Raw genomic sequence first — 56097 nt, forward strand, 5'->3', positions numbered from 1 at the left:
CGCTGGTGCGCTGGAAGCCATCTTTTGTCTGCTAATGCTGGATAATGACTTTATTACTCCGTCGATCAACGTCGACACACTTGCCGAAGGCATCCTGCCCGGTGAAATTGCAACTCAAGTGGTTGAAAACGCAGGTTTGGACTCTGTCATGACCAACAGCTTCGGCTTTGGTGGCACAAACGGGTCCATGGTTCTGTCAAAGTATAACGGGTGAATATGATGTCTGATCTTCTTAAGGGCAAACGCGGCCTGATCATGGGGGTGGCGAATGACCGCTCGATTGCTTGGGGCATTGCCAAGGCGATGCACGAGGCAGGCGCAGAACTGGCTTTCACCTATCAGGGTGAGGCATTCGGCAAACGGCTTGAACCACTGGCCCAGAGCCTCGGCAGTGATTTCATGGTGGACGCGGATGTCACCGATGATGAGTCGCTGGACCGCGCCTTCAATGAGCTGGGCGAACGCTGGCCTACGATTGATTTCGTGGTTCACGCAATTGCTTACTCGGACAAGTCGGAACTGACCGGCCGATTCCTGAACACCACCCGGGCAAACTTCAAACACTCGATGGATGTCTCGGCCTATTCCTTTATCGAAGTTGCGCGTCGCGCTTATCCGCTGATGAAGGACAATGGCGGCACGCTGCTGACGCTGACCTATCAAGGGTCGAACCGGGTTGTGCCGAACTACAACGTCATGGGTGTGGCAAAGGCCGCGCTGGAATCGGCCACGCGCTATCTGGCAAACGACCTTGGTCCCGAAGGCATCCGTGTCAACGCCATCTCACCCGGCCCGATGAAGACGTTGGCGGGCGCGGCCATCGGTGGCGCACGCAGGACCTACAAGTTCTGCGATCAGAACGCGCCAATGCGTTCGAACGCAACGCTTGAGGCCGTTGGCGGCACCGCCGTGTATCTTGCATCCGAAGCCGGTGCCTGCACCTCGGGTGAGATCATCAAAGTCGACGGTGGCTTCCACGTTCTGGGTATGCCGCAGCCCGATCATATGTGACCCGATCTTTCCCTGCCCGCGCCAAGATTTGACCATCTTTCGCGGGCACGGATAGCGGCATGAGCAAAGCAGAACAAATCCTCTCGAACACCTCTCGGGCTTCCCGGCGCAAACAGGGTTTTCTGGGGCAGCGCGGCCGTATCGCGTTGCTGAGCCTGACCGTGCTGCTGCTGCTGTTTGTGTTCTTCACGCAACCAGATGTGCGCGCAGCCCTTACATCATGGACCAGCCTGATTTCAGGCTGATCCTTCGCACTGACCTTTTGCGGTCAGTTGATTGAGACAACCTCGATGTCAAAAATCAGGTCCTGACCGGCCAGTGGATGATTTGCGTCCAGCGTGACGGTCGCTTCGTCAGAGTCCATCACAGTCACCGGCACGGCTTGCCCGTCCGGCGTCTGCATCTGTAGCTGGGTGCCAGGTTCTAGCGGAATATCATCCGGAATGCCCTCACGCGGGATCTGCTGGCGCGCGGCAGGGTTGATCGGACCATAGGCGTCCACGCAGGCGATCTCGACCCGTTTTTTCTCACCCACTGTCAGGCCGGGCATGGCCGTATCCAGCCCGGGGATGATCTGGCCTGACCCGACCACAAACTCCAGCGGGTCACGCCCTTCGGAACTGTCAAACACGTTGCCGTCCAACAGCGTACCGGTGTAGTGGATGCGAACGGTGTCGCCTTGTTTGATCTCGGTCATAGGTGGCCTCCGGCCGTTAGGGGTTTAAGCGGCCAAGCCTAGGGTGTGACACGGCATTGTAAACCCTCCCCCCTTTTGTGCTTGCAACTCTTGTGCCAACCTGCGCGCGATCAAGGGAGGGGTACTGATGCCAATCACCACATGCGTTTTTGACGCCTATGGCACGCTGTTCGATGTCGCCGCCGCCGCACGACAGGCGGCGGGCGAACCGGGATTCGAGGAATTGCAGCAGAAATGGCCCGAATTGGCCAATCACTGGCGGCTAAAGCAGTTGCAATACACCTGGCTGCGCGCGATCACCGACGCCCATGCCGATTTCTGGGATGTGACGCAAGATGGTTTGGACTGGGCGCTTGAGGCCACCGGGCTGGAGGGCGACCCGGTCCTGCGCCAGCGCCTGTTGGACCTGTATTGGCAGCTACAGGCCTACCCCGAGGTCCCGAAAATGCTGGCCGATCTGAAAGCCGGAGGGCTGAACACCGCGATCCTGTCCAACGGGTCGCTGCCCATGCTGGATGGCGCGGTGCAGTCGGCCGGGATCGGCGACGTCCTGGACGATGTGCTGTCAGTCGAAAGCGTCGGCGTCTTCAAGCCCCATTCCAGTGTCTATGATCTGGTACAGCAAAGGTTTGGCGGAGATCGCGATGAGGTACTGTTTGTCAGTTCGAACGGCTGGGACGCTGCAGGTGCCAGCGGCTATGGCTTCGTGACCGCCTGGGTCAATCGGGCAAAAGAACCGATGGACCGCTTGCCATGGACACCAGCGCATGTACTGTCCGACCTGACGACGATCACTCAACTGGCTGGACTTTAATGGCTTTCTTCACGACTTCCGACGACAGGCGCCTCTACTATACCGACACCGGGTCCGGAACCCCGGTATTGTGCCTGGCCGGGTTGACCCGCAACAGCCGGGATTTCTCGTTCCTCGCGCCGCATATCACCGATCTGCGTATGATCACGATGGATTACCGGGGGCGCGGGCAGTCGGAGTTTGACCCGGATTTCATGAACTACAATGTTCTGCGCGAATCCCACGACGCCATTGAATTGCTGGATCATCTGGGGCTGGATCGCGTGGCCGTTCTGGGCACCTCACGCGGCGGTCTGATTGCGATGGCTCTGGCAGCCAGCCACCCCGAGCGCCTGTCCGCCGTAGTGCTGACCGATGTGGGGCCGGTGATCGAGACCTCGGGCATGGCCAAGATCATGGATTATGTCGGTCGGCAGCCGGTGGCGAAGACCTATGACGAAGTCGCCCAAACCCTGCAGCAAGTGATGGAGCCGCATTTCCCCGGCGTCCCCCTCAGCCGGTGGCGTCTGCAAGCCGCGATTCAGTATGAACAGACCAACGACGGGCTGGCCCTGCGCTATGATCCCGCCTTACGCAAAGCCTTGCTGGATCAGGCCGCTGCCGGGGCCATCCCGGATATGTGGATGTTCTTCGAGGCGCTGCGCGACATCCCCACCGGCGTCATTCGGGGCGCGAACTCGGACGTGCTGGGCATGGACACGCTGACCGAAATGCACAAGCGCCATCCCGGTCTTATCTCTGTAGAAGTTCCGGATCGCGGGCATGTTCCGTTTCTGGATGAATCGCAGTCACTGGAGCTTATCCGCAAGGTATTGGACGCCGCATGAGCACACTGGAAATGATCGAAGCCGCCGCCGCGCGGCTGAAGGGCCACGTTCGGGAAACGCCCCTGCTGAGTTCGCCCTTTCTGGACGAACTGGCCGGACGCAGGGTGCTGGTGAAGCCCGAATGCCTGCAACATACCGGCAGCTTCAAGTTTCGAGGCGCGTGGTCGGCGATCTCGGCTTTGGACGAGGAGGACCGGAAACGCGGCGTGATCGCCTTTTCCTCGGGCAATCACGCGCAGGGTGTGGCCTATGCCGCCGCGCGGCACGGGACTTCTTCGGTGATTATTATGCCTTCGGACGCGCCGCAGCTGAAGATCGACAACACCCGTGCGCTGGGGGGCGAAGTGGTTCTGTACGACCGCGCCAACGAAAGCCGCGAAGAGATTGGTGAGGCGCTGGCCACTGAGCGCGGCCTGACCTTGATCCGCCCCTATGACGAACCGCAGGTGATTGCCGGTCAGGGCACCACCGGGCTGGAGCTTGCCAGACAGGCCGCCGAAATGGGCGTTGAACAGGCCGATGTGCTGGTCTGCTGCGGCGGGGGTGGGCTGACCTCGGGCATTGCGCTGGCACTGGAGGCTCATGCGCCCGGCCTGCGCGCCCGCCCGTGTGAACCCGAGGGGTTCGACGATGTCAAACGCTCGCTGGCGACGGGTCAGATCCAGAACAACAACGCGACTTCGGGCAATATCTGCGACGCGATCCTGACGCCGCAGCCAGGACAGATTACCTTTCCGATTCTGAAACGGCTGTGCGGGCCGGGCTTGTCGGTCTCCGAAGAAGAAGCGATGCGGGCCATGGCGCAGGCCTTCCTGCGGCTGAAACTGGTGCTGGAACCGGGCGGTGCGGTGTCGCTTGCTTCGGCCCTGTTTCGCAGCGACGAAATCGACAGCGATGCGGTGATCGTTGTGGCCTCGGGGGGCAATACGGACCCCGAAGTCTTTGGAAAAGCACTGGAATACCTGACCTGACATGGATCAATGATTGGGTCACTGTGACGACTTAACGTATGACGACGGGGATTGAGTCATGCAGATCTTGGATCTTGGTGAAGTGCAGTTGCACTATCGGGTCGATGGTGATCCGGATGGTGCGCCGATAGTTTTTGCCAACTCACTTGGCACCGATCTGCGCCTTTGGGACGCTATGTTGCCCTACCTGCCCGCAGGGCTGCGGATCATCCGCTATGACAAGCGCGGACACGGGCTGTCCTCGCAACCCCCGGCCCCCTATTCCATGGGCGCGCTGGTACGCGATGCCGAGGCGTTGCTGGATCACCTGAACGTGCGGGATAGTGTTTTTGTCGGCCTGTCCATCGGCGGGCTGATCGCGCAGGGTCTGGCGGTGAAGCGGATGGATCAGGTGCGCGCGCTGGTGCTGTCGAACACGGCTGCCAAGATCGGCATTCCCTCGATCTGGCAGGATCGGATGGGAGCGGTGCGTCAGGGCGGTATCGAAGCCTTGGCCGATGCGACGATGGAACGGTGGTTTTCCAAGAAATTCCGTGCCGCCCCCGATCATCTGCTGTGGCGCAACATGATGGTGCGGCAGCCGGTGGACGGGTATCTGGGCTGCTGTGCCGCAATCTCGGGCACAGATTTCTACACCCCTACCAGCGGCCTGCGCCTGCCCACGCTGGGGATTGCCGGCAGCGAGGATGGCTCGACCCCGCCGGATCTGGTGCGTGAAACCATCGACCTGATCCCCGGCTCGAAATTCGAACTGATGCGCCGGGCGGGTCATCTGCCCTGCGTCGAACAACCGGCGGAATACGCGGCCCTGCTGCGCGGTTTCCTGACCGACATCGGACATATTTGAAGGAGCGTGACAATGGCAGATTTTCTGTTGGTCCATGGGTCCTGTCACGGCGCCTGGTGCTGGCGCGATCTGATCCCCGCGCTCGAGGCTCTGGGCCATTCGGCGCGGGCCATCGATATGCCCAGCCACGGCTCGGACCCGACACCGATCGCCGATGTCACGCTGGAGAGCTGCCGGGATACGGTGCTGTCGGCCTCGACCCCGCAAACGGTTGTGGTCGGCCACTCCTGGGGGGGCTATCCTATCAGTGCAGCCGCAGAGGCAAACCCCAAAGCCATGCGCGCGCTGATCTATCTGTGCGCCTATGTTCCAAGGGACGGTCTGTCCATGGTTGAAATGCGCAGACGGGCCCCACGCCAATTGATTGTCGATGCGGTCGAAAAATCCATCGACGGCCTGTCCTATACGGTCAGGCCAGAAAAAGTGCGCAACCTTTTCTACCACGATTGCCCGCCCGAGATCGTGCCCTTTGCCTTCGCGCGCCTGTGCCCGCAGGCGATTACCCCGCAGGAAACCCCTCTGCCGTTGACCGAGAATTTCACGCGTGTCCCCAAGGCCTATATCCGCGCAACGGATGATCACACGATCCCGACGGAATACGAAGAAGAAATGAGTCGCGTCGCCCCCGAGGAATTGCGCGCGACGATTAACAGCTCCCATTCTCCGTTCTTTTCGCACCCTCGCCATCTGGCGGAAATTCTGGACGATCTGGAACAAAAGCTGCCGGCAGCATAACCCCGCGTAACAGACACTTCACATGTGAACCAAGCATGATAGGGTCCGGGCGAAACTCGCGAATGGGTGCCATGCGTCTGCCTTTTATTTTCGTTCTCGGTACGGTCATGATCGACGCCATGGGCATCGGTCTGGTGTTGCCGATCATGCCCGACCTGATTGTCGAGGTTCAGGGCGGCACTCTAGCCGATGCGGCGATCTGGGGTGGTGTCCTCAGTACCGCATTCGCAGCGATGCAGTTTGTGTTCGGTCCGATTCTGGGGAACCTGTCTGACGCCTATGGGCGGCGCACGGTTTTGTTGGTGTCGCTGTTCGTGATGTCGCTGGACTACGTGGTGATGGCCATTGCAGGCAGCATCTGGCTGCTGCTAGCCGGGCGTATCATTGGCGGCATCACGGCGGCCACCCATGCCACCGCCGCTGCGTTCATGGCGGATGTGTCGAAACCACATGAGAAGGCTGCGAATTTCGGTCTGCTGGGCGCAGCCTTCGGCGTAGGCTTCGTGCTGGGCCCGGTGATCGGCGGGTTGCTAAGCGAATACGGCACCCGCGCCCCTTTCTGGGCCGCCGCCGGTCTGTCAGCCCTGACGTTTCTGGTCGGTCTGCTGGTGATGCCCGAAACGGTCACCGACAAAACCCGCCGGGCTTTCAGCCTGCGCCGCGCCAACCCGGTGAACTCGCTGCGCGCCATTGCCACACTGCCCGGCATCCGCCCGATGCTGTGGGTCTATTTCCTGTATTCGGTGTCGATTTATGTCTACCCCGCGATTTGGGCCTATTTCACCACGGAACGTTTCGGCTGGTCACCACAAATGATCGGTCTGTCGCTGGGTGTCTACGGCATCGGCATGGCCGCTGTTCAGGGGGGCCTGATCCGACCCGCAACGCGGTATCTGGGTGAGCGGGTCACGATCATCTACGGCATGGGGTTCGAGATCGCCAGCTTCCTGCTGTTGGCTTTCCTGACCAATGGCTTCATTGCCCTGATGCTGATCCCGGTCACAGCGCTTGGGGCGGTTGTCACACCTGCCCTGCAGGCCCTGACATCCCGTGCCACGCCGGATTCTCAGCAGGGCGAGTTGCAGGGGGTGCTTACCTCTCTGCACGCGCTGTCGATGGTGATCTCCCCGCTGGTGATGACCAGCGTGTTCGCGCAGTTCGCTCAGGCTGATGCGTCGCTTTACCTGCCCGGGGCACCGTTCCTGTTGGCGATGCTCTTGATGATCTTCGGATTCGCATTGTTTTTGCGGTCGCGTCCTGTCGTGGCGTAACAACGACACCCGGATGACGGTTTCCATCTTGCGACACTGACTTTCCCGCGCCACCGTGGACAAAAGGGAGCGAGGGACAAGAATGCAAACCATCAAAGCCGCCGTATGCCGGGCGTTCAACGAACCTTTGGTCATTGAAGACATCCAGATTGCACCGCTCGGCGCCGGAGAGGTCGAGGTTACACTGGATGCGGTGGCGATCTGCCATTCGGACATTACCTACGCCAGCGGCGCTTGGGGCGGGTATTTGCCTGCCGTCTACGGGCACGAGGCCGCTGGCGTGATTACCGCGACCGGAGACTCGGTCGGCGGATTTGAGGTGGGCGACGCGGTCGTGGTCACTCTGATCCGCGCTTGCGGGTCCTGCCCGTCCTGCGCAGGCGGTCAGCCGACGATCTGCGAGACGCCTTACGACTCGGTCAATGGCCCGCTGCGCACGGCGGATGGCGGCCCCTTGGATCAGGCAATGGCCTGCGGGGCCTTTGCCGAGAAGGTTGTGGTCAGCCACCGGCAGATCGTGAAAATCCCCGATACCATGCCCAAGGATGTCGCCAGCCTGCTGTCTTGTGGCGTCATCACCGGTGTTGGTGCAGCGGTGAATGCGGCCAAGCTCCGCCCCGGTCAGGATGTGGTTGTGATCGGCGCAGGCGGTGTTGGTCTGAACGCCATTCAGGGCGCACGCCTTGCCGGTGCGCGACGGATCGTGGCGGTCGACATGACCGAAGAGAAACTGGAGATCGCCAAAGAGTTCGGTGCAACGCATGGGGTTCTGGCTAGCCTCAAGCAACCTTGGAAGGCGGCGTTCAAGGCGTTGGGCGGGCGCGGCGCGGATGCGGTTCTGATCACCGTTGGTGCCATACCAGCCTACGATCAAGCCCCGCGCTATTTGGGCCGGGGTGGCAAAGCCATCATGATCGGCATGCCGCATTCGGGCGATATGTCCAGCTACGAACCCGTTGTGCTGGCCGCACTGGGACAAGGCGTGGTCGGTTCGAAAATGGGCGATGTGGTCATTCAGCGTGATATTCCATGGATGATCGACCTCTACGAACAGGGGCGGCTGAAGCTGGACGAGCTGATCTCGGGCCGATGGTCTCTGGATCAGATCAATGAGGCGATCGAGGACACCAAGACCGGATCGGCCAAGCGCAACGTGATCCTGTTCGATAGGGGGTAACGGCGGATGAAACTGCAAGACCTCGACATCATCGTCACTGCACCACCCGCGCCAGGCTGGGGTGGGCGCTATTGGATTTTGGTGAAAGTCACCACCGATACCGGGATCACCGGGTGGGGCGAATGCTATGCGTCCTCGGTCGGCCCCGAGGCGATGCAGCACGTGATCCGCGATGTGTTTGAACGGCATATGCTGGGCGAAAACCCCGAGAATATCGAGCTGATGTTCCGGCGCACCTACTCCAGCGGCTTCACCCAGCGCCCCGACCTGACCGTCATGGGCGCGTTTTCGGGGCTTGAGATCGCCTGCTGGGACATTTTGGGCAAGGATCGCGACCGCCCGGTCTATGCCCTGCTGGGCGGACTGATGAGCGAACGCATCCGCGCGTATACTTACCTCTACCCCCTGCCGCAGCATAACCTGACCGATTTCTGGACCTCACCTCAACAGGCCGGAGAATGCGCTGCCGAGATGGTGCGGCGCGGGTTCACGGCGGTGAAATTCGACCCCGCAGGCCCCTACACCATTCGTGGCGGGCATATGCCGGCGATGTCCGATATCTCGATGTCGGTCGCGTTCTGCAAAGCGATCCGCGAAGCGGTGGGCGACAAGGCCGATCTGCTGTTCGGCACCCATGGCCAGTTCAACACGGCGGGCGCGATCCGGCTGGGTCAGGCTTTGGAGCCGTATTCCCCGTTGTGGTTCGAAGAACCCACCCCGCCGGACATGATTGAGGACATGGCCCGGGTCGCCCGCAATGTCCGCATCCCCGTCGCCACCGGAGAACGCATGACCACCAAGGCCGAATTCGGGGCCGTCCTGCGCGCAGGGGCCGCCGAGATTCTGCAACCCGCGTTGGGTCGCGCAGGCGGCATATGGGAGATGAAGAAGGTCTCCGCCATGGCCGAAGTGTTCAACGCGCAGATGGCCCCACATCTTTACGCAGGGCCGGTCGAGTGGGCCGCCAATATCCACCTTGCCGCGTCGATCCCGAACCTTCTGCTGCTGGAAACCATCGAAACCCCCTTCCACGACGCCCTGATCAAAGGCACTCTGCGCGTGGACGACGGCTTTGTGATCGCCCCAACCGCGCCCGGTCTGGGGATCGAGGTGGATGAAGATCTGGCCCGCGCGCATCCCTACACCGGCGATGGCCTGCACCTGCAAATGCAGGAAGAGCCCTGCGACTATGTCAACGGTAACGCCTTTCAGGGCGGCGCGCCCGCAACCGAGGGGTGACAAGCAAACCCAATTTGGGGCATATTGCGCCAACCCCATCACAAAACAGGCCGCGCGTGACCACCACAGCCAAAGACACCACAAGCGCACATCCTGAAGCTCCGGCAGACATGCAGGAAAACGCCGCACGGGCTGCGGCCTTTCTAAAGACGCTGGCGCACGAGGGGCGGCTGATGATCCTGTGCCATCTGGGCGAAGGCGAAAAATCGGTCAGTGAGCTTGAGGACCTGCTGCAAATCCGGCAGGCCGCCGTCAGCCAGATGCTGGCCCGCCTGCGTCAGGAGCGGATGGTCTCGACCCGAAGGGATGGCAAAACGATCTATTACTCGCTGCAGGACGGCAACACGGCGCAGGTCATCGGGCTGCTGTATGACCTGTTCTGCAAGCTGGACAATTAGTTCGAGACGTAACCCGCAATCACCTGCAACAGCTTGAACGCAGTTGCGGCGTCGTTTTCGACCACGGCCAGGAATTCTTCCTCACCGATCCGCAGACAGGACAGTTCGGTCTCGGCGATCATGCTGAGCGCACGAGGTTCTTTGCGGATCAGACCCAGTTCCCCAACCAGAGCACCCGGTCCGACCTTTGTGATCAACTGATCCGGGCCTTCCATCTGCGGCAGGTACAGCCCGGCCTCGCCCTCCAGCACCACATAGGCGCCGTCGGTGGGCTGGTCGTCTTTCAGGAACACGACCTCACCTGGCTGGGCATCGTACCAGCGCGCACCAAAAGCCAGCAGGCGCAGCTGTCTGCGGTCGAGACCGGAAAACAGCGGTGTCTGCTCCAACGCGCGCAGCTTGCGTGCCAGATCGGCCGAGGCGGCGCTGTCCTCTTCCACCGTGACATCTCCTTCGTCCGACACCACCCGACCCTGCCTGATTTCGACAAAATTGTCGAATTTGTCCGGGTTTTCAAAATGGTCGTTCAGATAGATAACGGTCGTATCCGGCAGCAACTCGCGCAGGTTTTTATAGACGGCGACCTGAGTTGCCATGTCATAGCTGGCCAGCGCGTTTTCCAGGATCAGGATGTCCGGCTTCTTGATCGTCGCGCGGGTAAAGGCCAGCGGCTCGGCGAAAACGGCAGGAAGGTTCTGACCACCGATCGCGACAGGTACGTCAAATATCAGCTCGACCACCAGCGGACGCGCGCCGTTTTCGTCCAACACATCGACGATCAGCTTGCGCGCCTCGTCCGAGCGACCGCCGCCAATCTGGCTAACCTTGCCGAAAAGCGCGTTTTCCATAACCGTCAGGCCGGGAGCGAAGGCATCTCTATGCAGCGGTAAAAAGACATCCTGCAACCGCTCCAACAGTTTTTCAGAATGACTATGGCGCAGTTCCAGAATGCGGTTTTTGAGTTCATCCGTGAAAGCAGGTCCGATCTGCTCGGCCGAGATCACGAACGGCACCGCCAAAAGGTTCGCCAGCTTTTCGTCATCCAGCCCCGACACGCCCTCGCTCCGGGTTTTCTCGACAAGCTCAAGCGCAGTCTCATAGGTTTTGGCTTCCAGACCAAGCTTGCGGAACAACGGATGGTCTGTTCCATCCAGACCAAAGATCTGGCGCAGCATCTCGATCACGTCCTGAGTCAGGCTGACCAGCGTTTTGTCCAGCCCCAACTCGCGCAGCTGGCCAAGGAATACGGTCTGGCGGGCCAGAAGCTCTTGCGTGACAGGAACCCGAGGGGTGGCAAACAGCAGGTTTTCCGCAACCGGCAAAGCCGAATTATACGTGCACCAGTCGAAAACCAGCGCCTGCTGCCCCAGTCCGGCCTTTTGCATCGCCTGTTGCACGAGCGGGCGCAGCTCGACCAGTTTCTGCGCCAGTTCCGGGTGTTCGACAGCGTCGAAAACCTGATCCGACCCGCGCTGGAACAAAGCGGCACCCGATCCCATGCCGTCGATCAGATGCAGCCACCAATCGCGCAACGCCTCGGGGCTGTCCAATCCGGCCAAGGACGGGTCCAGCCAGTCCGCCTTGTATGGATCGGCGCTGTTGCCCGCGCGCTGTGTTTCGGCAAAATCGGGGTCGTCGATCTGAGTTGTCAGCGGCCTCTGACGCATGGGCATCATGACGTTGTCGCCCAACGTGCCCTGAAACAGGACCGGGCGCGACGAGGCATAACCGATGCGCGCGGCCACAATACCTTGGTGCAGGGTCGCCAGATTTTCGCCACCCACTTCCACCCGGCCCGAACTGGGCAGGATTTCCCGCGTCAGCAGCTCGGCCACGGCGCGCCTGTCTTCTTCGCTGGGGGCGGCGATACCAATGGTTTGCCCGCCTGCAAAGGTGAGGTTCAGATCATCCAGCACCTGATTGCCGTCCATATCCCGGACCGAAACCCGATCCAGTACGATATCGCCGTTCAGGTGCGGGCAGGATTCGGGCTCACCCTCGAACAGCTTTTCATCCGGCATCCCCGGCGGCGCAAAACGTTCGATCACCACGTCCCACCGCAGCGACATATCCTGCGTCTGATTGTAATAGGTCAGCAGCTCTTTCCACGGCGAGCTCAGGTCTTTATACGCCGCCAGCGCCGCCACCAGCGCCCCCAACGAAACTGAACCCTGTAGCACCAAAATGCCGCCGACCAGATAAAACATGAAGGGCGTCAGTTGAGAGATGAAGTTGTTGATGAACTTCATGAAGAATTTCTTCTGGTAAATCTCGAAGCGGATCGTGAACAGCCGCCCCAGCTGATCCGAAATCATCGCCCGGCGATAGCGCCAGCCGCCATTGCCCCGCAGGGTCGAGGCCCCCGCGGCGTTTTCACCAATCTGTGCGGCCAGAACGCGGACTTCCTGAATGCGTTTTTTGTTCAGCAGGTTGATCTGACGCTGCAGCTTGGGGATCAGCCAGGCCTGCAGCGGGATCAGCGCCACAGCGGCAAGCCCGAACCAGACGCTTTGCAGGAACAGGAAGGAGAGGATCGTGATCATCTGACCGGCCTGCAACACCGGCTGGCTGATCGCGTCACCCATCAAACCGCCCATCGGCTCGCTTTCGGCGGTGATCATCGACACCATCTCGCCTTGGCTGACCCGCTCGAAATAGGGCTGGGGAAACCGCAGAGCGCGGTTGATCAGCTGATACCGGAACCGGCGCAGCATCCGTTCGCTCAGCACGCCTTTCATGGTGTTGATACGCATCTTCATCAGGCCATGCGCCAGCACCGCCACCAGAAATGCACCGCAAAGGAGGATCAGAAATGTTGTCTGCGGCAGTTCATATCCTAGGACATCGACCACCGGGCTGGCTGCACCGATCGCATCGTTGATGATGCGCTTGGGCAGTTCCAGCGTGAGGTACAACAACGGAAACAGCGTAGAGGTCACGGCCAGCAGAACCAGCTGGTCGCGTTTGGAGTACTTCCAAATAAACCGGAAAATTGAACGTTCTATGGAACCTGCCCCTGTTCTGGATCACCGATCCTGAAGAAAGTGCCGCAAATCAAACACACTGAATTTACAGCAATCGTGGCATGTGACGCAAATAGTTTCCAGTTTGACCATATTTCTGCCGTGTGTGAACAAGTTCATTTGCGCCGCAACGGTTTAGCCCCTAAGCTTCGCTTCAGGACGATATCGGGAGGAACAATTTGACTGCCAGCATAGGCGCAGTACTGTTGATGCTCTGCTTATTGCAGATCAAACACATGTTTGCGGACTATTACCTCCAGACCCCGAAAATGTTGTCCGGGCGCAGTGAGTATTTTCACTGGGGGCGTGCGCAGCATGCCGGCGTGCATGTTGTTGGATCAGTCATTGTCTTTCTGCTGTTCGGGGCGCCGTGGTCATTTATCCTGATCATTGCCGCCCTGGAATGGATCGTGCATTTCAATATCGACTTTGCCAAAGCCGCCTATTCGGACAAGAGACAGCTGTCACCGACGCAGGCCGCGTTCTGGCGGGCAGCCGGGCTGGACCAGTTCATGCACAACCTGACCTATATCGCGATGGTCTGGGCCTGGGTGAGTTTCGCCGCCTGATCAAACCTAACCCTGCGGCGAATTCCCCGACCGGCTAGCCCAGAACCGAAAAACTGCTTTCTTCGTTGATCGGGCGTTTGCGGGAATAGAAGCCAACGTCGATCATCCGCTTTATATAGGGCAGTTCGAATTGCAGCGGTTGGGCATCGTGATCTGCACCGCCCTCACAATAGTCGATCAGGGCCGCCATCATCTTGCCCGCGATCGGCGCATTCTTGTACTGGTTCCCGCTGGTGCCGCAGGCCATGTAGAACCCCGGCAGACTGGATTTGTCATAGATCGGAATCCAGTCGGTCGACGCATCATACAGATCGACCACCCCACGCGTCTTGGACGGGATACCCAGGCTGGGCACTCGCTGAGCATAACGCATCGCCTGCGTCGTCCACTGGTCGGTGAAGTCGTGATTGTAGTGCACGTCGTCCTCGCACCACTGATGCGGATCGCATTCCGGATCTTCCGAACCGACCAGAATGTGGTTGCCATGCTCGGGGCGACAATAGCAGGCGATATCGCTGTCCGATACGATGGTGCCGTTGTTTTCGAAATCGAACCCTTCGGGCGCGGGGACGTGCACCACCTCCTGCCGCAGGGGGCGGGTTTCGATGGTCATGTCATCCAACACACCCGCCATCTTGTTGATGATCGCCGAGCCCGGCCCGGCTACGTTCACCACCACTTTGGCGCGAAGCTCCTCGCCCGAGGCCAGTTTGACCCCGGCCACACGGCCGCCGTCGGTCAGGATTTCAATCACCTCAGCACCGGTGCGCACTTCAGCTCCGTGCTGTTTGGCCGCGTCCATTAGGTTCTGCGCCGACAAGGCCGGATCGGTGACATACCCCGCCTGCGGCCAATACACACCGCCCTTCATCTTGCGCCCGTTCGGCTGGCCGAACTCCGGGTCGTCCATGCGACGCGCGGGCGCGAAGCTGTCCAGCGAATAGATTGGCAGGCGCTCGGTGATTTGCTCGGGCGACCATTCCTCGAACGGACAATCCAGATCGGCACTGTTCTTCATGTGCTTTTCGAGCATCCCGTTGGCATCTGTTTTCATCACCAAAGTGCCGGTCTCTCGGAACTGCGCCAGATTGGCGTCTGCAGGCAGGCCCAGATACTCGGCCCAGTCGCGCCAATAGTGATACCCCTCCCACGCAAAAGCGGTGCCATCGAAGGTCGAGTAGTGCATCCGAATGATGGCGCAGGACCCCGCGGTCGAGCCATGGCCCACCTGTGAATTGCGATCCAGCGACAGGGTTTTCCATCCGGCCTTTGCCATCTCGAACGCGATGGCGGCTCCGATGACACCAGTGCCGATGATGATTGCGTCTGGTTGGCTCATGAAAGATCTCCTTTCCAGCAGCGCAGGGAATATGCGCTGAATTCCTCAACTTCTTCAGGTTTTGGTTCGACGCCGGTGAACGCGTACAGGTAATGCGGCACCATCGAAATCCGCGTTTCTATCGGCTCGTTCAGTTGCGCCAGATCGTATCCGATCTGCATGTAGTACAGAACGCGCGCGCGGGTTTCCGCTTCGATCTCGGAATAGCCATAACGCGCGAACATGGCGTGCAGAGCCTCAAGCCGTCGGGCGTCCGACTGATCCAGCGCACGTCGCACCTTGCCCGACTTGCGCGCCCAGTCCCGCACGGCAAAATCCAGCGCCGTATCGAACAGATCGGTATTCACCACGCAGCGATGCACATTGCAGACCGCAGCCGTGATGGTGTCTGCCGGAGCCTCAGCCTGCGCAACCAATCCGGCTGTATTCGTGGCTTGCCAGCGGGACAGCAAAGCGTCCAGCAACTCCTGCCGAGACTTGAAGTACCAGTAGAAGGAGGATCTCGAGACCGCCATCCGTTCGGCCAGACTCAGCACCTTGATCTGGTCCACCCCGTCCGAGATCAGCACGTCCATCGCCACGTTTAGCCAATCGTCACGCGTGACCTTGACGTTGCCGACCAGAGGTTCAGCCTTGGGGTCGTCCCTGTGCAGGATCGGTTTGGTATTCATTCAACTCTCCGGCGGCGCGCCGCCCTCGGCAGTGCGTCGCGCGATGAAGTCTTGTAGGGCACCCAGTCGGTCACTGTCACCGGTAGGCGGTTTGAAGCCGTTCAGGATGTCCTTCCAAACGCCGGTTGCGCGATGGTTGGCATCGACCGACCCGCGCTCGGTCCAAGTGCCAAAATTGGCATAATCGTGAACGTGCGGCTGATAGAATTCGGTGTTGTAACGCTCCATCGTCTGGCTGGTGGCAAAGAAATGTCCGCTGGGTTCAACCTCGCGCAGGGCGGTATCGAAACCGATCTCGGCGGTCCCGGCCTGAGCCCCGTGGCACAGCTCGGCGACCATGTTCAGCACCTCGGCGTCACAGATCATTTTTTCGAACGACACCGTCAGCCCGCCTTCGAGCCACCCAGCCGAGTGGATGATCACCGTCGCCCCGGCCATCAGACAGCCCCAGAGGCCAAACTGGTTTTCGTTGGCCGCCTGGACGTCGTTGATGTTCGATGCCGACCCGGCAGCGGATCGCCACGGCAGCCCCAGATGCCGCGCCAATTGGCCCGCCGCCAGAGACGCCTGAAAATGCGAGGGCGTCCCGAAGGCAGGCGCGCCCGATTTCATGTCGACATTGCTGGTAAAGGTTCCGTAGCAAACCGGTGCACCGGGGTTAGTCAATTGGGTCAGTGTCAACGCGGCCAATGCCTCGGCATGGGACAGCGTGATCGCGCCGGCCACGGTGATCGGTGCCATAGCCCCCATCAGGGTAAAGGGCGTGATGATCGACATCTGACCGTGGAGTGCAAAATCGATCAGACCCTGCGCCATGGGGATGTCCAGCGTCCGCGGGCTGTTGGTGTTGATGATTGTGTAGCAATGCGCGTTGCCGCGGAACTCGTCATCCGACAGGCCGCGCGCGGTGGACAGCATCTCAAAGCAATCCATCACCTGCGGCGTCCCGCGTGAGTAGAAGAACGGGAACTTGTCCGTGAGTTCCATCTGAGCCTTCGTGGTGAAATAGTGGCGCAGATGGGTCGGCACGTCTTGTGGCTCGACCTGAGGCGAAATCATCTGGAACACGTCGAAATGATGCGTGAGTTTCAGGAAGTCCAGATAATCCTGCCCGTTTGCAGGGCGTCGACCCCGTTCCAGATCGGTCGCGTTTGGCGCCCCTGCACCCGGCTGGAACACAAGGCTGCCCAGTTCCAGCGTGAAGTCGCGATGGCGCGCTCCTGCTTGGCAGGCTATCGACTTCGGTGCCGATGCAACGGCCGCTTCGACCATGTCGCGCCCGATGAAAACCATCTCGGTGCTTTCATCCACGCGGGCGCCAGCCGCGGCAAAAATCCGGCGGGCTTCGGGCAACAGGACCTTTACCCCCAACTCCTCAAGCGTGCGCAGGGAGGTTTCGTGCATGTCCGCGATCTGATCGGCCGGGAACACTTCCATCTGCGGAAAGGGATTCCTGAGCTGGCGATAGTTCACGTCGCGCGTGGGTGGAGGCGCGGCCTCGGCCCCGCGCCCACGCCGTCGTCTGCTGCGTTCTGAGGTTTGTGAGATCATCTTCAGCCCCTCATCGCCTTGCCCTGCGGGTCGTATGGCGAGGGCGCAATCACCCGCGCGGGCCGTTCAACGCCAACCACATGCACGGTCAATTCGGTACCCGGCTCGGCCTTGTCCTGGTTGACCAGAGCCATCGCCAGCGACTTGCCGGTGTAATGCCCGTAGCCGCCCGAGGTCACAAAGCCCACACGGTCTTCACCCGACCAGATCGGCTCATACCCGCTGGCATCCGCGTCCAGCGCATCCACCTCAAGCGTCACCTGAACCTGCGCGGGGCCGTTGCCGTCTCGTTCAGACACGGCTGCGTCCTTGCCGACAAAGTCCTTGTCCCAGTCGATCCAGCGATCCATTCCGGTCATCCCCGGTGTGTAGAGCTGGGTGAACTCCGCCGACCAGATGCCAAAGCTCTTTTCCAATCGGGTCGAGAGCATCGCATTGAAGCCACATTCGCGGATACCCTCGTCAGCCCCCGCTTCCAACAGCATACGACGCAACTTGATATGGTCGCCATATCGACAGTTGATCTCGTAGCCCTTTTCGCCGGTCACCGACATGCGCGCGACGCGAGCACGCACCAGACCGATATCGAAATCGCCACACCCCATGAATTTGAGGTCCGAGATATCCTGTTCCGCCAGCTTCTCGACCACCGCCTGGGATTTCGGACCGACCACGGCAAAGCCGCAAAATTCTTCACCCAAGTCACGGATATCGACACCGTCGATCATGTGGTCATCAAACCACCGCATATGCCAGGCGCGCAGATAGTAGCTGCCCATGATCCACCACGTGCCGTCGCCCCAGTTGAGCACGGTCAGATCACCCTTGAGTCGTCCGTTTTCACCCAGCATCGGGGCCAGCTTGGCACGCCCCGGTGCGGGCAGTTTCGAGGCCATGACCTTATCCAGCCAAACCTCGGCATTCGGGCCGCTGACCTCGAACCGCGAAAAGCCCGAGATATCCAGCAGGCCTACGCCTTCGCGGATCACCTTGCATTCCTCGGCCACGATGTCATGCGCGTTCGAACGCTTGAGCGTCGGCGTTTCCTCGAACCCTTTCGGCGCGAAGTAAAGCGGCACCTCCAAATCCCAGCTGACACCCCATTTGCACCCGGCCTCGGTCATTGCGTCATGCGCCGGAGCCATTTTCAGCGGACGGCCCGCAGGCAGTTGCTCATTCGGATAGGTCATCACGAAACGGCGCGAATAGAACTGGCCCGTCGTTTCACGGATATAGCGTTTGTTCTGCGCGAAGTCGCCATAGCGCGCCACATCCATTGGCCACGCATCTGCCTCGGGCTCGCCATGGATCATCCACTCGGCCAAGGTCTTGCCCACGCCGCCACCCTGCAGGAAACCAGCCATAACCGCGCAAGCGGACCAATAGCCGGGTTTGCCGGGCACTGGACCCACCAGAGGGTTGCCGTCGGGCGAGAACGTAAACGCGCCGTTCACCCAAGTCTTGATGCCCACATTCTGGATCGAGGGGTAACGTTCAAAGCCCAGCGTCAGTTCATTCTCGATCCGGTCGAGTTGTTCTTGAAACAGCTCCTCGCCGTAATTCCAAGGCGCGCCGTCCATCGCCCAATGCTCGTGGTCGACCTCATAGATGCCAACCAGAACGCCCTTCTGATCCTGCCGCATATAGGTGAAGCCTTCGAGGTCCACGGTCATCGGCATCTCGAAATCAGCCTCGGCCACCTCGGGCACGGTGTCGGTGATCAGATAGTGGTGCTTCAGCGGCGAAACCGGCAGTTCGATCCCTGCCATGCGACCCACCTGCTTGGCCCAGAGACCTGCTGCGTTGACCACATGCTCACAAGTGATCGTGCCGCGATCGGTCACCACCTGCCAGCCATCTGCGGTCTGGATCAGTTCCTCGACCTTGGTTTCCTCATAGTATTCGGCACCGCGTTTCTTGGCCGCCGTGGCGTAGGCCTGCACCGTGCCAGTCGTGTCGATGTAACCTTCGCGATCGGCCCACATAGCGCCCAGCACGCCGTCGGTCGACATGATCGGACACCGGCGCTGCGCCTCTTCCGGGGACAGCAGCTCACAATCGTCAATGCCGATGGATTGGAAGATACGGTAGTTGGCCTGCAGCCATTCCCAGCGCTCGGGCGTACCGGCCAACGTCAGCCCCCCGGTCATGTGTAGGCCGATGTTCTGGCCGGACTCTTTTTCAATCTCACTCAGCAAGTCGATGGTATAGGACTGCAGGGATGCCATGTTCGGGTCGGCGTTCAACGCGTGGACACCTCCGGCCGCATGCCAGGACGATCCCGATGCCAACCGGCGCCGTTCGAGCATCACCACATCTGACCAGCCGAACTTGGCCAAGTGATACAGAACCGAGGCGCCCACAACGCCGCCCCCGATGACCACAACGCGATACTGAGATTTCATCCCGCCCTCCCCTGCATGGCTTGGAGTGGACGCTAGACGTACTGTTCACATCTGTCTAGACATTTCTGTACAGTTCAGGCGACACGCGGTCGGCAAGCGGAAATCACCGGTTTAAAGTTGAGCGCTAGGGCGCACGCCGATCTTTTCGTGCCACGCCAACGTGGCCGAATTCCCCTCTGGAATCCGTCGCTTGATCACGCGGGCAAAGTCGACAAAGACAAAGGCTGTGATATCGGCCAGAGTGAATTCCGGCCCGGCGAGATAGGGGCTTTCCGCTAGCCGCGTTTCCAGCAGATCGAAGAAATGTCCAACCCGCGCTGCGCCCCTTTGGGCCAATTCGGGAATCTGCGCGTGATTCTCGGGGCCCGGAACCGCTCTGTCAGCAAAGGCGGGATGGGTGTTGCGCAGAACCTCGGCAATCGGCACGCCGCCCTGTTGTTCGACAATGCTGTTCCACATCAGGACCAACCCCTTTTCATCCGGGGTGCGCCCCATTAGCGGCGACTCGGGAAATCGCGCTTCGAGATACACAGCGATACCAAGGTTTTCTGCCAAAACCGTGCCTTCATCGGTGACTAGAACCGGAAGGGTCGCGTTTGGATTGACCGCCTTGAAGGCTTCGCTGAACTGTTCCCCTTTGGCGATTGAGATGTCGCGAGTTTCGATCTGCAGCCCTTTTTCCGCGATGAACATGCGGGCCCGGCGCGGGTTCGGGGCAGTGGAGCAATCGTAAAACAGCATGGGAAACCCTCTGGGTCAGCGGCAATAGATGAAGCAGCGCCCCTCAACGGCATCAGGCGGCAAGGGCAGTTCGGTCAGCGTATCGAAATACATCCGGTCGCTGGAGACCATCAGCCCGCCCTCGGCCAGCAGTGGTTCGATCAGCGGCGAAACGAGCCGGGCAAAGGCATCATTCTTTTCCCGGTTATGACCGCCAAGGTCGGCATGAATCAGGCTGGCGGTCGCCCCAAAACGTTCCAACGCAGCGGGCAGCGTCTCGCGCACGTCACCCAGAATCACGCGATCTTCCGGCGGCGTCGAATCCGGGTGCGAGGCCACTGCACGTTCGAACACATAGACAGGGCGGTTCTTCACGTATTGCACCATATGATGATAGGTGCGCCCGTTGCCCAGCCCCAACTCGAACACTGGCCCTGCCATGCCACGGGTCTCGGCAATGGCGAAATCCAGACAGGCGCGTTGCGACACCATGCGGTCAATGAACAGATCCAGTCGGCTTTGATCGTCGGACACGGGGAAATCTCTCCTTGATATCAGTCGACTTGTCAGAAGGTGCCGACAGGGCATGTGATGACAAATCCTCAAGACTTTGTGTAGGTAAATTGGTGCCGGTTTCACAATTTAGCGACATTTCACCCCAAGAACGGGTTTGACTAGCCAGCACCAACCGCGCGAAACTGCGACAAAAAACACGGGGAGTTGATCAAGCGAATGCCGACCTACGGCCCAACGGGTGGAACACCCGCATGACCGCGTTGTTGTCCGTCCGCGATCTGAGCATCGGATTTGGCGCGGGTGAGCCCGTTGTCAAAGGCGTCAATTTTGATGTCGAAGCCGGTCAGACGCTGGCTTTGGTGGGAGAGTCCGGATCGGGCAAGACGATCTCGTGCCGGGCGGCGTTGCGGATTTTGCCGCGCACGGCCCAGATTCGCAGCGGCACGATTATCCTGAACGATTCCAAAGGCACCGAGGATCTGACCCGGATCAGCGAAAAGCAGATGCGCAGGATTCGCGGCAACCGGATATCGATGATCTTTCAGGAACCGATGCGATCCCTGTCGCCCCTGCACAAGATCGGCAATCAGGTCAGCGAAGTTCTGTGGCTGCATCGCGGCGCGTCCGAGGCGCAGGCCCGCAAAGAGGTTCTGACCCAGTTCGAACGTGTGGGCTTTCCCGAACCCCAGCGAGCCTATGATTCCTACCCGTTTGAATTGTCCGGCGGGATGCGTCAGCGCGCCATGATTGCGATGGCCATGGTGGCCAAGCCCGAACTTCTGATTGCGGATGAGCCGACCACCGCGCTTGACGTAACGACACAAGCGCAAGTTTTGGGCCTGATCAAAGAGCTACAGCGCGAAACCGGGATGGCGCTGATCCTTGTCACGCACGATCTGGGCGTGGTTGCCAATATGGCCGAACAAGTCGTTGTCATGCACAAGGGCCGCGTGATGGAGGCCGGTGCCGCAGCCCCGATTCTGACCGCGCCCGCGCATCCCTATACGCAGCAGCTTTTCAACGCCGCACCCGAGATTCCGGACGAGGAGTCCGTCGGCATCCCCATGCCCGGCGAGGACCTGATCCTGCAGATGAAAGGCGTGTCAAAAACCTATACCATGCGCTCCAGCAAGGGTTGGCAGGGTGACAAGCTGATCTATGCCTGCCAAGGCGTCGACCTGAATCTTGCGCGCGGCAAGACATTGGCCGTCGTAGGTGAAAGCGGTTCGGGCAAGACCACGGCAGCCCGCATCGCTTTGGGTGCCGAACCGCCGGATCCCGGTGGTGAAGTGCTGTTTCGGACCTCACCAGACGCAGACCCGATCACTGTCCACCACATGACCCGCGCCCAGCGCACCGCCTTTCAACGCAAGGCGCAGATGGTGTTTCAGGATCCCTATAGCTCACTCAGCCCCCGGATGCGTATTCAGGATGCGATGACCGAGCCGCTGGAGATTCACAATATCGGCACAACGTCCGAGCAGCGGGACAAAGCGGCCGAGATGCTGCAACGGGTCGGTTTGAACGCCGACATGCTGAAACGCTATCCTCACGCCTTTTCCGGCGGACAACGTCAGCGCCTGTCGATCGCACGCGCCATGATGCTGGACCCGCAACTGATCGTCTGTGACGAACCGACCTCTGCGCTGGATGTCTCGGTTCAGGAACAGATTCTGACGCTGCTGGAAAACCTGCAGGACAGCCTGAACCTGTCCTATTTCTTCATCTCGCACGACCTTGCCGTCGTGGCCCGCATCGCCGACGAGGTCGCCGTGATGCGCCGGGGGCTAGTGGTCGAACAGGCCCCGCCCGAAACCCTTTTCTACAATCCCCGCCACCCCTACACCAAGGCGCTGATTGCCGCTCAGCCAGAACCTGACATCAACCGACCCATCGACCTGAAATTGGTTGCTTTGGGCGCAGGTTCACCAGACAGTTGGGATGACGCCTTCCGATTTACCGACTCCGTGATACCTTCACTGGTAGAGATGGAGCCCGGCCATAAGGTAAGATGCCATGTTTAAGACCACTCGCCCCCTGTTTCTGGCCGCCACGTTGGCCGCCGCATGGATGCTGCCTGCCACGGCAGACACCCCCACCCCACTGGAAGGGGAATTCTGGGCCACCGAAGTAAAGGCCGGGCATATGCCCCCCGTTCAGGACCGCCTTCCCGATGAACCTCTGGTGGTTGATCTGGCCGCCAAAGGGCGCGAGTTCGGGACACCCGGCGGCACGCTGCGCACCATGGTCACCCGGTCCAAGGACATCCGCCAAATGGTTGTCTATGGTTATGCCCGACTGGTGGGGTTCAACGAGAATTACGAACTAGTACCGGACCTGCTGGAATCGTTCGAAAGCGACGGCAACCGCAAATTCACGCTGCATCTGCGTGAAGGGCATAAATGGTCGGACGGATCACCCTTCACCTCCGAGGATTTCCGCTATTGGTGGGAGGACGTGGCGAACAACGAACTTCTCAGCCCCTCGGGCCCGCCGGACTTTCTGATCGTCGAGGGCAAGCTACCCACCGTATCCTTCCCCGACGAAACCACCGTTGTTTATGAATGGGAAGACCCGAACCCCGACTTCCTGCAATCGCTGGCGCAGGCGCGTCCACCCTTCATTTACCGGCCCGCCGCGTTTCTGAAGAAATACCACGAGCAATACGCCAACACTGAAGAGCTTGCTTTTCTGGTCAGCGATGCGCGCGTCAAGAGCTGGGCGGCACTGCATAACAAGCTGGACAACCTCTACAAATATGACAACCACGAACTGCCGACGCTGCAACCCTGGTTGAACGCCAGTTCGGGCAAGAAAATCCGGCACAATTTCGTTCGCAACCCCTATTACCACCGCATCGACAGCAACGGCGTGCAGCTGCCCTATATCGACGTGGTCGAGATGGAGATCGTTGCCCCCGGTCTGGTCGCAGCCAAGGCCAATGCTGGTGAAACCGACCTGCAGGGGCGCGGGCTGGCATTTCGCGATGCCTCGATCCTGAAAAAGGGCGAAGAGGTCGGGAACTACAAAACACGGCTGTGGAAGACTGGTGTTGCCTCGCAGATTGCGATCTATCCGAACCTGAACTTTGCAGATGAAGGCTGGCGCGAGGTTCTGCGCGATGTCCGCGTGCGCCGCGCCCTATCGTTGGCCATTGACCGCGATACGATCAACCAGGCGCTCTATTTCAAACTGGCGCAACCCGGCGCGATGTCGGTTTTGCCCGCGTCCCCGTTCTATAGCGAGGAAAACGCACAGGCTTGGGCTCAATTCGATATCGAACAGGCCAACGCCCTGCTAGATGAGGCCGGTCTGACCGAGCGCAACAGGAACGGCATCCGCCTGCTGCCGGATGGCCGCCCGATGGAACTGATCGTCGAAACCGCTGGTGAGCGGCAAGAGGTCGAGAACGCACTGCAGATTGTCACCGACACATGGCGCGAGATCGGCGTGAATCTGGTGATGCGCCCGCTGGACCGGGACATTCTGCGCAACCGTGTGTTTGCCGGCAACACCATGGCCTCGGTCTGGTTCGGCTGGGATGATGGTATCCCGCAGACCCATACCTCACCCGCCTATCTGGCACCGACGGATCAGGTGTTTCTGGCCTGGCCGAAATGGGGTCAGTATTACCAGACCAGCGGCGACGTGGGCGAAGCGCCCGACATGCCCGAGGCCGAACGGCTGATGCAACTTGCCCGTGACTGGGAGGTTGCCACCACCGATGATGAGCGTAAGGCCGTCTGGACCGAGATGCTGGACATCCATGCCGACCAACTTTTCGCGATCGGCATCCTGAATGGTGCGCCGCAGCCCGTCGTAGTCTCGAACCGTCTGCGGAATGTGCCGGAACAGGCCATGTGGGCGTGGGAACCGGGCGCGCATTTCGGCATTCACCGGCCGGACGAATTCTTCTTCGCCGACTGAGCAGGAGCAGCTAAATGGTTATGCTGCGCTATGCAGTCTATCGCTTTTTCACGATGCTGCTGACGCTGCTGGTGGTGTCGGTTCTGATCTTCGTGATCATCAACCTGCCGCCGGGCGACTACCTCAGCAATCAGATTGCGGAATTGCAGGCCTCGGGTCAGTCGGCCGGTGTGGCCAAGGCCGAGTTCCTACGCACCGAATACGCGCTGGACCGCCCGGTCTGGGAGCAATACCTGATCTGGATGGGTTTTTGGCCCGGCCCCCACGGGTTCGAAGGTCTGCTGCAAGGCAATTATGGCTGGTCGTTCGAATTCGACCGCCCCGTGGCCGAGATCGTAGGCGATACGCTCTGGCTGACCGTGGTGGTCAATCTGGCCGCCATCCTGTTTGTCTACGCCGTTGCGCTGCCGCTGGGCGTTATCGCGGCGGCACGGTCGCGGACATGGATCGACTATACCTCGGCCTTTGTGGGGTATCTTGGGCTGGCCACGCCAAACTTTCTGTTGGCGCTGATCCTGTTCTATTACGGCCACCGCTATTTCAACCTGCCCATCGGCGGCCTGATGGACCCGGTTTACGAAGGCCTGCCGATGAGTTGGGACAAGTTCAAATCCATCCTTGTCCACCTGATCGTTCCGACCTTTGTGATCGGCACGTCGGGCGCCTCGGCGATGATGCAACGTCTGCGCGCCAATATGCTGGATGAGCTGGGAAAACCTTATGTGGAAACCGCTATCGCCAAGGGCATGGCCCCGTCGCGGATGCTGACGAAATACCCACTGCGCGTGGCCTTCAACCCGTTCGTGGCCGATATCGGCAACCTGCTGCCCTCGATGGTGTCGGGTTCGGTTCTGGTCTCGGTGGTTCTGGGGCTGCAAACCATCGGCCCCACCCTGCTGACGGCGCTGAAAACGCAGGATCAGTTCCTGTCCGCCTTCATCCTGATGTTCGTCGCCCTGCTGACCCTGATCGGCACCATGATCTCTGACATTCTGCTGGTCATGCTTGACCCGCGCATCCGGTACGAGGGGCGTGAAGCATGACCCAACGCCCTGACGGTCGCTATGTCGACGACGCCCCCTTTGATCCCGAAGCGTCCCTGCAACAGCTTGAGCGCGCCGATCTGGACGCGCCCAACTGGGTGCTGGTCTGGCGCAAATTCAAGACCCACAAGCTGGGCCTGATCTCGGGCATCTTCCTGCTGCTGTGCTACCTGATGCTGCCCTTTGCGGGGTTCATCGCGCCTTATGGGCCGAATGAACGGAACGGAGAGCACCTCTATGCCCCGCCGCAAAGCATCAGCTGGTTCCACGAGGGCGATTTCATCGGCCCCCACGTCTATCCAATTGTGGCCGAGGCCGATCTAGAAACCTTCCAGTGGAAATTCGTGCCCGACCTAGAGGACCCCCGTCCGATCAGGTTCTTCTGTGAAGGGGCTGAATACAAACTCGCCGGTCTGATCAGATCGGACACCCACCTGTTCTGCGCGCCCGAAGGGGCGACGCTGTTCCTGTGGGGCTCGGATCGTCTGGGCCGGGACGTATTCAGCCGCATCCTCTACGGCGCACAACTGTCGCTGACCGTGGGCCTGATCGGCATCACCGTGTCCTTTGTTCTGGGCATCTTCTTCGGCTCGATGGCCGGGTACTTCGGCGGCAAGATCGACTGGGTCATCAACCGCGTGATCGAAGTTCTGCGTTCACTGCCGGAACTGCCCTTGTGGCTGGCCCTTTCCGCTGCGGTACCGTCGAACTGGAGCCCAGTCGCGGTGTTCTTCATCATCTCGATCATCCTTGGCATCCTCGACTGGCCCGGCCTCGCCCGCTCCGTGCGCGCCAAATTCCTGTCGCTGCGCGAAGAGGAATACGTCCGCGCGGCCGAGATGATGGGCGCAAGCTCGGGCCGGGTGATCCGCAAGCACCTGCTGCCGAACTTCATGTCTCACCTGATTGCGTCGGCCACCTTGTCGATCCCTGCGATGATCCTTGGGGAAACCGCGCTCAGCTTCCTAGGTCTGGGCCTGCGGGCCCCGGCGGTCAGCTGGGGTGTGATGCTGAACGACGCGCAGAACCTCGCTTCGATCGAGATCTACCCGTGGACGGCGATCCCGATGCTGCCAATCATCGTTGTTGTACTGGCCTTCAACTTCCTCGGTGATGGTCTGCGCGACAGTCTGGACCCCTATCAGCAATGAGCCTGTTCTCTGCCCTCCCCGCCGCTGACAGCTATAAGACGACAGGCAAAGGTGCGCGGCCCAGCGCGTTTGCGGTATCGGAACTGGCCACGGCCAGCTTTGCCGCCGTTGGTCAGGAACTGGCACGTATCGTGGCTGCTCTGAACCTTGCACCCACCTCGCCCGAGATTTCGGTCGACCACCGGCTAGCCTCGCTCTGGTACGGGTTTTCATTCAAGCCGGACGGGTGGGAAATGCCCAGCCTCTGGGATGCCGTGGCGGGGGATTATCAAGCCTTAGACGGCTGGATCAGGCTGCACACCAATCTGCCGCGCCACAAGGCGGCAGCGCTAAAGGTTCTTGGGGTTCCGGGCAATCGGGACGCCCTAGCGCAAGCCCTGAAAGAGTGGTCAATCGCCGATCTGGAAACCGCGATTGTGGCCGAGGGCGGCGTTGCCGCTGCCATGCGCAGCCGCGCCGAATGGCTAGAACATCCGCAGGGGCGTTCTGTGTCCCGCGACCCGCTGATCGGCTGGCAGAACCCAAGACACATCACGCTGCGCGACCGCCCACAGGCCACCGCAAGCCGTCCATTGGCGGGCCTGCGCGTTCTGGACCTAACACGTGTACTGGCTGGCCCGGTCTCGACCCGAACGTTGGCGGGTTTCGGGGCAGAAGTTCTGCGGATCGACCCACCCGGATGGGACGAACCCGGTGTCATCCCCGATATCTCTTTGGGCAAAAACTGCGCCTATCTGGACCTGAAATCACCCGACGGCCTGACAAAATTGCAGGACCTGTTGGCGCAGGCGGATGTCTTCGTCCACGGCTATCGGCCCGGCGCGCTGGATGCGCTTGGCCTGACCAAGATCAAACGCGATGAATTGGCCCCGAACCGGGTCGAGGTCACACTGAACGCCTATGGCTGGCAGGGTCCGTGGTCCACGCGGCGCGGCTTTGACAGCCTCGTACAGATGAGCGCCGGGATCGCGGACGCGGGCCGCTCATGGGCCAAGGCCGACAAGCCAACCCCCCTGCCGGTTCAGGCGCTGGATCATGCGACGGGCTACCTGATGGCCGCGGCCGTCTTGTCCGCACTGGCCGAGGCGGCCTCCGGCAACTCCATCATGCTGGCCCAACTGTCGCTGGCCCGCACGGCAGAACTGCTGGCCGCACTGGCAAAATCGGAAACCCAAGGTGACATTACCGGCGCTTCAGCCTCTGACTATTTGCAACAGCCCGAAGAGTCCGGCTGGGGAACGGGCCATCGCCTGAAACCCGCGTTGACCGTTGGGGCCGCGCAGATGTCCTGGCCCCTGCCCGCCGCGAAGCTGGGTACATCTCAACCGATCTGGCAGTCGCTGTCCGCCTGACACAACCGCCGCGCGGAACGCGCGGCTTGGCCCAACGCTTTGGACGTCGTCACGTCAGAGACGCATTCCAAAGGGGCGGGAGCCGCCCCTAGCGGTCATCCCCTCCGGGTCCGATATCGTCCAGATAGTCCTCATCAATCGCGGCCTGTACCGCACCGGTTACCGCTTCACGCTGTTTCGGAGACAAGTCTTCAGGGTCCTTCCCCTCGGCCAGACGCACGGTGACTTCGCGGTGCGCGAACTTGATGCCTTCGCGCGCGAACAGTTCGCGGATTTCCTGATAGACTTTCTTGCGCACCAGCCACTGATCGCCTGGCTTGGTCATGAACTTGACCCGGATGATCATCGCCGAATCCTGCATCTCGATCACACCCTGCGACTTAAGCGGCTGAATGAAATTCTCACCGATCACCGGATCGCTCAGCAACTCCTGCCCCAGCTTCTTGATCAGCTTCCGCACCTTCTCGACATCCGTGTCATAGGTCACGCGCAGCGGCAGCTTCATGATCACCCAGTCGCGGGAGTAGTTGGTCAGCACCTTGATCTCACCAAACGGGATCGTATTGAGTGCGCCCAGATGGTGCCGCAACTGGAACGACCGGACCGAGATCTTCTCGACCGTCCCCTTCACATCGCCAATGTCGATATATTCCCCTTTTCGGAACGCATCATCCAAAAGGAAGAACGCCCCCGAAAAGATATCGCGGACCAGAGTTTGCGAGCCAAAGCCCACGGCCAGGCCGACCACGCCCGCACCCGCGAACAGTGGGCTGACATTGATGCCCAGCTCCATCAGCACGATCAGAACGATGGTAACAACGACCACGGCCAGGATCGCCCCCCGGAACAGCGGCAGCAGCGTGGCCAGACGGCTCTGCCCGCCTTCCCCGCCTTCATCACCCAATTCCGCCTCTTCGCCGCCATCGTCGACCTCCTCGGCGATTTTCGTGTCGATCCAGATGCGGAAAAAGTGGAACAGAATATAGCCGATGAACAGGATGACCATCACGTCCAAAGCCCGGCCAACCGGCAAATCCTCACTCCAGCTGGCTTCGGGATTCCAGATCACGACCAAGGCATAGAGGCCAACCACAAAGGCCAGAATGCCCGCCACGCGCCGGGCCAGATCTTCATAAGTCAGCATGCTGTGCTTACGCACCTCGGCCTCGACGGTTTCCACCGGCTCGTTGGCCTCTTCCGAGGTACCGTCCTCGGCGTTCATTTCCTCCATCTGGCGGTTGCGGTCGAAGTAACGCTCAAGCAGGTAATTCATCGCCCCATAGGCCACGACCACCGACATGAAGATCGCATAGCTGCTGGCCACGATCGGCAGCGAGTTCTCGTTCTCCAGCACCAGATCGACCGCCAGCTTGAACCAGCTGAACACGATATAGACGATCAGAACGGGTGCCCATGCAAAGGAAATGAATCGCACAATCCACGACACCGCGTCCGCAGCGCGCCCGCCGCGGATGGCATTGGAAATAGCCCGCGCGTTGAACAGGATCATCAACACGTTGCCCAGCGCACCAAACATGGTCAGCCCGCCATAAACCATGGCATAGACATTGTAGTTCAGCCCGAAGTCAGCAACCCAGGTTGAGAACAGCACCACCGAAATGTCATAAGTTGCCAGCGCCGAGGCCCAGAAATACAGCCGTTTTGCGTCCCGGTCGGAAAAGGGCGGCAGGCGGTACTGGCTCAAGTAGGGCGACAGGACCATGCGCCACAGATCGGACACCGTGCGCGACAGGAAAAAGGCTGTGAATATTGCTGTGACCGTGAACTGGATCGAGATGTCCTCGGCCTCGCCAAAGAATAGGTACCCTACGATCAGAGCCATGAGCATAGCAAAGACCGTGGCGCCAATCCCCATGAAGAACCGGAACACCAAAAACGGCATCTTTTCCCGGTAGCCCTGCGGGTTTTCCTTGGACCGCGCCACAACCAGCTTTTTGGCCATGCGCTTGCCGTAGATCTCGGTGGACAGCCAACGTCCCAGCAGCAAAAGCAGAACATTCAGCAGCAGGACCTCGACATAGGTCTGAATGCGGCCATCGGGGCTGGTCTGGCGTAGAATGTACTGCACTTCGAAGATCGAATAGGGCAAGGCCTGCAGGCGCGATTCCATGGACTCGCGGAATTTCGAGAACCTCTCCTGCGCCTTCATCAGCTGAGAGCCTTCGCCCATCGGATCATGGGGTTCATCGGCTGAAGTATTGGCACTGCCCGAGGACACGATCTGCCCTGCACTATCGATGACAATCACGCTGGCGCCGGCCTCGGTCGCGGCGCGTATGGCTGCGGCCAGATCACCTTCGGCGCTTGTGTCCGCTTCGGAGCTGGAACCCGAACTGTATCCCGGGATCAAAGACGTCTGCGCCGCCGCTCCGGTGACAAAGGCCGCTGTAAATGCCCAGATCAACAGGGCCATCCCAGCAATTAGTTTAAGTTTCATCGAGTTATTCGTCCAATCCGCGTGATGCACCACAGGTTATCGAAGCGCTTGAGTGTATTCAAATATTCAGCCTTACACCTCCCAAGATCGTGTCAATTCGTGTTCCCGGTGCAATGATGGCGACTTGGGTGTTTGCAACCTCGAAAAAACTGAATATGACCAATCCGGCATATTGGGTGGAATGGTGGCATCAAGGGGTGGAAACATCTGCAAATCCGGAAGCGCCGGATGTTGCCATTTCGCAATGCTTGTCGAATTTGCACAATAGCGTCACACCCTTTGGCAAGCGACAGCAAAGAATATACGGTAACGGGTGTAAACGCGCGGATTTGCATCGAGAAACACGACAGGCGAAGGCATGAGCCTAGGAATACAAAACGACACCACCGGCCGGGCGCCGCGCATCCTTTTCTACAGCCACGATACGTTCGGATTGGGGCATCTGCGCAGATCGCGCGCCCTGGCCGCAGCCATCACGCAGGCCAACCCTGAGGCATCCGCTCTGATCCTGACCGGGTCCCCGGTGGCCGGTCGTTTCACCTTTCCACGCCGGGTCGACCATGTGCGCCTGCCGGGCGTGACCAAACGTGCCGACGGGTCTTATGCAGCCCGAACAATCGGCATGGGGATCGAAGAGGTGACCGAGCTGCGTGCGGGCCTGATCCAGACAGCTGTGCAGCAATTCGACCCCGATATGCTGATCGTCGACAAGGAACCCACCGGATTTCGCGGCGAGCTGCTGCCGACTTTGGAAACCCTTTTGCATTCGCAACGCACCAAACTGGTGCTGGGCCTGCGCGACGTGCTGGACGAGCCCGAGGTTCTGGCCGCCGAGTGGGAGCGGAAAGAGGCCTTGGCAGCGACCGAGCGTTTCTATGACGAAATCTGGGTCTATGGGCTGCGCTCGATCTATGACCCAACGCAGGGCCTGCCGCTCAGCCACGCGGCGCAGTCGCGTATTCACTGGACGGGCTATCTGCGCCGCGATCTCGGCCCGGTCGGGGAACCGCCTGAACAGCCCTATATCCTGATCACGCCGGGTGGCGGTGGTGACGGCAAGGCGATGGTGAACCTTGTCCTCTCGGCCTATGAAAAGGACCCGACCCTGTCGCCGCGCGCGGTGCTGGTCTATGGCCCCTTCCTGTCCGGCGAGCTGCGCGAGGAATTCGAGACCCGCGTTGCCGCGCTGAACGGTCGGGTGACCGCCGTTGGTTTTGAATCCCAGATCGAAACACTGTTTGACGGGGCCGCCGGGGTGGTCTGCATGGGCGGCTACAACACGTTCTGCGAGGTTCTCTCGTTCGACAAACGCGCCGTCATCGTGCCTCGCACGACGCCGCGGCTGGAACAGTGGATCCGTGCCTCGCGCGCCGAAGGTCTGGGCCTTGTCCGGATGCTGGACGAAAACCGCGATGGTCTGACGCCGGACTCGATGATACAGGCGATCCGCAGCCTTCCGCACCTGCCCTTGCCATCGCAGGCCATCCAAGGTGGTCTGCTGGACGGGTTGGACTACGTCACCGACCGGGTTGACGCCCTGCTGAGCCGGGAACAGGAACGGGCCACCGGATGACAATGCCTCAGCCGAAACTGGCGGTGCTGGTCAAGGGATGGCCGCGCCTGTCCGAGACGTTCATCGCGCAGGAACTGGTCGCCTTGCAAGAGGCCGGGCACAGCTTTGACATCTGGTCCCTGCGCCACCCGACCGACGTTAAGCGGCACCCGCTGCACGACCGGTTCAGGGGACAGGTGCGTTACCTGCCCGAATATCTTTACGAAGAGCCCCAGCGCGTCTGGGCTGCGCGCAAGGTGGCACAGGCGCTGCCCGGATATTCCGAGGCCTATCGGGTCTGGCGCGCCGATCTGCGCCGGGATCCGACCCATAACCGTATCCGCCGTTTTGGTCAGGCCTGCGTTCTGGCCGCCGAACTGCCCGAGGCAACGCGGGTGATGTACGCGCATTTCATGCACACGCCCTCTTCGGTTGCGCGTTACGCCGCCATCATGCGCAGCCTGCCGTGGAGCTTTTCGGCCCACGCCAAGGATATCTGGACTTCGCCCGATTGGGAAAAGACCGAGAAACTGCAGGCTCAGACTCATGGCGCGGCCTTTGGGGCGACCTGTACCGCCATCGGGGCTGAACATCTGCGCAGTCTGGCGGATGATCCAGCGCGGGTTGACCTGATCTATCACGGGCTGGACCTAGCCCGTTTCCCCGCACCGCCTGACCGCGCCCAGCGCACACCGGATGCACCGTTTCACATGCTGTCTGTGGGTCGCTTGGTCGAGAAAAAGGGTTTTGACCGTCTGATCGACGCTTTCGCCATGCTGCCGGGCACGCTGGACTGGCACTGGACCCATATCGGCGGCGGCACACTCGGCGACGCTCTGCGCACCCGGGCCGAAGCTGCCGGCGTATCGCATCGGATCACGTGGAAAGGTGCTTGCGACCAGCCCGAAGTAATTGCGGCGATGCGCACGTCCGACCTGTTCGTGCTTCCCAGCCGGATCGCCGCTGACGGAGACCGCGACGGGCTGCCCAACGTGCTGATGGAGGCGGCGTCGCAACTGTTGCCGATCCTGTCGACGCCAGTGTCGGCCATTCCCGAGTTTATCGAAACTGGCGTCCAAGGCGTCTTGTCCGACGACGACCCAGCTGCACTAGCCGATGCCATCACCAATATGGCCGCCGCGCCGGATCAAACCGCGTCAATGGCCACCGCCGCCTATGACCGCCTGATCGCCGAATTCCGCATGGACCCCGGCATCGCCCGCCTGTCAGAACGACTGCGCGCGCTGGGGGCGGACACGGTCTGATGGCAAGGGTCGCCTTTTACACGCCAATGAAAGCCCCCGACAGCCCGGTGCCGTCGGGCGACCGCGAGATGGCGCGTAATCTGATGCAGGCGATTGGAGCGCAAGGGGATACGGTCGAGCTGGCCTCGCGGCTGCGCATCTATGACAAGGTTGGGGACACGCAGGCGCAGGCGAAATTGCGTGCCGAAGCAGAAACCGAGGCCCAGCGTTTGATCAACGACCTGCCATCGGACACGGCGCTGTGGGTGACCTATCACAACTACTACAAGGCACCGGATCTGCTGGGTCCCTACGTCTGCAAGGCGCGAAATATCCCTTATGTCCAGTTGGAAAGCACCCGCGCAACCAGCCGCCTGAACGGCCCGTGGGCCGGGTTTGCAAAGGCAGCGCATGACGCCTGCGACGCGGCACAGGTGATCTTCTACCACACCGCCAATGATCTTATCACGCTGGAACGGGAACGGTACGAAGAACAGCGTCTCGTGGAATTGCCTCCCTTTCTGCCCATGTCTGACCTGCCGCCCGCTTCGACCTGCAATGGTCCGGTGCTGGCGGTGGGCATGATGCGACATGGCGACAAGCTTGCGTCCTATACACTCCTTGCGCAAACGCTTGCGCTTTTACCCGGCAACTGGACCCTGAACATCGCGGGCGACGGCCCTGCCCGACCCGAGGTCGAGGCGCTGATGGCCCCGTTCGGCCCGAAGATTCGGTTTTTGGGGCAATGCGACAGTGATGCCCTTCGGGCGCTCTACGCCGAGGCTTCGGTTCTGGTCTGGCCCGGCGTCAACGAGGCTTATGGCATGATCTATCTTGAAGCACAGGCCAGTGGCGTACCCGTCGTTGCGCAGGATCGACCTGGCGTGCGGGATGTGCTGACCAAATCCGAGTACCCTTCGGTTGAGGCTGGGCCTGAAGGGCTGGCCGCGCGGCTTCGCACGTTGCTGAGCAACCGGAACCTCCGCTTGTCACAGGGGACTAAAGCGCGCGCGCGGATGGTCGAACGCCACCTGATGCCAGCCGCCACAGATCGGTTCTGGCAAGCCGCCCGCCCTCTGGTGGAGGCTGCCCAATGACCCGGCTGGCCTTGTTACGACACGGACACACGCACTGGAACCGCGCGGGCCGCATTCAGGGGCGCAGTGACATTCCACTGGATGATGACGCCCGGGCGGAACTGGCCGCCACGCAGCTGCCCGCCCCGTGGGATGGCGCGACCCTCTGGTCCAGCCCTCTGCAGCGCGCCAGTGAAACTGCCCGTCTGGTCGCCGGTCGTGATCCATTGACCTCGGAAGCGTTGACCGAGATGAACTGGGGCGATTGGGAAGGTCTGCGCGGGGTCGACCTGCTTGCCACCCCCGACACTGATTACCGCCATATTGAGGACTGGGGCTGGGAATATCGCCCGCCAAACGGTGAAAGCCCGGCCGAGGTTTGGGCACGGCTGGGGCCCTGGCTGGTCGGGCTGAATGGTGACACGGTTGCGGTCTGCCATATCGGGATCATGCGGGTCATTCTGGCTCGTGCCTGGGGTTGGGATTTCGACGGGCCCGCCCCCTTCAAAATCAAGCGCAACCGCCTGTATATCGTTGATATGTCGAATATGACGCCCCTGCCCGAACCCATTCGCCTGATCAGACCCGAGGCTTCCTCATGAAGGTCATGATCGTTGTCACTCACCTGTTGGGCACCGGGCATCTAAGTCGCGCGCTGACACTGGGCCGGGCATTTTTGCGTGCCGGGCACGAGACCTTTGTCGTCACGGGCGGGATGCCTGCGCCGCAGCTGGACAGTTCCGGCATAACCCTGCTGGGGCTGCCGCCGCTTCGTTCGGATGGCACCGATTTCACCCGGTTGTTGACCCAAAGTGGTGACGTTGCAGACCCGGCCTATCTGGAAGCCCGCGAGGCCGCGCTGGTTGAAGCCGTTCAGAGTTTTGCGCCCGACGTTCTGATCACCGAGTTGTTCCCCTTTGGCCGCCGATCATTGGCTTCCGAATTCACCGCCGCGCTGGAGGCAGCCCATGCCCTGCCGAGCCGTCCGGTTGCGCTGGGATCGATCAGGGACATTTTGGCACCGCCTTCGAAGCCGTCAAAAGCGGAACGCGCGGAAGAAATCGTGTGCAGGTTTTATGACGGCATCCTTGTCCATTCCGACCCCGGCATAGTTTCGCTGGAGGTCAGCTGGCCAGTGTCCGATCGTCTGCGCGAGCGGTTGTTCTATACCGGCTTTGTCGCCCCCGAGGCCCCTGCGCCACATCCAGACGCAGTGGGCAAAGACGAAATATTGGTCAGCGCGGGCGGTGGATCGGTGGGCCAGCCGATCTTTCACGCGGCCATCGAGGCCGCCCGAAAGATGCCCAACAGGCGCTGGCGCCTGTTGGTGGGGGGCCAGGACGCACCTGCGCGCATTGAACAATTGCAAAAGCTGGTTGGCGATGCTCCGGTTACCCTGGAACCCGTACGCCCCGATTTCCGGCAAATGCTGCCCCTTGCTGCCGCCTCGGTCAGTATGTGCGGCTACAACACCGCGCTGGATATCCTGCAATCGGGGACGCCCGCCGTGTTTGTGCCGTTCGACGATGGCAAAGAGGTTGAGCAGGGTTTGCGGGGGCAGAGCCTCTCGGACCTGCCCGCCATCGAAGTGTTGCCCAGCAAGAAACTTGATGGAACGGCTTTGGCGCAGGCAGTCGCCACCGTCATGTCCGAAGGTCCCCGCCCGGTAGCCTCCAAGGGCTTTGACGGGGCCGACAGATCGGTTGAGATCGCATGTTCCTTGAGGGGGCGGGCATGACAGTCGACTGGCGCCCCTTGGAAACCGAGTTGCAAATCTGGCGGACGCAGGGTCTCACCCTGCCCCTGTGGTGGCGGGACGATGACGCGGTCTCGGCAACGCCGCAACTTGAAACTCTGTCAGAGCTGTCCCGGACCCTCGGCCTGCCCGTCCATCTTGCGATCATCCCTCGCGATGCCGACACCGGGTTGGTGGAGTATGTCGGGCAGCACGACACGCTGATCCCAGTTGTACACGGCTGGGCGCATCAGAACCACGCGCTGCCAAAGGAAAAGAGGTCCGAATTCCGCCTGCACAGACCGATGCCGGATATCCTTGCCGACGCGCATGCGGGGTTCGAACGGTTGCACGCATTGTTCGAAGGCAGGCTGTGCCCGATCTTCGTCCCCCCCTGGAACCGGATCGCGCCCGAAGTGGTTCGGGAGTTACCGGGGCTGGGGTATCGCGTTATCTCGACCGCAACCCCGCGCAATATGCGCGTGCCTGCACCGGGGCTGGAGCAGATCAACACCCATCTGGACCCGATCGACTGGCGGGGATCACGAGGGCTGGTCGCCCCGGACAAGCTGATTGCCCAAACGTCCGAGATGCTGCGAGACCGACGCAAAGGTCGAACCGACAATGCCGAACCTTTCGGAATTTTGACCCACCATCTGGTCCATGATCCCGACATCTGGGCCTTTACCGAAGAATTGCTGCGCAGGCTCCTGGACGGCCCCGGTGTCGCCTGGACTTTGCCCGCCGACACACCAAACGGAGACCCCGAATGAGCCGACTGGATTCCATGCTGCGCCGCCTAACTGCGCAACGCGACGGGCTGAACTGGGCCGTCGCTCAGATCAGCAAGATGGAGGGCGACGTTCTGGACATGGGGCTGGGCAATGGCCGCACCTATGATCACCTGCGGGAGATACTGCCGCAGCGGCGCATCTGGGTGATGGATCGGGTGCTGCAATGCCACCCGTCCAGCACCCCTCCGGCCGAGGATTTTTTGCAGGGCGAAGCAGAACCCATGCTGGAAAAACTGGCAGCAGGCGGGGCCAAAATCGCGCTGGCGCATTATGACTTCGGACGCGGCATCAAAGAAGAAGACGTGGCCGAAGCGGCGCGCCTTAGCCCTCTGATTGCACAGGTGATGCGGCCCGGCGGATTGCTGATCTCTGGTCAGCCTCTGGTGGGGTTTGAACAGATCAGCGGCCCGGACACGATCGCGCCGGACCGGTATCTGTTCTATCGCGCCTGATCAGGCCACGCGCCGCCCGCGTGACCAGACACCGTTCAAAGCGGGTGCGCCCTCGCGCATACGGAACCGGATGATGTCCGCGCGGGCGCCATGGCGCAATTCTCCACGATCCTCCAAACCGACAACGCGCGCCGGGGTTTGGGTTACGGTGCGCAGTCCGCGCGCCATATCCCCCCAACTCTCGCCCAGACGTGTCGCAGACAACAGCAGCGCGGCCGGAACATAGTCCGAGGACAGAATGTCGAGATGGCCCAGATCGGCCAGCTCCTGCGCTGCCACGTTGCCGGAATGCGATCCCCCGCGGATCACATTGGGCGCACCCATCATCACCTTGATACCGCGATCGTGGCAGGCCCGGGCGGCCTCGACCGTGGTGGGGAATTCAGCCAGCCGAATGCCGTGACCGGCGGACACCGCTACCTGTTCCTGCGTGGTATCATCGTGACTGGCCAGCATCGCACCGAAACGCTGGGCGGCCTTGACGGTTTCTACCTCGTGCTGGTCACCGAACCGGTCCCGCAAGGCCTTAAGCTGCACGACATGCTGCAGAAAGTCGTCATCGGTCATGCCGTGCTTGCCCTTCATGTAGGCTTCGAGCTGCGACATATCCCGGAACTGCCGCTGCCCGGGCGTGTGGTCCATCAGTGACACCAGCCCGACGCGGTCTTCGGGGCCGAACTCGTCCAATTCAGCCACCAGTGTTTCCGAGCACACCTCGGCCCGCAGGTGCAGAAAGTGGCTGATTTTCAGCGCGTCCTGTTCGCGCAATTGCCACAGTTCACGCGACAGTTCGCGGGCATATTTCTTGTACCGATTGCCACTGGGGATCGAGCCGATGCGCATCGCGTCGAAGACCGTCGTGATCCCGGTGCTGGCCAGTTCGGCATCATGGGCCAGGATCGCCGCCGCATGAGGCCAGTCGACCTTGGGGCGTGGCTGGATATGACGCTCAAGGTTATCCGTATGCAGTTCGACCAGACCGGGGCTGACATAGTCACCGCCGCAATCGACCGCCCCTACAGGAATCGCGGTGCCTGTGGCGATCTCGGTAATGGTTTCGCCAACAATCCGCACGCTGCCCGTCACGGTCTCATCCGGCAGAACAAGCATGGCATTGGCAAGGATCATTTCTTCTGTCATCTGAACTTCACACAGTCTGAGCTATTGGGAAGGCCACGCATAGGAGGCCAATGTGACATTCACGCGATACGCGATCTATTTTGCACCACCGGCCGAGGCTGAATGGACGAAATTCGCCACCAGCTGGCTGGGCTGGGACATGGAAATCGGCGAGGTCATCGCGCATCCGATAGTCGATAGCGTGGACGTTGCCGCCGTCACGCAGGTGCCGCGCAAATACGGGCTGCACGCGACGATGAAGCCGCCCTTCCGCCTGCGCGACGGACAATCGGTGGAGGCGTTGACCGAGGCCTGCACGCGGCTTGCACAGACGCAGCCTCCGGTCACGCTGGACGGGCTGGAAATCGCACGCCTCGGTCGGTTTCTGGCCCTGCGCCCGTTGGGGGATGAGGCCGCGCTGAATACGCTGGCCGCCGCCTGTGTGCGCGATCTGGACAGTTTCCGCTCGCCCGCGTCTGAGGTTGAACTGGAGCGCCGCCGCGCTGCTGGCCTGTCGCCCGCGCAAGACGCCAATCTGATGCAATGGGGCTATCCTTACGTGATGGAAGCTTTCCGCTTTCACATCACCCTTACTGGCAAACTGAGCAAGCCGACGCTGGCAACGGTTCAAGCCGCGTTGCAATCGCAGCTTGTCCCCCTGCTGCCTAAGCCGTTCCAGATCACCGATCTGGCCCTTATGGGCGAGGCTGAAGACGGGCGTTTTCATCTGATCCATCGCTACGCCCTTTCCGGCTGAAGCTGTGACAGGATGGCGGCAATTGTCGCCTCCAACGACCCCGAGTTGTCAATCTCGATGACCCGTTTCAATCCCACTGGCAGCAGTTTCGCAGCGCGCGACAGCCGCCGCTCCTGTTCAAGAACGCATTCGCGGGCGCGTGTTGACAGGCGTTGCGCCAGCACCTCGGGATCAGCGGTTAGCGAGATCACAATCAGATCGCCAAACACCTCTTGCGCCTGCAGCAGAATCGCCCGGGACAGGTTGACCAGAACCGCATCCGATTTGTGCCTCAGGTCATTAATTCCCTTGGGCACGCCGTAGAACAACCCATGCGCGGGCCAATGCAGGGCAAAGGCGCCCTCGGCTGCCATCTGCTGAAACACTTCAACGGATACACGGTCGAAATCTTCGCCCTCTTCGCCTTCGGGCCGGGTGATCACCCGGCGGGCTCTGACGATACCCGGCACGCGGGTCTCCAGCGCCTCCATCACGCTGTCCTTGCCAACGCCCGAAGGACCAACGACCGCTATAACAGGCGCAAGGCTCATGCGGCCACTCCGGGGGTAAAGTCCGAGACGTTGATCTCGCGGTCGCAAACCTGTTTGCGCGCGCCGATATCGTGGAAAATGCCAACGATGGCGGCACCGCGCGCCTTGGCCTCTTCGATCAGCGACAGCACCGTTTCCCTGTTCTGCGCATCCAGCGAGGCCGTGGGTTCGTCCAACAGCATTGCCGGATAGTCATGCGCAAAGCCGCGGGCGATGTTCACCCGCTGTTGCTCTCCGCCGGAAAAGGTTGTCGGGCTCAGCGACCACAGACGTTCCGGTATGTTCAACCGCACCAACAAAGTCGCGGCCTTGTCCAGCGCCACTTGCCGGTCACACCCAACGGCCAACAAGGGTTCTGCCACCACCTCCAGCGTCGGCACCCGAGGCACCACGCGCAGAAACTGGCTGACATAGCCCAGCGTCTCGCGGCGCAATGTCAGAATCTCGCGCGGCTCGGCCTGTGCCACATCCAGGCCACCGACCATTACCTGACCGGAGGCCGCCAGATAGTTGCCGTAGATCACCCGCATCAGGGTGGACTTGCCCGCCCCGGACGCACCGGTCAGGGCGACGCATTCGCCGGGTGCAACACTAAGGGTCGCGCCCTCCATCACCGGAATGACCGCGCTGCCCTGATTGTGCAGGGTAAAGCTTTTGCTGACGTTTTTCAGTTCAATCATCTCTCACACCTGCAACACGCTGGACACCAGCAACTGCGTGTAAGCATGTTGCGGATCGTCCAGCACTTGATCGGTCAAACCGGCCTCGACCACGTGACCGTCCTTCATCACCATCAGCCGGTCCGCCAACAGGCGCACCACAGCCAGATCATGCGTGACGATAATGGCGCTCAGCCCCATTTCACGCACCAGCCCGCGCAGCAGGTCCAGCAGCCGCGCCTGAACCGAGACATCCAGACCACCTGTCGGCTCGTCCATGAACACCAGCCGAGGCCCCGTCACCAGATTACGCGCGATCTGCAGGCGTTGCTGCATCCCACCTGAAAACGCGGTCGGACGGTCATCCACGCGGGCGCCGTCGATCTCGACCCGGCCCAACCAGTCAATCGCCCGATCCCGGATCTGGCCATAGTGACGGTCGCCAACGGCCATTAGCCGCTCACCGATATTGCCGCCTGCACTCACCGACATCCGCAGGCCATCGCGGGCATGCTGGTGGACAAAAGCCCAGTCGGTACGGCCCAGCATCCGCCGTTCGGGCTCTGACATGGTCACTGTATCCGCCGGGCCATCGGTGCGCGTATCAAATACCACCTGCCCGGCATCAGGCTCCAAATGCCCCGCAAGACAGTTCAACAAGGTCGATTTGCCAGAACCGCTTTCGCCGACGATGCCCATCACCTCGCCGGGGTAGAGATCAAAGCTGACATCCGCACAGCCGATCCGCGCGCCATACCGCTTTTCGATGCCATTGACCTGTAACAACGGGGTCATGCCGCATCCTCCTTGCTCAAGCGTCCTTCGTGACCCTGGGCGCGGCGGGACCGGCAGTAATCGGTGTCGGAACAAACAAACATCCGGTTTCCCGCGTCATCCATGATCACTTCGTCCAGATAGCTGTCCTCGGCACCGCACAGATCGCAGGGATGGTCGGCCTTGGTGGCTTCGAACGGATAATCCTCGAAATCAAGGCTGACGACCCTAGTATGTGGCGGCACCGCATAGATGCGCTGTTCCCGTCCAGCCCCGAACAGTTGAATCGCATCCATCTCAAGCTTGGGGTTGTCGAACTTCGGGATCGGAGACGGGTCCATCACGTACCGCCCCGACACTTTCACCGGATAGGCGTACGAGGTCGAAATCGCGCCGTGCTGGCTGATGTCTTCGTACAATTTCACGTGCATCAGGCCATATTCCTCAAGGCTGTGCATCTTGCGCGTCTCGGTCTCGCGCGGCTCCAGAAACCGCAAAGGTTCCGGGATCGGCACCTGATAGACAAGTATCTGATCCTCGGTCAGCTTTGCCTCGGGGATGCGGTGACGGGTCTGGATGACCGTCGCCTTCTCGGTCTCCTCGGCGGTTTCAACCCCGGCGGTGTTCTCGAAGAACTTGCGGATCGAAACGGCGTTGGTGGTGTCATCCGCGCCCTGATCAATCACCTTGAAGGTATCATCCGGCGTCAGCGTCGCGGCCGAGACCTGCACCCCACCGGTACCCCAACCATAAGGCATCGGCATCTCACGGCTGGCAAAGGGCACCTGATATCCAGGGACGGCCAGCCCTTTCAGAATGGCACGGCGGATCATCCGCTTGGTTTGCTCGTCCAAATATGCGAAATTATACTCATTCATTTTTTGTACTTCGCTTTTTTATTGGTGTTTTTATGGACGTAATTGTTGTTACCGCGTTCGTTTTGGTCATTTTGGCGTATCTCTTCAGACATAACCGTCACGCGAGACATCGCCGCCGCGCGCAACGGAGAGACCCAAAGGGGGTCTGGTGTTCGGTTGGCGCGTCGCATCAGTGTTCGAAACGCAACAGTGCCCGATCCGGGAAAGCAGAAGCGCGGACAAGTGCCGAAGCCACCGGCGTTGAACAGTCTGGTCCCTAAGGTCATTCCGCAGCCTCCCTCGGTGTGATCCGTTCTTCGGCCTCGCGGCGCAGCTTGCGGACCAGTTCCAATTCGGACTGGAAATCCACGTAGTGCGGCAGCTTGATGTGTTCGAGGAACCCGGTGGCCTGAATGTTGTCGGCGTGGCTCAGGACAAACTCCTCATCCTGTGCAGGTGCGCCCAGATTATCCTCACCCAGTTCTTCCCAGCGCAGCGCCCGATCAACCAGAGCCATGGCGATGGACTTACGCTCCGATTGACCAAAGACCAGCCCATAGCCGCGGGTGAACTGCGGCGGTTCGGTCTTTGATCCCTTGAACTGGTTGACGGTCTCGCATTCGGTCAACTCGACCTCGCCGATGTCGATAGCGAAGCCTAGTTCGGGGATGTCCATCTCGACCGCGACCTTGCCGATACGCAACTCGCCGACAAAGGCATGGTTTCGGGCGTAACCGCGTTGTGTCGAATAGGCCATGCCCAGCACGAACCCTTCATCCCCTCGCGTCAGCGATTGCAGACGCAGGGGGCGACCGGCCGGGAACTCCATCGGCTCGCGGGTCAGGTCGCCGGGGGTGGCGTCGCTGGCGGGTTCGTCCTGAATGATATCCTCGCCCTTGAGAAACTCGGTGATATGCGGTGTCGGCTCCACACGTGGTTGGGCTTCAGGGGCTGCGGGAACTTCACCCTCGGCGGACAGTTTGAAATCCAACAGCCGGTGAGTGTAATCGAAGGTCGGCCCCAACACCTGACCGCCCGGCGCATCCTTGAACGTGGCCGAGATGCGGCGGTCACAAGCCATCTTACCGGTGTCCACCGGGTTGGAATAGCCGAACCGGGGCAAGGTCGTGCGGTAGGCGCGGATCAGAAAGATCGCCTCGATCAGATCACCACGCGCCTGTTTGATTGCCAGGGCCGCCAAGTCCGGGTCGTACAAGGACCCTTCAGCCATCACCCGGTTTACCGCAAGCGACAGCTGTTCGCGGATTTGCGCGATGCTCAGTTCGGCAATATTGGTCGATCCGCGGCGCTCTTCGGCCAACCAGGCATGAGCGTTATCGATGGCCTTCTCACCACCTTTGACAGCGACATACATGGCCTAACCCTCCGCCCTGATCTGCGTGCTGCGCGGCAGGGCCGCCAGCCTGTCACTGCTTGTGAAGAAGAAGTCGCAGCCCAAAGGATAGAGCGCCGCGTTCGCCTGAAGCGCAGGCACATCCGGCAAGGACAGACGCGCTGTATCTTTGATCCCCGGGCCGGTCAGTTCCGCACCCGCTTGTTGCAAGTCGTCGCATTCGACAATCAGGGTGGCCGACCGGTCAGGATATTCCGGTGTTCCGATGCGATACTGGGACAGCGGCCCAAGCGCCTGCCATGATCCAACGGCAAAATCCGCCTCGGGCGCCTCGGAAATCGGTGCGCCTGTGTGAAATGTCAGCCATTGACGCACAGTATCCGTGTCCAAGTCGCCCGCCAGATGCACACGCGTTTCCGGATCACACAGGGTCAACAGCAACGTCCCCGCTGCCGCAGACAAAGGCGCGGGTGGTTGCGCACCCGAAATCAACCGAATCTCACCTGGCCGTGCCATGACTGTCATAGCGGCGCGGAAGGCATGGGCTGCATCGATCGGTGCATTGTCAAAGCCGCCCGAAAACTGGGTTTGCGCGTTCATTAATCCTCTCCCCGTACCAGCGTGAAGAACTCAACTTTCGTGGCAGCGGCTTTTGCGGCCCGCGCCGTTTTAGCGTCCTGCATCTGCTGGCTGAGCGGTGTGATTACCAAGGCACGAATTTCCTCGGCTGCATCGGTCTGCATTAGCGCATCGATCAGCGCTGCAGCTTCAGCCTTGCGCTTCGACCGGCCCTGTACATATCCATGTCCGACCGTGCCGTCCTTCAGCACCAGCGAACACCGCGTGACGGTCATTTCACCAAGGTTGAACGGCGCGCCTGTGCCCCCTGTCCGACCGCGCACCATGACACCGCCCACTTCAGGGCTGCGAAGCCAGTCAAAGCTCGGGGGCGTTCCAACCTTGCCCCACAACTCGATCAGCGCGTCATCCGGGGCACGCGCCAAAAGGCCCATCCAGTCCCGGCGAGCGGTATTTGCAATATTCTGGTAATCCGCCATCGAAACCTCTTGGCCGGGTTGTCTACGTGAACTATACAACTAGACAAATATTACACCCCTGAAGTGAGTCCCGCAATCCGTGGAACTGTGAAAGTTTGGTGACATGAGCAAAACGCCGGTCTGGAAAAGCATCGCGCTAAGCTTGACCTCGGACATCGCCGAGGGGCGGTACATTACCGGAGACCGCCTGCCGACTGAGGCGCAACTGGCCGCACAACACGGCGTTAATCGCCACACGGTACGGCGTGCGTTGGCGGATATGGCGGAACAAGGGTTGGTGCATCCAAGGCGCGGCGCAGGTGTATTTGTGGCTGCGCGCCCGACCGATTACCCGATCGGTAAGCGCGTTAGATACCACAAGAGCATCTCGGCCAGCGGCAAGATACCCGGCAAGACGATCTTGTCGCTGACCACGCGCGCCGCGGATGAAACCGAGGCCGAGGCATTGCAACTGGCCCCAGGCGACAAGGTGCATGTGTATGACGGGCTTTCGCTGGCAGATGGTCAGCCCATAGCCCTGTTCCAGAGCACCTTTCCAGCAGACCGCCTGCCCGACATCCTGACCGCTCTGCAAGAGACGCAATCCGTGACCAAGGCCCTGCAACGCTGTGGCGTTCCGGATTATACGCGCATTTCGACCCGCCTGACAGCGCGGGCTGCGACGGCAACACAGGCTCTGCATCTGCATTTGCCGGAAGGTGCGCCGGTGCTGTTTTCAATCGGGGTGAACGCCGACTTGTCAGGCGTGCCGGTTGAATACGGACGCACCGTATTTGCCGGGGAACGGGTGACGCTGACAATGCACGACGACTAGGCAACAGAGACCTCCCGCCCGTCTTCAGCCTCCTTGCGGAGACCTCATCTCGTTGGGCGTAGCGCCGCGCTTTGCGCGGCGCTACGCCCAAAGCCGCCAAGGGGGATCGGCGCTGCCGATGCTCCTGCGGGTGCGGGAGCATTTCCGCGCTCTTGCACGACAGGCTTATTCGTATTTTTCAAGAAAGGCTTCTGCCCCGAGGGACCGGAAGTCCGGCAATGCGGTTCGAAGGCGCTGGGTGTCCCAGCCCCACCAGGCCAAAGCCAGCATTCGTTCGGCAGTGCCCTTCGAGAAGCGAAGGCGGATCGGTTGGGCCGTTACACCACCGACAATAGTGTACGGATCAACATCCTTGGTCACCACGGCGCCCGAAGCCACCACCGCGCCATGGCCAATCGTCACTTCGGGCTTGATGATCGCCGCGTGGCCGATCCATGTGTCATGTCCGATCACGGCCTTGCGGCTGGCGCGATAGGCGAACCAGTCCTGATCGTCTTCGACATCATCCCAGTAAGCCGCGGACCGGTAAAGGAAATGATGCTGAGACGCTTTTTCCATCGGGTGATCCGTTGCTCCGATCCGTGTAAAACTGGCGATATTGGCGAACTTTCCGATCTCGGCATTGGCGATATCGCAGGTCCGGTCGCAATAGGAGTAATCCCCCCAGGCCGAGTTCGCGACACGACTGCCTGCACCGATCTCGACATATGCACCAAATGTGCTGTTCGTGATCTGGCAATCGGGATGGATAAAAGGCTGGTCGGGGCGCAGGCGTGCCATAGTCATTGATCCCTGATCAGCCCACCGGCAGCCGTTTTTCTTTCGACGCGCGTTTTTTGCGCTTTTTACCCGTTTCACCCTGGATCAGACGTCGGCGCAGCCAGCCCGAGAACCAGTCCATCAGCATCACCATCAGAATGATCAGGACAATGTAATAGGCCACTTCTTCCCAGTCCTTCTGAGTGATGATCGCCTGCGTCAGCAGCAGACCGATCCCGCCACCGGTGATTGCACCGATCACGGTGGCGCTGCGGGTGTTGGATTCAAGGAAATAGAGCAACTGGCTCAGCAACACCGGCGTCACCTGCGGGATCACGCCAAACCGATAACGCTGCGGGGCGTTGGCGCCGGTGGATTGCACGCCCTCGATCTGTTTGTTGTCCACGTTCTCCAGCGCTTCGGAGAAGATCTTGCCGAAGGTGCCGGTATCGGTCACCAGAATGGCCAGCGCACCGGTCAGCGGGCCGGGCCCAAAGGCGCGGGCCAGAACCACGGTCCAGATCAGAGCGTCCACACCACGAACAAAGTCGAACACCCGGCGGGTCGCGAAACGCACGGTCTTCATCGAGTTGAAATTGCGCGTCGCCAGAAAGGCCAACGGCAAAGCCACAATCGCGGCACCTAGCGTGCCCAGAAACGCCATCAGGATGGTCTCAAAGATGGCCCAGGCCACATCCTGATGCCGCCACATCTTGTTGGTCCAGAAATCGTTCAGGATCGCACCGGCCTCTCCGTTCATGGCGCGCCCGGCCAGTTCAGGGAAGGACTTGCCGTAATACGGACTGTCGAGCGTGAACCAGAACAGCTCCCACCCGGTGAAATAGCGGAACACCTCGGACCGGTTGCGGGTTACGGTCAGACGCCCCGCATCCGTGGTGACCGCCAGGCGGTTTTTTGACACGCTGATCCAGTCTGGCACGTCACCTGTGGGCAATTCCGCCTGCACCCCGGCCAGACGGGTTGGTGTCGCCCGAACAATGCCATAGCCGGGGATGTCATACTCGACCGTTTCGGGACCGAAACGAACGACATGACCGTCTTCCAGATCAATCACAGTTGTCTCGCCCAGTGTCACCCAGTCCGGGGCCTGACCCGTGGGATATGCGCCCTTGCGCTCACCCTCGATGGCGGCGGACACCTCACCCGAGCGGTTGTCCCGCTCGATATGGGTTTTGTAGCTGTAGCTGTCCGAAACCAGCGTCTTGCCGTTGTCCCAATTCGCCCGCGCCGCCAGACCCGGCACATCGAAGGCAAAGAATACGTAGACCAGATAGGCCAGAACCAGCGCAGGCAGGCCGAAATTCACCAGCCTTTTGCGATTGAACATGCGATCCGCCTCGGCCTTGAGGTCATCAACGGTCAGGTTGATTGCAAAGGTGCTCATGCCGAGGCTCCTTTTTCCGACCCGTGGGCCAGACGGTCGCGCAGATAGCCCGAGATCTGATCCACGACGATAATGGTGACGAACAAAAGGATGAAGATGGCGGCCGCCTCGTCATAGCGCCCCTGCCCCCAGGACATCGCATTGCGCAGCTCATAGCCCAGACCACCTGCGCCGACGAAACCAAGGATGGCCGAAGCACGGATGTTGATCTCGAACCGCAGCAGGGCATAGCTGACAAAGTTGGGCCCAACCTGCGGGATCACTCCCAGATACATGCGTTGCGACCAGTTGGCGCCAACCGACTGCAGCCCCTCGACCGGTTTGAGCGAGGCGTTTTCGTTCACTTCGGAAAACAGTTTGCCCAGCGCGCCCGCCGTGTGAATTGCGATGGCGATCATCGCGGGCACCGGGCCACCGCCCAGAATGAAGATCAGAACCAGCGCGATGACGATCTCGGGAATTGCACGGAAGGCGTCCGAGATGCGCCGAAACAGCGGGATCAGCGCGGGCCAAAGCGCCATGCCGCGGGTCGACATCAGCGCCAGAAACGTGCCCACGATAGTGCCGATCAGGGTAGAAGCTGCCGCGATGTTCAGCGTTTCGACCAGCGCCGGGAAGAACTCGACCAGATTTTCCGGCATGGCCCCGATCTTTTCCCACGCCTCGGACAGGACCTCGGCCGGATAGTCCAGAATGCGGTGCCAGCCGTCGATGAAACTGCCCGCGTTGCGGTCGTCAGCCGTGCGAAACCCCGCAGCCATCAAGGCCACGAACACGATCAGGAGGATACCACCATAGACCCGCTTGCGCCGGGTCATCTCGGCATAGTCGGCCCGAATCTGGTCAACGCCAGGGGGGCCTGCAGTCAGGTCTGTCATGGAATGCTCCTGAGTGGAAACGGGGCCCGGTTTCAACACCAGACCCCGATCATTGGATATGCAGGCTTAGTTGGATTTCAGCTTGCGCGCTTCGATGATGACTTCGTAGGCGTCATGCGTGATCGGGTCGAAGCTTTTGGCCTCGCCCGCAGCAACACCGTAGAAGCAATCCTGGTCTTTCTCGCTCAGCGTGTCCCACAGCTCGGTCACTTTGGCTTTGACATCTTCCGGCAGTGCCTTGCGAACCACAACCGGACCTTCCGGTATCGGCTTGGATTTCCAGATTTCGACCATGTCGTTCATGTCGACCAGACCCGCATCCACGGCGCGGCGCAGGGCGCCCGACTGATACCCGTCTTCCCATTCGCCCAGACCATCGGCCCAGGTTACGCCGCCATCAACGTCGCCGTTGTTGACGGCAACGATGGTCTGCTCGTGACCGCCGGTGAACTTCACTTCGCCGAAGTAGTCGCCCGATTCCATGGTCGCATCAATTGCAGCAGGAATTTCGATCGACGGGATCAGATAGCCCGAGGTCGAGTTCGGATCACCAAACCCAAAAGCCTTGCCTTTCATGTCTTCCAGCGAGGTGATGCCGCTATCCTTGCGGGCAAAGCCAACCGAGTAATAGCCAAAGCCGCCATCGGTGTTGACCTTGACCAGCACCGGCTCAACGGCTTCGGGGTCAGACAGGTAGGTTTTCGCGTAACCCGACGCGCCCAACCAGGCCACGTCGATGGTGCCGCCCAGCAGGCCCTGGATCACGCCGTTATAGTCGGCAGGCGCGAACAGTTTCGCAGGAACACCCAGCGCTTCTTCAGTGTAAACGCGCAGACATTCGTTGTTGTTCAGACGATCCTGAGCGTTCTCACCGCCCAGAATGCCGATGCGGAATTCGCTGATTTCTTCGGCCATGGCAGGTGCGGCCAGTGCAGTGGTCGCCGCCAGCGCAGCAATCAGTTTTTTCATCTGTCTCTCTCCAGTTTGATTACCCCGGCCTTTCACCGGACCGGGCGATGAAAGGGGGTGGTTGGCTCAGATGGTCGCTTCAGCTTCCATCAGGGCCTTCTGGGTGGCGTCCAGCGTCTCGATCTCGGTTGAGGTCGCCTCTTCCGAGAAGCTGGCATCGGCGCCATAAATCTCGCGGGCTACGCCGGTGGTCAGCTGTTCGGGCAAACCGTCGAAAACAATGCGCCCGTCGCGCATACCTACCACGCGGTCACAATAGCGACGCGCAGTGTCCAGCGTGTGCAGGTTGGCGATGACGGTACGGCCGTCCTCTTCGTGGATGCGGCGCAGCGCCTGCATCACCACCTGAGCGTTCATCGGGTCCAGCGAGGCGATGGGTTCGTCCGCCAGAATGATTTTGGGGTCCTGCATCAGGGCGCGCGCAATGGCAACGCGCTGCTGCTGACCGCCCGACAGCGCCTCGGCCCGCTTGGGCGCGTGCTCGGCGATGCCCAGACGGTCCAGAATGTCGATGGCGCGGTGAATCTCGTCCATCGGAAACAGGTTGAACATGGTCGCCAGTGTCGAGTGGCGGTTCAGCGTGCCGTGCAGCACGTTCGAGACCACATCCATGCGCGGCACCAGATTGAACTGCTGAAAGATCATCGCGCATTCGGCCTGCCAGGCACGCTTTTCGCGACCCTTCAACTGAGTCACATCACGGCCTTCAAACAGGATCTGACCGTCGCTGGAATCCGTCAGGCGGTTGATCATCCGCAGCAGGGTGGACTTGCCTGCACCCGATCGACCGATGATGCCGATCATGCACGGCTTGTCCACATCCAGCGTTGCCGCGTCCACGGCCACATTGTCGCCGAAGCGTTTGGTCAGTTTCTCGATACGCAGCACGTGCCACCCCCAATTCGTGTTGGCGGTCAGCTACAGATGCCATTCAACGGCTGTGTGTCAGTGTGGTGAAAGTTTTGTAACGACGTGCGAGTCGCGGGGGCTACCCTTTGCAGCGCGGCACAGGTATACGCGACCGCGACTCTTCAGCTGACATGAGGCCGCCATGAGCTTTGACCGCACCATCAAGATCGCCCCGTCGATCCTGTCTGCCGATTTCGCCAATTTCGGACAAGAGATTCAGGCCATCGAGGCCCAGGGCGCCGATTGGGTCCATGTCGACGTGATGGACGGCCATTTCGTCCCGAACCTGACGTTTGGCCCGCCCGCCGTCAAAGCCTTTCGTCCGCATGTCAAAACGGTGATGGACGTGCACCTGATGATCACGCCTGTCGATCCCTATATTCAGGCCTATGCCGATGCCGGGGCCGATATCCTGACCGCCCATGTCGAGGCTGGACCGCACACCCATCGCACCCTGCAGGCCATCCGCGCCGCTGGCATGAAAGCCGGCGTCGCCCTGAACCCCGGCACCCCGGCTGAGGCGGTCGAGCATCTGCTGGACCTGACAGATTTGGTCTGCGTTATGACCGTGAACCCCGGATTTGGTGGCCAGAAGTTCATCGACATGACCAACAAAGTGCGCAAGTTGCGCCAGATGATCGGCGACCGCCCCGTGCATATCGAGATCGACGGCGGCGTTGATCCGCAGACCGCGCCTCTGGTGGCGGCAGCAGGTGCCGACGTTCTGGTCGCCGGGTCCGCCGTCTTCAAAGGCGGGTCGGTGTCCAATCCCGAGGTCTACGGGGAAAACATCCGCGCGGTTCGGGCTGCGGCTGAAAGCGCCCTCTAAGGGATCTGCACGCGCGCCGTTTGCAGAAAGCGCGAGATTTCAAGCCCGAGGCTGGCTTCTATCGAAATCGCCAGATCTGGTTGTTTCAGAAGTTCGGCGTTCAGGGCGGACATCTCCCAGTCTATGACACGTGACGGCCCAAGCGCCGTCACGGTCACCGGCGCCGAAAAATCCTGATCCCTGCTCAGAAATGCCGTGCCGCCGAGGAAACGCCCCTCGCCCAACGTGTCGACACGATTGCCGTTTATTTCAACGCTGAATTCACCCTCCACGATCAGCGACAGGCGTGGAACGGGGTCGCCCTGCGTCAACATCCTTGTCCCGGCGGGAACGGTTTTCCAGACGCCCGACTTAAGCAGGTTATACGCGTCACGTTCGCTGAAAGTGCGCAGCGCAGTTTCGAACAGATGCCGTTCCGTATCGGTAAATGGCACCGGGCGGCGTTCAAGCAACAGCCGTATGATCCAAAAGATGTTGATACCTGTGAAAAACAGGTTCCACCCGATCGGCGCCCAAAGCGGTGTGCTTTGCAGATAATAATAGGGCAACAGGATCAGCGCCCCGATTACCGTCAGCACCCGTAACCAGAAAATGTCTCGGACCGAATACGAAATCAGGTAAAAGACGTTCGCCGCATTCACCAACAGGTCCAAACCCACCATGCCTTGCCTCGTCAGTTATGCGCGCCAAATCGTGCAGCGCGCTTTTAAAGGAGCATGATGAGTTTAGCCGTGCCGTCACCCGACATGGAAGATTTCTGTGCCGTTCCCGGACCAGGCGACGAAGACCGGCAAGAACGAAGGTTTATTTGGAAGAAAAGTGGCGCTGGGGTGCGTGCTTGCTCGGGTGACCCGAATAGCAGGCTGTCAACTTAACCAATTTCTGGGGTTGCGATCCGCCCGTACCACCTTCGAAACCCTCTTCATCAAGGATTGCCGTCTGCATGTCATCCAGGTCTTTGCTGTGCAGGATGCGTGTGCCGTATTGTACGAACTGAAGTCCAAACATGGTATTCCCCATCTTCTGACCCCTTGGCGTATCGACCCGCGCGGGGCGAGCTTTTGATGCGTTCAAGCGGATATGATTGCAACATGAGAACAAATGGCGTGGTTTGGGACCGGCGCTCTTTGTCTCAAGGCGTACATGGGGTCGCTTCTTTACCGAATGATGAAGACAGGATTAATCCGACGGAGTGCGCGCATAGAAAAAGGGCGCCCCGAGGGACGCCCTTTCCGTTCGATCATTCGCTAGAGCGAATTATTCGATGATTTTCGACACAACGCCGGCGCCGACGGTGCGGCCGCCTTCGCGGATCGCGAAGCGCAGACCGTTTTCCATCGCGATCGGGGCGATCAGCTCAACGCCGAACGACACGTTGTCGCCGGGCATGACCATCTCGGTGCCTTCGGCCAGGGTCACGGTGCCGGTCACGTCAGTTGTACGGAAGTAGAACTGCGGACGGTAGTTCGCGAAGAACGGAGTGTGACGGCCGCCTTCTTCCTTGGTCAGGATGTAGGCTTCGGCTTCGAACTTGGTGTGCGGTGTAACCGAACCCGGCTTACACAGAACCTGACCACGCTCAACGCCGTCACGGTCAACACCACGCAGCAGGGCGCCGATGTTGTCGCCGGCTTCGCCGCGGTCCAGCAGCTTGCGGAACATTTCAACGCCGGTGCAGGTGGTTTTCGCGGTGTCGCGGATACCAACGATTTCGATCTCGTCGCCAACGTTGATCACGCCACGCTCAACACGGCCGGTCACAACGGTACCACGACCCGAGATCGAGAACACGTCTTCGATCGGCATCAGGAACGGCTGGTCAACAGCACGCTCAGGGGTGTCGATGTAGTCATCAACAGCCGCCATCAGTTCCTTGATTTTCTCTTCGCCGATTTCCGGGTTGTTGCCTTCCATCGCGGCCAGAGCCGAACCTGCAACGATCGGAATATCGTCGCCGGGGTATTCGTAGCTGGACAGCAGTTCGCGAACTTCCATCTCAACCAGTTCCAGCAGCTCTTCGTCGTCAACCTGGTCAACTTTGTTCAGGAACACGACCATCTTCGGGATGCCAACCTGGCGGCCCAGCAGGATGTGCTCGCGGGTCTGCGGCATCGGGCCGTCAGCGGCGTTCACAACCAGGATCGCGCCGTCCATCTGAGCGGCACCGGTGATCATGTTCTTGACGTAGTCGGCGTGGCCGGGGCAGTCAACGTGCGCATAGTGGCGGTTCTCGGTCTCGTATTCCACGTGGGCGGTCGAGATGGTGATGCCGCGCGCTTTCTCTTCCGGCGCACCGTCGATTTGGTCATACGCTTTGAAGTCACCAAAATACTTGGTGATCGCTGCGGTCAGCGTCGTTTTACCATGGTCAACGTGGCCAATCGTGCCGATGTTGACGTGCGGTTTTGTACGCTCAAACTTTTCCTTTGCCATTCCTCAGGCGCCCTTTTGCGATTTGGGGGACCCTTGGTCCCGTGGTTACATCTGCGCGCGCGAGATATTTGGTTCAAAGGGGAAAATCAAGCACATCCTGCGTTAAAACCCGTTTATGATGCCGGATTTTGCGTCACCACGTCGGAATCCAGCGGCTGGATCAGGTCAGGGCGCCTGTCGAACCAACCGTTCTCTTCATGTTCCTCGGCCAACCACTCTTCGACCCGGTCAGCAACTTTCAGAGCCAGACCGCTCATTTGTTCCTCTTTGGTGCGCTCGTGGCCCGAACCTTTCAGGGCGCTGCCGCCGGTCGTGTCTTCCAGCACCTGGAACTGTTTGCCCTTGGCCAGAAACTCTTTCTTGTTCACGTCATAGACGTTGACCAGAACAATGGCCGTGCTTTTGGGGTTATAGATCACCGGGATGCCCGGAGGGGCCAACATATAGCCTTCGAGGCTGATTCCGATGTCATATTCCTGCGCGCCCTCATAGCGACCCAACCGGATATCGACCGCGTTCTGGATTGCAGACGTCCATTCGTCCGGAGTGGCGTCCCGCGACACCGGCCCCTGAACCGCCTTGTCAGCAAAGGCATAGTTCACCCGCATTTTGAACTCGCCCAACGACTCGGGTTCTTCGTAAACCTGGGTCTGTGTACAAGCGCCCATCAGGGCCAATCCGGTGATCAAAGTCAGAATGCGCAACATGGTCTCTTCTCGATAGGCCTGTTTTGCTTTGATCTAGCGCACCGATACGGCCTGTGCCAAGCCGTATCGGCGGATTTCCCCAGAAACCGAGGCTGGATCACGAGAATTTATAGTTCCGCGGGAAGCCGTAGGGCGGCTTTTTCCCGACGCTGGCCCGTTTGGCCAGCCATTGGGACATATCGGCCTCGTGCCGCGTTTTGTCGCCGCCCATGGACCATTTCAGGCCCTCTTCCCAGTTGAACGTGGTGATGTCGGACAGGCCGCCATCCAGTTCCAGCGTCCCCTGACGCCCGCGTGCCATGTTGTATTTCTGCAGGCGAACGCCCTTGCCTCGGGTCATCTCGGGCAGTTCCTCCGCCGGGAAGACTAGGAACTTGCCGTTTTGAGACACCACCGCGACGTGATCCCCATCGATCGGCTTACAGATCATTGCGGTCTCGTCGCCCTTGACGTTCAGCACCTGCTTGCCGTTGCGAGTCTGCGCCAGCACGTCATCCTCGGGCACCATGAAACCGTTGCCCGCATCCGAGGCTACCAGCAGCTTGCGCCCTGGCTTGTGAATCAGGATGTCGATGATCTGCGCCTCGTTCGGCAGATCGACCATCAGGCGCAGCGGTTCGCCCATACCCCGCCCACCGGGCAGGTTGGCAGCGCTGACCGTATAGAATCGACCATTCGAGGCAAACACCAACAGCCGGTCGGTGGTTTCAGCGTGGAAGATGAAGCGTGGGCCGTCGCCGTCCTTGAACTTCAACTCGCGCTTCAGGTCGATATGACCGGTCATGGCCCGAATCCAGCCCATCTGAGAGCAGACAACCGTGATCGGCTCTTTGTCGATCATCGCCTCAAGCGGCACCTCTTCGACCTGCCCAGCCTCGGCAAACTGCGTGCGCCGCGCGCCGCCTTCGTAGTCTTTGCCGAAGGTCTTCTTGGTCTCTTTCAGCTGCTCGGCGATCTTGGCCCATTGCAAGCCGGGGTCAGCCAGCAGGTCCTCGAGGTTGGCACGCTCTTCCATCAACGCGTCGCGTTCGCGGACCAGTTCCATCTCTTCCAGACGGCGCAGGCTGCGAAGGCGCATATTGAGGATGGCGTCGACCTGAACCTCGGACAGTTCGCCCTCACCCGGCTTGGGCGAGACATAATCAGACTCATCGGTCGCGCGAACATGATCGATACCCCAGTCCTCGCGCATCAGCGCGGCCTTGGGGTCGTCGTCGTAACGGATGATGTCGATCACACGGTCGAGGTTCAGGAAGGCGACGATAAAGCCCTCCAACACCTCCAACCGGTGGTCAATCTTGCCCAGACGATGACGCGACCGGCGGATCAGAACCTCTTGCCGGTGATCGAGGAAGGCGCGCAGCACTTCCTTCATCGAGCAGACCTTGGGCGTCACACCGTCGATCAGCACGTTCATGTTCAGGCTGAACCGCACCTCAAGGTCCGAGTTGCGGTAGAGCATGCCCATCAGCACCTCGGGGTCCACATTCTTGGAACGCGGTTCGAGGATCAGGCGAATGTCATCGGCGGATTCGTCGCGCACATCGGCGAGGATCGGGATTTTCTTGGTCTGGATCAGTTCCGCGATCTTTTCGATCAGCTTGGATTTCTGAACCTGATAGGGAATCTCGGTGACGATGATCTGCCACTGGCCACGGCCCAGATCCTCGACCTCATACTTACAGCGCAGCCGGAACGAACCGCGCCCGGTCCGATAGGCT

At 60.5% G+C, this 56097-nt stretch carries 56 protein-coding genes (2 of these 56 only partly in view); 29 read left to right on the forward strand and 27 right to left on the reverse strand.

The genetic code is table 11. The features are described from left to right. The 3 genes in view from fabB to ACR0KW_RS07765 are tightly spaced (at most 59 nt apart) and all read left to right on the forward strand, a layout consistent with a single transcriptional unit that may run on beyond the window. On the forward strand, positions 1-214 hold the 3' end of the coding sequence (gene fabB, locus ACR0KW_RS07755) for a beta-ketoacyl-ACP synthase I (RefSeq protein WP_170326987.1). 1016 nt of this gene lie to the left of the window's left edge; the window shows 214 of its 1230 coding nt (coding positions 1017-1230); its start codon lies beyond the left edge, outside the window; its stop codon occupies positions 212-214. Positions 215-219: 5 nt separating this feature from the next. Then, positions 220-1011 carry an enoyl-ACP reductase FabI gene (locus ACR0KW_RS07760; protein WP_480804474.1) on the forward strand — a complete coding sequence of 264 codons (792 nt, stop codon included), beginning with the start codon at positions 220-222 and terminating at the stop codon, positions 1009-1011. 59 nt (positions 1012-1070) lie between these two features. Beyond that, entirely contained in the window at positions 1071-1256 is a 186-nt protein-coding gene (locus ACR0KW_RS07765; protein WP_480804475.1) for a hypothetical protein, read from the forward strand. Between the two features lie 23 nt (positions 1257-1279). Here the strand turns inward: ACR0KW_RS07765 and ACR0KW_RS07770 are convergent, their stop codons facing one another. Continuing rightward, the gene (locus ACR0KW_RS07770; RefSeq protein WP_480804476.1) at positions 1280-1708 is read right to left on the reverse strand and encodes an FKBP-type peptidyl-prolyl cis-trans isomerase; all 429 of its coding nucleotides are present in this window, start codon (positions 1706-1708) and stop codon (positions 1280-1282) included. A 127-nt stretch (positions 1709-1835) separates the two neighbouring features. Between ACR0KW_RS07770 and ACR0KW_RS07775 the strand changes: the two genes are divergently transcribed. From ACR0KW_RS07775 to ACR0KW_RS07815, 9 genes are all read left to right on the forward strand, one after another. Further along, positions 1836-2522 (forward strand): haloacid dehalogenase type II, encoded by a 687-nt coding sequence (locus tag ACR0KW_RS07775; protein WP_480804477.1) that lies wholly within the window; start codon positions 1836-1838, stop codon positions 2520-2522. Then, on the forward strand, positions 2522-3349 hold the full coding sequence (locus tag ACR0KW_RS07780; protein WP_480804478.1) for an alpha/beta fold hydrolase: 828 nt from the start codon (positions 2522-2524) through the stop codon (positions 3347-3349). Before ACR0KW_RS07775 ends, ACR0KW_RS07780 begins: the two co-directional genes overlap by 1 nt. Beyond that, positions 3346-4320 carry a threonine ammonia-lyase gene (locus tag ACR0KW_RS07785; RefSeq protein WP_480804479.1) on the forward strand — a complete coding sequence of 325 codons (975 nt, stop codon included), beginning with the start codon at positions 3346-3348 and terminating at the stop codon, positions 4318-4320. The genes ACR0KW_RS07780 and ACR0KW_RS07785 overlap by 4 nt, the downstream gene beginning before the upstream one ends. A 58-nt stretch (positions 4321-4378) precedes the next feature. After that, positions 4379-5167, forward strand: a complete 789-nt coding sequence (gene pcaD / locus ACR0KW_RS07790) for a 3-oxoadipate enol-lactonase (RefSeq protein ID WP_480804480.1) — start codon at positions 4379-4381, stop codon at positions 5165-5167. 12 nt (positions 5168-5179) lie between these two features. Continuing rightward, positions 5180-5902 (forward strand): alpha/beta fold hydrolase, encoded by a 723-nt coding sequence (locus ACR0KW_RS07795; RefSeq protein ID WP_480804481.1) that lies wholly within the window; start codon positions 5180-5182, stop codon positions 5900-5902. 71 nt (positions 5903-5973) lie between these two features. Beyond that, complete coding sequence (locus tag ACR0KW_RS07800; protein ID WP_170326996.1) at positions 5974-7173, forward strand: TCR/Tet family MFS transporter; 1200 nt, start codon at positions 5974-5976, stop codon at positions 7171-7173. An 82-nt stretch (positions 7174-7255) separates the two neighbouring features. Next, positions 7256-8350, forward strand: a complete 1095-nt coding sequence (locus tag ACR0KW_RS07805) for a Zn-dependent alcohol dehydrogenase (RefSeq protein ID WP_480804482.1) — start codon at positions 7256-7258, stop codon at positions 8348-8350. A 6-nt stretch (positions 8351-8356) separates the two neighbouring features. After that, positions 8357-9589 carry a mandelate racemase/muconate lactonizing enzyme family protein gene (locus ACR0KW_RS07810; protein WP_480804483.1) on the forward strand — a complete coding sequence of 411 codons (1233 nt, stop codon included), beginning with the start codon at positions 8357-8359 and terminating at the stop codon, positions 9587-9589. A gap of 110 nt (positions 9590-9699) precedes the next feature. Further along, positions 9700-9987, forward strand: a complete 288-nt coding sequence (locus tag ACR0KW_RS07815; protein ID WP_480804722.1) for an ArsR/SmtB family transcription factor — start codon at positions 9700-9702, stop codon at positions 9985-9987. Here ACR0KW_RS07815 and ACR0KW_RS07820 read toward each other — a convergent pair. Next, positions 9984-12980: an ABC transporter transmembrane domain-containing protein gene (locus ACR0KW_RS07820; protein ID WP_480804723.1), complete on the reverse strand. Its 2997-nt coding sequence runs from the start codon at positions 12978-12980 to the stop codon at positions 9984-9986. The genes ACR0KW_RS07815 and ACR0KW_RS07820 overlap by 4 nt on opposite strands. Before the next feature lie 209 nt (positions 12981-13189). Between ACR0KW_RS07820 and ACR0KW_RS07825 the strand changes: the two genes are divergently transcribed. Then, complete coding sequence (locus ACR0KW_RS07825) at positions 13190-13579, forward strand: DUF3307 domain-containing protein (protein WP_170326999.1); 390 nt, start codon at positions 13190-13192, stop codon at positions 13577-13579. A 34-nt stretch (positions 13580-13613) separates the two neighbouring features. Here the strand turns inward: ACR0KW_RS07825 and ACR0KW_RS07830 are convergent, their stop codons facing one another. The 6 genes from ACR0KW_RS07830 to ACR0KW_RS07855 form a co-directional block, all read right to left on the reverse strand. After that, positions 13614-14918, reverse strand: coding sequence for an NAD(P)/FAD-dependent oxidoreductase (locus tag ACR0KW_RS07830; RefSeq protein ID WP_480804484.1), 1305 nt, complete (start codon positions 14916-14918; stop codon positions 13614-13616). Next, on the reverse strand, positions 14915-15589 hold the full coding sequence (locus ACR0KW_RS07835; RefSeq protein WP_170545087.1) for a TetR/AcrR family transcriptional regulator: 675 nt from the start codon (positions 15587-15589) through the stop codon (positions 14915-14917). The genes ACR0KW_RS07830 and ACR0KW_RS07835 overlap by 4 nt, the downstream gene beginning before the upstream one ends. Next, the gene (locus tag ACR0KW_RS07840; protein WP_480804485.1) at positions 15590-17140 is read right to left on the reverse strand and encodes a trimethylamine methyltransferase family protein; all 1551 of its coding nucleotides are present in this window, start codon (positions 17138-17140) and stop codon (positions 15590-15592) included. It abuts the gene before it with no gap. A gap of 2 nt (positions 17141-17142) precedes the next feature. Further along, positions 17143-19545, reverse strand: a complete 2403-nt coding sequence (locus ACR0KW_RS07845) for a GcvT family protein (protein WP_480804486.1) — start codon at positions 19543-19545, stop codon at positions 17143-17145. 111 nt (positions 19546-19656) lie between these two features. Continuing rightward, a complete protein-coding gene (locus tag ACR0KW_RS07850; protein WP_480804487.1) occupies positions 19657-20286 on the reverse strand; it encodes a glutathione S-transferase family protein in 630 nt (209 codons plus the stop codon). A gap of 15 nt (positions 20287-20301) precedes the next feature. After that, complete coding sequence (locus ACR0KW_RS07855; protein WP_480804488.1) at positions 20302-20799, reverse strand: class I SAM-dependent methyltransferase; 498 nt, start codon at positions 20797-20799, stop codon at positions 20302-20304. Between the two features lie 233 nt (positions 20800-21032). Here ACR0KW_RS07855 and ACR0KW_RS07860 point away from each other — a divergent pair, with 233 nt between their 5' ends. Genes ACR0KW_RS07860 through ACR0KW_RS07880 form a run of 5 tightly spaced genes read left to right on the forward strand, consistent with a single transcriptional unit; the run spans position 21033 to position 28254 of the window. Then, a complete protein-coding gene (locus ACR0KW_RS07860) occupies positions 21033-22805 on the forward strand; it encodes an ABC transporter ATP-binding protein (RefSeq protein WP_480804489.1) in 1773 nt (590 codons plus the stop codon). Next, positions 22798-24708 carry an ABC transporter substrate-binding protein gene (locus ACR0KW_RS07865; RefSeq protein ID WP_480804490.1) on the forward strand — a complete coding sequence of 637 codons (1911 nt, stop codon included), beginning with the start codon at positions 22798-22800 and terminating at the stop codon, positions 24706-24708. The genes ACR0KW_RS07860 and ACR0KW_RS07865 overlap by 8 nt, the downstream gene beginning before the upstream one ends. A gap of 14 nt (positions 24709-24722) precedes the next feature. Next, positions 24723-25751 carry an ABC transporter permease gene (locus ACR0KW_RS07870; RefSeq protein WP_480804491.1) on the forward strand — a complete coding sequence of 343 codons (1029 nt, stop codon included), beginning with the start codon at positions 24723-24725 and terminating at the stop codon, positions 25749-25751. Beyond that, positions 25748-26902, forward strand: a complete 1155-nt coding sequence (locus tag ACR0KW_RS07875) for an ABC transporter permease (protein ID WP_170327009.1) — start codon at positions 25748-25750, stop codon at positions 26900-26902. The genes ACR0KW_RS07870 and ACR0KW_RS07875 overlap by 4 nt, the downstream gene beginning before the upstream one ends. Further along, on the forward strand, positions 26899-28254 hold the full coding sequence (locus ACR0KW_RS07880) for a CoA transferase (RefSeq protein WP_480804492.1): 1356 nt from the start codon (positions 26899-26901) through the stop codon (positions 28252-28254). Before ACR0KW_RS07875 ends, ACR0KW_RS07880 begins: the two co-directional genes overlap by 4 nt. Before the next feature lie 88 nt (positions 28255-28342). Here the strand turns inward: ACR0KW_RS07880 and ACR0KW_RS07885 are convergent, their stop codons facing one another. After that, complete coding sequence (locus ACR0KW_RS07885; protein WP_480804493.1) at positions 28343-30712, reverse strand: mechanosensitive ion channel domain-containing protein; 2370 nt, start codon at positions 30710-30712, stop codon at positions 28343-28345. Positions 30713-31070: 358 nt separating this feature from the next. Between ACR0KW_RS07885 and ACR0KW_RS07890 the strand changes: the two genes are divergently transcribed. The 7 genes from ACR0KW_RS07890 to ACR0KW_RS07920 are packed head-to-tail and all read left to right on the forward strand — an operon-like array spanning position 31071 to position 37565. Next, complete coding sequence (locus ACR0KW_RS07890) at positions 31071-32285, forward strand: glycosyltransferase family protein (RefSeq protein WP_480804494.1); 1215 nt, start codon at positions 31071-31073, stop codon at positions 32283-32285. Next, positions 32282-33529 (forward strand): glycosyltransferase, encoded by a 1248-nt coding sequence (locus ACR0KW_RS07895; protein WP_480804495.1) that lies wholly within the window; start codon positions 32282-32284, stop codon positions 33527-33529. Before ACR0KW_RS07890 ends, ACR0KW_RS07895 begins: the two co-directional genes overlap by 4 nt. Continuing rightward, the gene (locus ACR0KW_RS07900) at positions 33529-34605 is read left to right on the forward strand and encodes a glycosyltransferase family 4 protein (RefSeq protein WP_480804496.1); all 1077 of its coding nucleotides are present in this window, start codon (positions 33529-33531) and stop codon (positions 34603-34605) included. The genes ACR0KW_RS07895 and ACR0KW_RS07900 overlap by 1 nt, the downstream gene beginning before the upstream one ends. Next, positions 34602-35186: a histidine phosphatase family protein gene (locus tag ACR0KW_RS07905; RefSeq protein ID WP_480804497.1), complete on the forward strand. Its 585-nt coding sequence runs from the start codon at positions 34602-34604 to the stop codon at positions 35184-35186. Before ACR0KW_RS07900 ends, ACR0KW_RS07905 begins: the two co-directional genes overlap by 4 nt. Then, on the forward strand, positions 35183-36322 hold the full coding sequence (locus ACR0KW_RS07910) for a glycosyltransferase family protein (RefSeq protein WP_480804498.1): 1140 nt from the start codon (positions 35183-35185) through the stop codon (positions 36320-36322). Before ACR0KW_RS07905 ends, ACR0KW_RS07910 begins: the two co-directional genes overlap by 4 nt. After that, entirely contained in the window at positions 36319-37092 is a 774-nt protein-coding gene (locus tag ACR0KW_RS07915) for a polysaccharide deacetylase family protein (protein WP_480804499.1), read from the forward strand. Before ACR0KW_RS07910 ends, ACR0KW_RS07915 begins: the two co-directional genes overlap by 4 nt. Next, the gene (locus tag ACR0KW_RS07920) at positions 37089-37565 is read left to right on the forward strand and encodes a class I SAM-dependent methyltransferase (protein ID WP_480804500.1); all 477 of its coding nucleotides are present in this window, start codon (positions 37089-37091) and stop codon (positions 37563-37565) included. Before ACR0KW_RS07915 ends, ACR0KW_RS07920 begins: the two co-directional genes overlap by 4 nt. Here ACR0KW_RS07920 and ACR0KW_RS07925 read toward each other — a convergent pair whose 3' ends face one another. Beyond that, a complete protein-coding gene (locus tag ACR0KW_RS07925; RefSeq protein WP_480804501.1) occupies positions 37566-38705 on the reverse strand; it encodes an alpha-D-ribose 1-methylphosphonate 5-triphosphate diphosphatase in 1140 nt (379 codons plus the stop codon). A gap of 52 nt (positions 38706-38757) precedes the next feature. On the opposite strand from ACR0KW_RS07925, the gene ACR0KW_RS07930 reads away from it, so the two are divergent. After that, positions 38758-39441, forward strand: coding sequence for a DUF1045 domain-containing protein (locus tag ACR0KW_RS07930; protein WP_480804502.1), 684 nt, complete (start codon positions 38758-38760; stop codon positions 39439-39441). Here the strand turns inward: ACR0KW_RS07930 and phnN are convergent. The 8 genes from phnN to phnG are packed head-to-tail and all read right to left on the reverse strand — an operon-like array spanning position 39423 to position 44673. Then, entirely contained in the window at positions 39423-39971 is a 549-nt protein-coding gene (phnN, locus tag ACR0KW_RS07935; protein WP_480804503.1) for a phosphonate metabolism protein/1,5-bisphosphokinase (PRPP-forming) PhnN, read from the reverse strand. The genes ACR0KW_RS07930 and phnN overlap by 19 nt on opposite strands. Continuing rightward, complete coding sequence (gene phnL / locus ACR0KW_RS07940) at positions 39968-40651, reverse strand: phosphonate C-P lyase system protein PhnL (RefSeq protein ID WP_480804504.1); 684 nt, start codon at positions 40649-40651, stop codon at positions 39968-39970. Before phnL ends, phnN begins: the two co-directional genes overlap by 4 nt. Positions 40652-40654: 3 nt before the next feature. Further along, positions 40655-41425 carry a phosphonate C-P lyase system protein PhnK gene (phnK, locus tag ACR0KW_RS07945; RefSeq protein WP_480804505.1) on the reverse strand — a complete coding sequence of 257 codons (771 nt, stop codon included), beginning with the start codon at positions 41423-41425 and terminating at the stop codon, positions 40655-40657. Further along, complete coding sequence (locus ACR0KW_RS07950; protein WP_480804506.1) at positions 41422-42282, reverse strand: alpha-D-ribose 1-methylphosphonate 5-phosphate C-P-lyase PhnJ; 861 nt, start codon at positions 42280-42282, stop codon at positions 41422-41424. Before ACR0KW_RS07950 ends, phnK begins: the two co-directional genes overlap by 4 nt. After that, positions 42279-42548 (reverse strand): hypothetical protein, encoded by a 270-nt coding sequence (locus ACR0KW_RS07955; RefSeq protein ID WP_480804507.1) that lies wholly within the window; start codon positions 42546-42548, stop codon positions 42279-42281. The genes ACR0KW_RS07950 and ACR0KW_RS07955 overlap by 4 nt, the downstream gene beginning before the upstream one ends. Then, positions 42545-43636: a carbon-phosphorus lyase complex subunit gene (locus ACR0KW_RS07960; RefSeq protein WP_480804508.1), complete on the reverse strand. Its 1092-nt coding sequence runs from the start codon at positions 43634-43636 to the stop codon at positions 42545-42547. Before ACR0KW_RS07960 ends, ACR0KW_RS07955 begins: the two co-directional genes overlap by 4 nt. A 3-nt stretch (positions 43637-43639) precedes the next feature. Continuing rightward, complete coding sequence (phnH, locus tag ACR0KW_RS07965) at positions 43640-44215, reverse strand: phosphonate C-P lyase system protein PhnH (RefSeq protein WP_480804509.1); 576 nt, start codon at positions 44213-44215, stop codon at positions 43640-43642. Continuing rightward, positions 44215-44673: a phosphonate C-P lyase system protein PhnG gene (gene phnG / locus ACR0KW_RS07970; RefSeq protein WP_480804510.1), complete on the reverse strand. Its 459-nt coding sequence runs from the start codon at positions 44671-44673 to the stop codon at positions 44215-44217. The genes phnH and phnG overlap by 1 nt, the downstream gene beginning before the upstream one ends. 103 nt (positions 44674-44776) lie before the next feature. Here phnG and phnF point away from each other — a divergent pair, with 103 nt between their 5' ends. Further along, complete coding sequence (phnF, locus tag ACR0KW_RS07975) at positions 44777-45487, forward strand: phosphonate metabolism transcriptional regulator PhnF (protein WP_480804511.1); 711 nt, start codon at positions 44777-44779, stop codon at positions 45485-45487. 165 nt (positions 45488-45652) lie between these two features. Here phnF and ACR0KW_RS07980 read toward each other — a convergent pair whose 3' ends face one another. From ACR0KW_RS07980 to phnC, 5 genes are all read right to left on the reverse strand, one after another. Next, positions 45653-46267: an LbetaH domain-containing protein gene (locus ACR0KW_RS07980; RefSeq protein ID WP_480804512.1), complete on the reverse strand. Its 615-nt coding sequence runs from the start codon at positions 46265-46267 to the stop codon at positions 45653-45655. A 16-nt stretch (positions 46268-46283) separates the two neighbouring features. Continuing rightward, positions 46284-47651 (reverse strand): phosphonate ABC transporter, permease protein PhnE, encoded by a 1368-nt coding sequence (gene phnE / locus ACR0KW_RS07985; protein WP_480804513.1) that lies wholly within the window; start codon positions 47649-47651, stop codon positions 46284-46286. Next, positions 47648-48529 (reverse strand): phosphonate ABC transporter, permease protein PhnE, encoded by an 882-nt coding sequence (phnE, locus tag ACR0KW_RS07990; RefSeq protein ID WP_480804514.1) that lies wholly within the window; start codon positions 48527-48529, stop codon positions 47648-47650. The genes phnE (ACR0KW_RS07985) and phnE (ACR0KW_RS07990) overlap by 4 nt, the downstream gene beginning before the upstream one ends. 66 nt (positions 48530-48595) lie before the next feature. Then, the gene (gene phnD, locus ACR0KW_RS07995) at positions 48596-49498 is read right to left on the reverse strand and encodes a phosphonate ABC transporter substrate-binding protein (RefSeq protein ID WP_480804515.1); all 903 of its coding nucleotides are present in this window, start codon (positions 49496-49498) and stop codon (positions 48596-48598) included. A gap of 66 nt (positions 49499-49564) precedes the next feature. Continuing rightward, positions 49565-50386 (reverse strand): phosphonate ABC transporter ATP-binding protein, encoded by an 822-nt coding sequence (phnC, locus tag ACR0KW_RS08000; RefSeq protein ID WP_480804516.1) that lies wholly within the window; start codon positions 50384-50386, stop codon positions 49565-49567. A gap of 163 nt (positions 50387-50549) precedes the next feature. Between phnC and rpe the strand changes: the two genes are divergently transcribed. Beyond that, on the forward strand, positions 50550-51236 hold the full coding sequence (gene rpe, locus ACR0KW_RS08005) for a ribulose-phosphate 3-epimerase (RefSeq protein ID WP_170327035.1): 687 nt from the start codon (positions 50550-50552) through the stop codon (positions 51234-51236). Here rpe and ACR0KW_RS08010 read toward each other — a convergent pair. After that, entirely contained in the window at positions 51233-51898 is a 666-nt protein-coding gene (locus ACR0KW_RS08010; RefSeq protein WP_480804517.1) for a Crp/Fnr family transcriptional regulator, read from the reverse strand. The genes rpe and ACR0KW_RS08010 overlap by 4 nt on opposite strands. 97 nt (positions 51899-51995) lie before the next feature. Here ACR0KW_RS08010 and ACR0KW_RS08015 point away from each other — a divergent pair, with 97 nt between their 5' ends. Continuing rightward, on the forward strand, positions 51996-52301 hold the full coding sequence (locus ACR0KW_RS08015; RefSeq protein ID WP_480804518.1) for a hypothetical protein: 306 nt from the start codon (positions 51996-51998) through the stop codon (positions 52299-52301). Between the two features lie 192 nt (positions 52302-52493). On the opposite strand, the gene tuf is transcribed toward ACR0KW_RS08015, so the two are convergent. The 3 genes from tuf to parC form a co-directional block, all read right to left on the reverse strand. Next, complete coding sequence (tuf, locus tag ACR0KW_RS08020; RefSeq protein WP_480804519.1) at positions 52494-53669, reverse strand: elongation factor Tu; 1176 nt, start codon at positions 53667-53669, stop codon at positions 52494-52496. A gap of 113 nt (positions 53670-53782) precedes the next feature. Then, entirely contained in the window at positions 53783-54376 is a 594-nt protein-coding gene (locus tag ACR0KW_RS08025; RefSeq protein ID WP_480804520.1) for a hypothetical protein, read from the reverse strand. A gap of 97 nt (positions 54377-54473) precedes the next feature. Beyond that, positions 54474-56097 carry the 3' portion of a DNA topoisomerase IV subunit A gene (gene parC / locus ACR0KW_RS08030; RefSeq protein WP_480804521.1) on the reverse strand. It continues 725 nt past the right edge of the window, so the window shows 1624 of its 2349 coding nt (coding positions 726-2349); its start codon lies beyond the right edge, outside the window; its stop codon occupies positions 54474-54476.

Source organism: Ruegeria sp. CG11, from assembly GCF_056537245.1.

Bases quoted from the DNA above. Each gene is read 5' to 3' on its own strand.
- phnG (WP_480804510.1), bottom strand. From the start codon at position 44,673: ATGGCGGATTACCAGAATATTGCAAATACCGCTCGCCGGGACTGGATG.
- ACR0KW_RS07885 (WP_480804493.1), bottom strand. From the start codon at position 30,712: ATGAAACTTAAACTAATTGCTGGGATGGCCCTGTTGATCTGGGCATTT.
- ACR0KW_RS07905 (WP_480804497.1), top strand. From the start codon at position 34,602: ATGACCCGGCTGGCCTTGTTACGACACGGACACACGCACTGGAACCGC.
- ACR0KW_RS07770 (WP_480804476.1), bottom strand. From the start codon at position 1,708: ATGACCGAGATCAAACAAGGCGACACCGTTCGCATCCACTACACCGGT.
- phnH (WP_480804509.1), bottom strand. From the start codon at position 44,215: ATGAACGCGCAAACCCAGTTTTCGGGCGGCTTTGACAATGCACCGATC.
- ACR0KW_RS07835 (WP_170545087.1), bottom strand. From the start codon at position 15,589: ATGAATACCAAACCGATCCTGCACAGGGACGACCCCAAGGCTGAACCT.
- ACR0KW_RS07890 (WP_480804494.1), top strand. From the start codon at position 31,071: ATGAGCCTAGGAATACAAAACGACACCACCGGCCGGGCGCCGCGCATC.
- ACR0KW_RS07960 (WP_480804508.1), bottom strand. From the start codon at position 43,636: ATGTATGTCGCTGTCAAAGGTGGTGAGAAGGCCATCGATAACGCTCAT.
- ACR0KW_RS07815 (WP_480804722.1), top strand. From the start codon at position 9,700: ATGCAGGAAAACGCCGCACGGGCTGCGGCCTTTCTAAAGACGCTGGCG.
- ACR0KW_RS07870 (WP_480804491.1), top strand. From the start codon at position 24,723: ATGGTTATGCTGCGCTATGCAGTCTATCGCTTTTTCACGATGCTGCTG.
- phnE (WP_480804513.1), bottom strand. From the start codon at position 47,651: ATGAGCACCTTTGCAATCAACCTGACCGTTGATGACCTCAAGGCCGAG.
- ACR0KW_RS07880 (WP_480804492.1), top strand. From the start codon at position 26,899: ATGAGCCTGTTCTCTGCCCTCCCCGCCGCTGACAGCTATAAGACGACA.
- ACR0KW_RS08010 (WP_480804517.1), bottom strand. From the start codon at position 51,898: ATGGTGGGTTTGGACCTGTTGGTGAATGCGGCGAACGTCTTTTACCTG.
- phnL (WP_480804504.1), bottom strand. From the start codon at position 40,651: ATGATTGAACTGAAAAACGTCAGCAAAAGCTTTACCCTGCACAATCAG.
- ACR0KW_RS07895 (WP_480804495.1), top strand. From the start codon at position 32,282: ATGACAATGCCTCAGCCGAAACTGGCGGTGCTGGTCAAGGGATGGCCG.
- ACR0KW_RS07865 (WP_480804490.1), top strand. From the start codon at position 22,798: ATGTTTAAGACCACTCGCCCCCTGTTTCTGGCCGCCACGTTGGCCGCC.
- rpe (WP_170327035.1), top strand. From the start codon at position 50,550: ATGAGCTTTGACCGCACCATCAAGATCGCCCCGTCGATCCTGTCTGCC.
- ACR0KW_RS07925 (WP_480804501.1), bottom strand. From the start codon at position 38,705: ATGACAGAAGAAATGATCCTTGCCAATGCCATGCTTGTTCTGCCGGAT.
- ACR0KW_RS07805 (WP_480804482.1), top strand. From the start codon at position 7,256: ATGCAAACCATCAAAGCCGCCGTATGCCGGGCGTTCAACGAACCTTTG.
- ACR0KW_RS07760 (WP_480804474.1), top strand. From the start codon at position 220: ATGTCTGATCTTCTTAAGGGCAAACGCGGCCTGATCATGGGGGTGGCG.
- ACR0KW_RS07900 (WP_480804496.1), top strand. From the start codon at position 33,529: ATGGCAAGGGTCGCCTTTTACACGCCAATGAAAGCCCCCGACAGCCCG.
- phnE (WP_480804514.1), bottom strand. From the start codon at position 48,529: ATGACAGACCTGACTGCAGGCCCCCCTGGCGTTGACCAGATTCGGGCC.
- phnD (WP_480804515.1), bottom strand. From the start codon at position 49,498: ATGAAAAAACTGATTGCTGCGCTGGCGGCGACCACTGCACTGGCCGCA.
- ACR0KW_RS08025 (WP_480804520.1), bottom strand. From the start codon at position 54,376: ATGTTGCGCATTCTGACTTTGATCACCGGATTGGCCCTGATGGGCGCT.
- ACR0KW_RS07845 (WP_480804486.1), bottom strand. From the start codon at position 19,545: ATGAAATCTCAGTATCGCGTTGTGGTCATCGGGGGCGGCGTTGTGGGC.
- ACR0KW_RS07795 (WP_480804481.1), top strand. From the start codon at position 5,180: ATGGCAGATTTTCTGTTGGTCCATGGGTCCTGTCACGGCGCCTGGTGC.
- ACR0KW_RS07785 (WP_480804479.1), top strand. From the start codon at position 3,346: ATGAGCACACTGGAAATGATCGAAGCCGCCGCCGCGCGGCTGAAGGGC.
- ACR0KW_RS07950 (WP_480804506.1), bottom strand. From the start codon at position 42,282: ATGAATGAGTATAATTTCGCATATTTGGACGAGCAAACCAAGCGGATG.
- tuf (WP_480804519.1), bottom strand. From the start codon at position 53,669: ATGGCAAAGGAAAAGTTTGAGCGTACAAAACCGCACGTCAACATCGGC.
- ACR0KW_RS07780 (WP_480804478.1), top strand. From the start codon at position 2,522: ATGGCTTTCTTCACGACTTCCGACGACAGGCGCCTCTACTATACCGAC.
- ACR0KW_RS07915 (WP_480804499.1), top strand. From the start codon at position 36,319: ATGACAGTCGACTGGCGCCCCTTGGAAACCGAGTTGCAAATCTGGCGG.
- phnF (WP_480804511.1), top strand. From the start codon at position 44,777: ATGAGCAAAACGCCGGTCTGGAAAAGCATCGCGCTAAGCTTGACCTCG.
- phnN (WP_480804503.1), bottom strand. From the start codon at position 39,971: ATGAGCCTTGCGCCTGTTATAGCGGTCGTTGGTCCTTCGGGCGTTGGC.
- ACR0KW_RS07850 (WP_480804487.1), bottom strand. From the start codon at position 20,286: ATGCTGTTTTACGATTGCTCCACTGCCCCGAACCCGCGCCGGGCCCGC.
- phnK (WP_480804505.1), bottom strand. From the start codon at position 41,425: ATGACCCCGTTGTTACAGGTCAATGGCATCGAAAAGCGGTATGGCGCG.
- ACR0KW_RS07955 (WP_480804507.1), bottom strand. From the start codon at position 42,548: ATGACCTTAGGGACCAGACTGTTCAACGCCGGTGGCTTCGGCACTTGT.
- ACR0KW_RS07875 (WP_170327009.1), top strand. From the start codon at position 25,748: ATGACCCAACGCCCTGACGGTCGCTATGTCGACGACGCCCCCTTTGAT.
- ACR0KW_RS07800 (WP_170326996.1), top strand. From the start codon at position 5,974: ATGCGTCTGCCTTTTATTTTCGTTCTCGGTACGGTCATGATCGACGCC.
- ACR0KW_RS07910 (WP_480804498.1), top strand. From the start codon at position 35,183: ATGAAGGTCATGATCGTTGTCACTCACCTGTTGGGCACCGGGCATCTA.
- ACR0KW_RS07980 (WP_480804512.1), bottom strand. From the start codon at position 46,267: ATGGCACGCCTGCGCCCCGACCAGCCTTTTATCCATCCCGATTGCCAG.
- ACR0KW_RS07810 (WP_480804483.1), top strand. From the start codon at position 8,357: ATGAAACTGCAAGACCTCGACATCATCGTCACTGCACCACCCGCGCCA.
- ACR0KW_RS07920 (WP_480804500.1), top strand. From the start codon at position 37,089: ATGAGCCGACTGGATTCCATGCTGCGCCGCCTAACTGCGCAACGCGAC.
- pcaD (WP_480804480.1), top strand. From the start codon at position 4,379: ATGCAGATCTTGGATCTTGGTGAAGTGCAGTTGCACTATCGGGTCGAT.
- ACR0KW_RS07840 (WP_480804485.1), bottom strand. From the start codon at position 17,140: ATGATCTCACAAACCTCAGAACGCAGCAGACGACGGCGTGGGCGCGGG.
- ACR0KW_RS07765 (WP_480804475.1), top strand. From the start codon at position 1,071: ATGAGCAAAGCAGAACAAATCCTCTCGAACACCTCTCGGGCTTCCCGG.
- ACR0KW_RS07830 (WP_480804484.1), bottom strand. From the start codon at position 14,918: ATGAGCCAACCAGACGCAATCATCATCGGCACTGGTGTCATCGGAGCC.
- ACR0KW_RS07775 (WP_480804477.1), top strand. From the start codon at position 1,836: ATGCCAATCACCACATGCGTTTTTGACGCCTATGGCACGCTGTTCGAT.
- ACR0KW_RS07860 (WP_480804489.1), top strand. From the start codon at position 21,033: ATGACCGCGTTGTTGTCCGTCCGCGATCTGAGCATCGGATTTGGCGCG.